The 57,671-nt window shown below is 56.2% G+C and carries 46 protein-coding genes, 2 tRNA genes and 8 pseudogenes (2 of these 56 running past the window's edge); 30 read left to right on the top strand and 26 right to left on the bottom strand.

Features of this window, described 5'->3' with window-relative positions; genetic code table 11:
• From ACR3FC_RS04475 to ACR3FC_RS04450, 6 genes and pseudogenes are all read left to right on the top strand, one after another.
• Positions 1-1,481, top strand: the 3' portion of a protein-coding gene (locus tag ACR3FC_RS04475; RefSeq protein WP_480473596.1) for a TRAP transporter permease. Its footprint begins 733 nt before the window's first position; only the last 1,481 of its 2,214 coding nucleotides appear in the window; its start codon lies off the left edge, out of view; the stop codon is at positions 1,479-1,481.
• Between the two features lies 1 nt (position 1,482).
• Positions 1,483-2,721 carry an NAD(P)/FAD-dependent oxidoreductase gene (locus tag ACR3FC_RS04470; protein WP_480473595.1) on the top strand — a complete coding sequence of 413 codons (1,239 nt, stop codon included), beginning with the start codon at positions 1,483-1,485 and terminating at the stop codon, positions 2,719-2,721.
• A gap of 28 nt (positions 2,722-2,749) precedes the next feature.
• The gene (locus ACR3FC_RS04465) at positions 2,750-3,493 is read left to right on the top strand and encodes an aspartate/glutamate racemase family protein (protein ID WP_480473594.1); all 744 of its coding nucleotides are present in this window, start codon (positions 2,750-2,752) and stop codon (positions 3,491-3,493) included.
• Between the two features lie 156 nt (positions 3,494-3,649).
• Positions 3,650-4,051: pseudogene (locus ACR3FC_RS04460) on the top strand (IS110 family RNA-guided transposase); the annotation flags it as partial.
• Positions 4,052-4,196: 145 nt separating this feature from the next.
• On the top strand, positions 4,197-5,096 hold the full coding sequence (locus ACR3FC_RS04455; RefSeq protein WP_480476801.1) for a sterol desaturase family protein: 900 nt from the start codon (positions 4,197-4,199) through the stop codon (positions 5,094-5,096).
• Between the two features lie 91 nt (positions 5,097-5,187).
• Entirely contained in the window at positions 5,188-5,571 is a 384-nt protein-coding gene (locus ACR3FC_RS04450) for an IS110 family transposase (protein WP_480473593.1), read from the top strand.
• A 347-nt stretch (positions 5,572-5,918) separates the two neighbouring features.
• Here the strand turns inward: ACR3FC_RS04450 and ACR3FC_RS04445 are convergent.
• From ACR3FC_RS04445 to ACR3FC_RS04430, 4 genes and pseudogenes are all read right to left on the bottom strand, one after another.
• Positions 5,919-7,156: pseudogene (locus ACR3FC_RS04445) on the bottom strand (IS91 family transposase).
• A 12-nt stretch (positions 7,157-7,168) separates the two neighbouring features.
• A pseudogene (locus ACR3FC_RS04440) lies at positions 7,169-8,055 on the bottom strand (tyrosine-type recombinase/integrase).
• A 229-nt stretch (positions 8,056-8,284) separates the two neighbouring features.
• Positions 8,285-9,154 (bottom strand): SDR family NAD(P)-dependent oxidoreductase, encoded by an 870-nt coding sequence (locus ACR3FC_RS04435; RefSeq protein ID WP_480473592.1) that lies wholly within the window; start codon positions 9,152-9,154, stop codon positions 8,285-8,287.
• A 38-nt stretch (positions 9,155-9,192) separates the two neighbouring features.
• A complete protein-coding gene (locus tag ACR3FC_RS04430) occupies positions 9,193-10,005 on the bottom strand; it encodes an SDR family oxidoreductase (RefSeq protein ID WP_480473591.1) in 813 nt (270 codons plus the stop codon).
• Between the two features lie 161 nt (positions 10,006-10,166).
• Between ACR3FC_RS04430 and ACR3FC_RS04425 the strand changes: the two genes are divergently transcribed.
• Positions 10,167-11,069 carry an AraC family transcriptional regulator gene (locus tag ACR3FC_RS04425; RefSeq protein ID WP_480473590.1) on the top strand — a complete coding sequence of 301 codons (903 nt, stop codon included), beginning with the start codon at positions 10,167-10,169 and terminating at the stop codon, positions 11,067-11,069.
• The gene (locus tag ACR3FC_RS04420) at positions 10,999-11,373 is read left to right on the top strand and encodes an inositol monophosphatase family protein (protein ID WP_480473589.1); all 375 of its coding nucleotides are present in this window, start codon (positions 10,999-11,001) and stop codon (positions 11,371-11,373) included. The genes ACR3FC_RS04425 and ACR3FC_RS04420 overlap by 71 nt, the downstream gene beginning before the upstream one ends.
• A gap of 347 nt (positions 11,374-11,720) precedes the next feature.
• Here the strand turns inward: ACR3FC_RS04420 and ACR3FC_RS04415 are convergent.
• The 3 genes and pseudogenes from ACR3FC_RS04415 to ACR3FC_RS04405 form a co-directional block, all read right to left on the bottom strand.
• Positions 11,721-11,825: pseudogene (locus ACR3FC_RS04415) on the bottom strand (IS5/IS1182 family transposase); the annotation flags it as partial.
• Positions 11,826-12,141: 316 nt separating this feature from the next.
• A complete protein-coding gene (locus ACR3FC_RS04410; RefSeq protein WP_480473588.1) occupies positions 12,142-12,360 on the bottom strand; it encodes a GDCCVxC domain-containing (seleno)protein in 219 nt (72 codons plus the stop codon).
• Positions 12,361-12,364: 4 nt separating this feature from the next.
• Positions 12,365-12,688, bottom strand: a complete 324-nt coding sequence (locus ACR3FC_RS04405; protein ID WP_480473587.1) for a hypothetical protein — start codon at positions 12,686-12,688, stop codon at positions 12,365-12,367.
• Positions 12,689-12,786: 98 nt separating this feature from the next.
• Between ACR3FC_RS04405 and ACR3FC_RS04400 the strand changes: the two genes are divergently transcribed.
• The 3 genes from ACR3FC_RS04400 (at position 12,787) to ACR3FC_RS04390 (ending at position 14,973) form a co-directional block, all read left to right on the top strand.
• Complete coding sequence (locus tag ACR3FC_RS04400; RefSeq protein ID WP_480473586.1) at positions 12,787-13,176, top strand: MerR family transcriptional regulator; 390 nt, start codon at positions 12,787-12,789, stop codon at positions 13,174-13,176.
• A gap of 504 nt (positions 13,177-13,680) precedes the next feature.
• Entirely contained in the window at positions 13,681-13,887 is a 207-nt protein-coding gene (locus ACR3FC_RS04395; RefSeq protein WP_480473585.1) for a cold-shock protein, read from the top strand.
• Between the two features lie 72 nt (positions 13,888-13,959).
• Complete coding sequence (locus tag ACR3FC_RS04390; RefSeq protein ID WP_480473584.1) at positions 13,960-14,973, top strand: fatty acid desaturase; 1,014 nt, start codon at positions 13,960-13,962, stop codon at positions 14,971-14,973.
• Here the strand turns inward: ACR3FC_RS04390 and ACR3FC_RS04385 are convergent.
• The 4 genes from ACR3FC_RS04385 to ACR3FC_RS04370 all read right to left on the bottom strand — a co-directional run bounded on the left by ACR3FC_RS04385 (position 14,965) and on the right by ACR3FC_RS04370 (position 17,529).
• Positions 14,965-15,213, bottom strand: coding sequence for a ParB N-terminal domain-containing protein (locus ACR3FC_RS04385; RefSeq protein ID WP_480473583.1), 249 nt, complete (start codon positions 15,211-15,213; stop codon positions 14,965-14,967). The genes ACR3FC_RS04390 and ACR3FC_RS04385 overlap by 9 nt on opposite strands.
• A 73-nt stretch (positions 15,214-15,286) precedes the next feature.
• Positions 15,287-15,976, bottom strand: coding sequence for a hypothetical protein (locus ACR3FC_RS04380; RefSeq protein ID WP_480473582.1), 690 nt, complete (start codon positions 15,974-15,976; stop codon positions 15,287-15,289).
• Between the two features lie 183 nt (positions 15,977-16,159).
• Positions 16,160-16,948, bottom strand: a complete 789-nt coding sequence (locus ACR3FC_RS04375) for a hypothetical protein (protein ID WP_480473581.1) — start codon at positions 16,946-16,948, stop codon at positions 16,160-16,162.
• 401 nt (positions 16,949-17,349) lie between these two features.
• Positions 17,350-17,529 carry a hypothetical protein gene (locus ACR3FC_RS04370; RefSeq protein ID WP_480473580.1) on the bottom strand — a complete coding sequence of 60 codons (180 nt, stop codon included), beginning with the start codon at positions 17,527-17,529 and terminating at the stop codon, positions 17,350-17,352.
• 27 nt (positions 17,530-17,556) lie between these two features.
• Between ACR3FC_RS04370 and ACR3FC_RS04365 the strand changes: the two are divergent.
• The 3 genes and pseudogenes from ACR3FC_RS04365 to ACR3FC_RS04355 form a co-directional block, all read left to right on the top strand.
• Positions 17,557-18,258 (top strand): annotated as a pseudogene (locus ACR3FC_RS04365) (IS6 family transposase).
• A 250-nt stretch (positions 18,259-18,508) separates the two neighbouring features.
• Positions 18,509-18,997, top strand: coding sequence for an outer membrane protein (locus tag ACR3FC_RS04360; RefSeq protein WP_480473579.1), 489 nt, complete (start codon positions 18,509-18,511; stop codon positions 18,995-18,997).
• Between the two features lie 709 nt (positions 18,998-19,706).
• Positions 19,707-19,913, top strand: a pseudogene (locus ACR3FC_RS04355) (transposase domain-containing protein); the annotation flags it as partial.
• A 223-nt stretch (positions 19,914-20,136) separates the two neighbouring features.
• On the opposite strand, the gene ACR3FC_RS04350 reads toward ACR3FC_RS04355, so the two are convergent.
• The gene (locus tag ACR3FC_RS04350) at positions 20,137-21,105 is read right to left on the bottom strand and encodes an autotransporter domain-containing protein (RefSeq protein WP_480473578.1); all 969 of its coding nucleotides are present in this window, start codon (positions 21,103-21,105) and stop codon (positions 20,137-20,139) included.
• 9 nt (positions 21,106-21,114) lie between these two features.
• A complete protein-coding gene (locus ACR3FC_RS04345) occupies positions 21,115-22,086 on the bottom strand; it encodes a SphA family protein (protein WP_480473577.1) in 972 nt (323 codons plus the stop codon).
• Positions 22,087-22,425: 339 nt separating this feature from the next.
• Here ACR3FC_RS04345 and ACR3FC_RS04340 point away from each other — a divergent pair, with 339 nt between their 5' ends.
• Positions 22,426-22,920 carry a hypothetical protein gene (locus ACR3FC_RS04340; protein ID WP_480473576.1) on the top strand — a complete coding sequence of 165 codons (495 nt, stop codon included), beginning with the start codon at positions 22,426-22,428 and terminating at the stop codon, positions 22,918-22,920.
• 523 nt (positions 22,921-23,443) lie between these two features.
• Here the strand turns inward: ACR3FC_RS04340 and ACR3FC_RS04335 are convergent.
• Complete coding sequence (locus ACR3FC_RS04335; protein WP_480473575.1) at positions 23,444-25,183, bottom strand: amidohydrolase; 1,740 nt, start codon at positions 25,181-25,183, stop codon at positions 23,444-23,446.
• 209 nt (positions 25,184-25,392) lie between these two features.
• Here ACR3FC_RS04335 and ACR3FC_RS04330 point away from each other — a divergent pair, with 209 nt between their 5' ends.
• Both ACR3FC_RS04330 and ACR3FC_RS04325 read left to right on the top strand, forming a co-directional pair.
• The gene (locus ACR3FC_RS04330) at positions 25,393-26,970 is read left to right on the top strand and encodes a hypothetical protein (protein WP_480473574.1); all 1,578 of its coding nucleotides are present in this window, start codon (positions 25,393-25,395) and stop codon (positions 26,968-26,970) included.
• Between the two features lie 471 nt (positions 26,971-27,441).
• Positions 27,442-27,663: pseudogene (locus ACR3FC_RS04325) on the top strand (DDE-type integrase/transposase/recombinase); the annotation flags it as partial.
• A gap of 129 nt (positions 27,664-27,792) precedes the next feature.
• On the opposite strand, the gene ACR3FC_RS04320 reads toward ACR3FC_RS04325, so the two are convergent.
• Positions 27,793-28,548 (bottom strand): MipA/OmpV family protein, encoded by a 756-nt coding sequence (locus tag ACR3FC_RS04320; RefSeq protein ID WP_480473573.1) that lies wholly within the window; start codon positions 28,546-28,548, stop codon positions 27,793-27,795.
• A gap of 555 nt (positions 28,549-29,103) precedes the next feature.
• On the opposite strand from ACR3FC_RS04320, the gene ACR3FC_RS04315 reads away from it, so the two are divergent.
• From ACR3FC_RS04315 to ACR3FC_RS04305, 3 genes and pseudogenes are all read left to right on the top strand, one after another.
• Entirely contained in the window at positions 29,104-29,328 is a 225-nt protein-coding gene (locus tag ACR3FC_RS04315) for a hypothetical protein (RefSeq protein WP_480473572.1), read from the top strand.
• Positions 29,329-29,855: 527 nt separating this feature from the next.
• Positions 29,856-30,854 carry a cation efflux transmembrane domain-containing protein gene (locus ACR3FC_RS04310; RefSeq protein WP_480473571.1) on the top strand — a complete coding sequence of 333 codons (999 nt, stop codon included), beginning with the start codon at positions 29,856-29,858 and terminating at the stop codon, positions 30,852-30,854.
• 66 nt (positions 30,855-30,920) lie between these two features.
• A pseudogene (locus ACR3FC_RS04305) lies at positions 30,921-31,757 on the top strand (IS5 family transposase).
• Positions 31,758-32,027: 270 nt separating this feature from the next.
• Here ACR3FC_RS04305 and ACR3FC_RS04300 read toward each other — a convergent pair.
• From ACR3FC_RS04300 to ACR3FC_RS04285, 4 genes are read right to left on the bottom strand one after another with little or no spacing between them, the layout of a single operon-like run.
• Positions 32,028-33,065 (bottom strand): ACP S-malonyltransferase, encoded by a 1,038-nt coding sequence (locus ACR3FC_RS04300; protein ID WP_480473570.1) that lies wholly within the window; start codon positions 33,063-33,065, stop codon positions 32,028-32,030.
• Positions 33,062-35,251 carry a dehydrogenase E1 component subunit alpha/beta gene (locus ACR3FC_RS04295; RefSeq protein WP_480473569.1) on the bottom strand — a complete coding sequence of 730 codons (2,190 nt, stop codon included), beginning with the start codon at positions 35,249-35,251 and terminating at the stop codon, positions 33,062-33,064. The genes ACR3FC_RS04300 and ACR3FC_RS04295 overlap by 4 nt, the downstream gene beginning before the upstream one ends.
• Before the next feature lie 11 nt (positions 35,252-35,262).
• Positions 35,263-36,465 carry an acyl-CoA dehydrogenase gene (locus ACR3FC_RS04290; RefSeq protein ID WP_209508024.1) on the bottom strand — a complete coding sequence of 401 codons (1,203 nt, stop codon included), beginning with the start codon at positions 36,463-36,465 and terminating at the stop codon, positions 35,263-35,265.
• A complete protein-coding gene (locus ACR3FC_RS04285) occupies positions 36,462-37,634 on the bottom strand; it encodes a pyridoxal phosphate-dependent aminotransferase (protein WP_480476799.1) in 1,173 nt (390 codons plus the stop codon). Before ACR3FC_RS04285 ends, ACR3FC_RS04290 begins: the two co-directional genes overlap by 4 nt.
• Positions 37,635-37,771: 137 nt before the next feature.
• Between ACR3FC_RS04285 and ACR3FC_RS04280 the strand changes: the two genes are divergently transcribed.
• A complete protein-coding gene (locus ACR3FC_RS04280; RefSeq protein ID WP_480473568.1) occupies positions 37,772-38,632 on the top strand; it encodes a LysR substrate-binding domain-containing protein in 861 nt (286 codons plus the stop codon).
• Positions 38,633-38,654: 22 nt separating this feature from the next.
• On the opposite strand, the gene ACR3FC_RS04275 is transcribed toward ACR3FC_RS04280, so the two are convergent.
• Complete coding sequence (locus ACR3FC_RS04275; RefSeq protein WP_480473567.1) at positions 38,655-39,524, bottom strand: hypothetical protein; 870 nt, start codon at positions 39,522-39,524, stop codon at positions 38,655-38,657.
• Positions 39,525-39,705: 181 nt separating this feature from the next.
• Here ACR3FC_RS04275 and ACR3FC_RS04270 point away from each other — a divergent pair.
• Together ACR3FC_RS04270 and ACR3FC_RS04265 are read left to right on the top strand one after the other, a co-directional pair.
• Positions 39,706-39,781 (top strand) — tRNA-Thr (locus ACR3FC_RS04270).
• A gap of 560 nt (positions 39,782-40,341) precedes the next feature.
• Positions 40,342-40,427, top strand: a tRNA-Leu gene (locus tag ACR3FC_RS04265).
• Positions 40,428-40,533: 106 nt separating this feature from the next.
• Here ACR3FC_RS04265 and ACR3FC_RS04260 read toward each other — a convergent pair.
• On the bottom strand, positions 40,534-41,031 hold the full coding sequence (locus ACR3FC_RS04260; protein ID WP_480473566.1) for a hypothetical protein: 498 nt from the start codon (positions 41,029-41,031) through the stop codon (positions 40,534-40,536).
• Positions 41,024-41,614, bottom strand: coding sequence for a helix-turn-helix transcriptional regulator (locus ACR3FC_RS04255; protein WP_480473564.1), 591 nt, complete (start codon positions 41,612-41,614; stop codon positions 41,024-41,026). Before ACR3FC_RS04255 ends, ACR3FC_RS04260 begins: the two co-directional genes overlap by 8 nt.
• A gap of 756 nt (positions 41,615-42,370) precedes the next feature.
• On the opposite strand from ACR3FC_RS04255, the gene ACR3FC_RS04250 reads away from it, so the two are divergent.
• The 5 genes from ACR3FC_RS04250 (at position 42,371) to ACR3FC_RS04230 (ending at position 50,835) form a co-directional block, all read left to right on the top strand.
• Positions 42,371-44,689 (top strand): hypothetical protein, encoded by a 2,319-nt coding sequence (locus ACR3FC_RS04250; protein WP_480473563.1) that lies wholly within the window; start codon positions 42,371-42,373, stop codon positions 44,687-44,689.
• A gap of 130 nt (positions 44,690-44,819) precedes the next feature.
• On the top strand, positions 44,820-46,760 hold the full coding sequence (locus tag ACR3FC_RS04245) for a type I secretion protein (RefSeq protein WP_480473562.1): 1,941 nt from the start codon (positions 44,820-44,822) through the stop codon (positions 46,758-46,760).
• 39 nt (positions 46,761-46,799) lie between these two features.
• On the top strand, positions 46,800-49,022 hold the full coding sequence (locus ACR3FC_RS04240) for a type I secretion system permease/ATPase (protein ID WP_480473561.1): 2,223 nt from the start codon (positions 46,800-46,802) through the stop codon (positions 49,020-49,022).
• A gap of 2 nt (positions 49,023-49,024) precedes the next feature.
• The gene (locus ACR3FC_RS04235; RefSeq protein ID WP_480473560.1) at positions 49,025-50,377 is read left to right on the top strand and encodes an HlyD family type I secretion periplasmic adaptor subunit; all 1,353 of its coding nucleotides are present in this window, start codon (positions 49,025-49,027) and stop codon (positions 50,375-50,377) included.
• 272 nt (positions 50,378-50,649) lie between these two features.
• Positions 50,650-50,835, top strand: coding sequence for a hypothetical protein (locus ACR3FC_RS04230; protein ID WP_267368020.1), 186 nt, complete (start codon positions 50,650-50,652; stop codon positions 50,833-50,835).
• Here ACR3FC_RS04230 and ACR3FC_RS04225 read toward each other — a convergent pair whose 3' ends face one another.
• Positions 50,836-51,594, bottom strand: coding sequence for an alpha/beta fold hydrolase (locus ACR3FC_RS04225; protein WP_480473558.1), 759 nt, complete (start codon positions 51,592-51,594; stop codon positions 50,836-50,838).
• A 91-nt stretch (positions 51,595-51,685) separates the two neighbouring features.
• Here ACR3FC_RS04225 and ACR3FC_RS04220 point away from each other — a divergent pair, with 91 nt between their 5' ends.
• A complete protein-coding gene (locus tag ACR3FC_RS04220) occupies positions 51,686-52,060 on the top strand; it encodes a hypothetical protein (protein WP_209507997.1) in 375 nt (124 codons plus the stop codon).
• A gap of 113 nt (positions 52,061-52,173) precedes the next feature.
• Here the strand turns inward: ACR3FC_RS04220 and glyA are convergent, their stop codons facing one another.
• Positions 52,174-53,469 carry a serine hydroxymethyltransferase gene (glyA, locus tag ACR3FC_RS04215; protein ID WP_480473557.1) on the bottom strand — a complete coding sequence of 432 codons (1,296 nt, stop codon included), beginning with the start codon at positions 53,467-53,469 and terminating at the stop codon, positions 52,174-52,176.
• Positions 53,470-53,592: 123 nt separating this feature from the next.
• Here glyA and ACR3FC_RS04210 point away from each other — a divergent pair, with 123 nt between their 5' ends.
• On the top strand, positions 53,593-54,399 hold the full coding sequence (locus tag ACR3FC_RS04210; RefSeq protein WP_480473556.1) for an NAD kinase: 807 nt from the start codon (positions 53,593-53,595) through the stop codon (positions 54,397-54,399).
• A 249-nt stretch (positions 54,400-54,648) separates the two neighbouring features.
• On the opposite strand, the gene ACR3FC_RS04205 is transcribed toward ACR3FC_RS04210, so the two are convergent.
• Positions 54,649-56,076, bottom strand: coding sequence for an amidase family protein (locus tag ACR3FC_RS04205; RefSeq protein WP_480473555.1), 1,428 nt, complete (start codon positions 56,074-56,076; stop codon positions 54,649-54,651).
• Positions 56,077-56,164: 88 nt separating this feature from the next.
• Positions 56,165-57,671 carry the 3' portion of a propionate-CoA ligase PrpE gene (gene prpE, locus ACR3FC_RS04200; RefSeq protein WP_480473554.1) on the bottom strand. The gene runs 383 nt beyond the window's last position, so the window shows 1,507 of its 1,890 coding nt (coding positions 384-1,890); the start codon falls outside the window, past its right edge; it ends in the stop codon at positions 56,165-56,167.

Raw genomic sequence — 57,671 nt, 5'->3', positions numbered from 1 at the left:
ACAATGCCACCATTCTGGCGGGTCGCTATACAGGTGGTCCGGCCAAGGTGTCGGTCGTATCATCGGCTTTCTTTGGAACGATCTCAGGGTCCTCGGTCGCCAACACGGTTTCAACCGGCGCGCTGACCATCCCGAACATGAAACGCCTGGGCTACCCCGGCCATTTCGCGGGCGGGGTCGAGGCTGCTTCCTCGGCGGGCGGCCAGATCACGCCGCCCATCATGGGGGCCGCGGCCTTTATCATGGCCGAATTCCTGGAGGTGCCTTACACCACTATTGTCATTGCGGCGATCTTCCCAGCGCTTCTGCACTATATTGGCGTCTTCGCGGTTGTGCACTTGATGGCGCGCAAGCTGAACCTGAAGGGTCTGACAAAGGAACAATTGCCGCAACTCAAGGCTGTCTGGGCTGAAGGTTGGGCTAATATCGTGCCCTTGATTGGCCTGCTGGTGGTGCTGTTTACCGGTTACACGCCATTCATGTCTGCCTTCTGCGGCATATCGCTGGCGGTGATCGCGGGTATGTCGCGTATCAAGCAGCCACCAACGCTGATTTACGCGGCGGCGTTTCTGGCCTTTGTGTTATGGAAGTTCTCGGATGGCGGGTTCGACCTGACAATGACCGCGATACTCTGCGCGCTGTCTGTGACTGCCACACTGAACCCGCAAAAACGTATCGAAGTGCCCGAGATGCTAGCTGCTGTCGAACTGGGCGTAAAATACTCGCTGGCGGTGGGTGCCGCTGCCGCCGCTGTGGGTATCGTTGTGGGTGTGATTAACACCACTGGTATCGGCTTTCGTATCGGATTTATGGTCACGCAAGGGGCAGGTAATCTGGCGGCGGATCTTTATAATATGATCTCGTTCGGCAGCTTCCAGCTGTTTGCAATCGAAGACCTGCAACTGTTCATCTCCCTGATCTTCATCGCTGTCGTCTGCATTTTGATGGGGGCGGGTATTCCAACCACCGCGCTTTACATCATGCTGGTTTCTGTCGCGCAGCCCGCGCTGGCCCAGTTGGGTGTTCCGCCCATCGCAAGCCACCTGTTCGTGCTCTACTACGGCGTGGTGTCCGAAATTACGCCTCCGGTCTGTACATCGGCTTATGCGGCGGCTGCGATCGCCAACTCAAATCCGTTCCGCACCGGGCTGTCCGCGTTTACGCTCGGGTTGGGCAAGGTGATAGCGCCGATGGCATTCGTCTATGCACCGGTTTTGTTGTTCGTGTCCTCCACCGGGTTCGATTTTTGGGAGTTCACATACACTGCGGCAAGCTGCATAGCGGGGGTCATCGCCCTGTCCGCGGCGGTCGTCGGTTATTGGCTGCAACCGCTCAACGTATTGTCTCGTATTCTGATGGGTTTTGCCGGGATCATCTTCGTAGCGCCCACGATAACGGCTGACCTGATCGCGCTGGCAGTAGCGTCACCCGTGATCGTTACGCAGTTGATCGCCCGCACCCGAACTCAAGCAACGGCCTGACATGTCTGAACGTGTAACCATTATCGGCGCCGGGATCGTCGGCATCTGCTGCGCCCTGTCATTGCAGGAACGTGGCAAAACCGTGCGGTTGATTGACCGGGGAGAGCCCGGGCAGGAGACCTCATTCGGCAATGCAGGTGTGGTGTCTCCCTGGTCGATCATTCCCCAGGCCGTTCCCGGCATTTGGAAGAAACTTCCTCAAATGCTGTTGGATCCGAAAAGCGCGTTGTCGGTCCGGACATCCTTCTGGCCGAAGATGATCCCGTGGGGGCTACGCTTTCTGGGTAAGTCCAGCGAAAAGACTGTGCGCGAAGTTTCGGATGCGATGGAGGTTTTGTGCCGTCCGTCCATTGATCTTTATCGTCGGCACTTGCAAGGCACTGGGCACGAGAACCTGATCGTCGACAGCTACTACATTCACGCGTTCCGCAATCCGGAAGAGGCCAACCTAGACGGGCTTGGCTATCTGATCCGTCGGGAAAAAGGTGGTGAGTTGGAGCGTGTCGACGGTACTGAACTACGGTGCCTGGAACCTGCACTGTCCAATGAGTTCAAGGCTGCAATCGTGATCAAAGGCCAAGCGCGCGCAACTTCACCGGGACGTTTGGGCGCTGTTCTGGCCGAAAAAGCGCGTACCCAAGGTGCCGAATTCGTGCGGACCGAAGTCACCAAGATTAGTCGCGCCGGGGAAAGCGGATGGCAGATTTCCACGTCGCAAGATTCGTTGCACGCGCACCATGTTGTACTTGCCGCCGGGGTGTGGTCTGCCGACCTGCTGAAACCCCTCGGACTACCGGTACCGCTTGTGGCTGAGCGGGGGTATCATATCGAGTTCCCGAGCCCTTCGGCTGTGCTGAACAATTCCGTCATGGATGTGGATGCAAAGATCGTCGCAAGTTCGATGTTGGGCGGACTGAGGGTTGCCGGCACGGCCGAGTTTGGCAGCGTAGACGCACCAGCCAACCCGCGAAAAGAAAAGATACTGACCGATCAGGCCAAATCTTTGGTGCCGGACCTTGATACAGGTGGGGCGAAGTTCTGGATGGGACGGCGCCCCTCATTTCCTGACAGCCTGCCTGCGATTGGGCCGCTCAATGGCAAAGACGGGCTCTACGTTGCGTTCGGGCATTCTCACTACGGCCTGATGATGGCACCGAAAACGGGGGAACTAGTGGCGGATCTCGTGTCTGACCGCAGTCCAAATATCAGTTTGGACCCATTCTCGCTGGCCCGATTTTAGATCTCTAAGTCAAAAGGACCCAAGTACCATGCCAATTTACGAAGGTGGTCAAAACATCTGCGGGGCTTCGATCGGGGTTTTGTGCCTTGAAAGCTATTTCCCCAAACCGCCCGGACACATCAAGAATCCGTCCAGCCTTCCGTTTCCCGTGCTCTACGAAATGATCGACGGCATCACCGTCCCGACCCTGCTGAACAACCCATCGCCTGAGTTGCTTGCCCCCTTTGTTGAGGGCGCAAAACGCCTTGAGGCCGAGGGCGTTCGCGCCATTACGGGAAGTTGCGGGTTTCTGGCTTTGTTCCAAAAGGAACTCGCCGCAGCCGTTTCCGTGCCTGTCTTTGCATCGAGCCTGATTCAGGTGCCCCTCGCCTTCCATATGACCGGAGCCAAGGCCCCGGTGGGTGTGCTGACTGCAAATGCGTCAGCCTTGACACCAAAGCATTTCGAAGGCGTCGGAGCCGCCGGTATACCCGTCGCGGTGCAAGGATTGGAGGACACCAGCGAATTCGCTGAGGTGATCTTGCGGAATACACGGACCCGCATGGACACCGATGTGATCGAGGCCGAAGTCCTTGGAGCAGCACGGCGACTAAAACACCAGACACCGGAAATCCGGTCGCTGGTACTGGAATGCACCGATTTGCCGCCATATGCCGCGCGTCTTCAGGAAGAGCTGCAGCTTCCCGTTTTTGACCTTACGACATTAGCACAAATGGCGCATTCTGTAGCGGTCCGGGTACCTTACTCTGGAATGATGCCATGGCAACGCTGACCGCGTCGTGCTTTTAGTGGCGAGAAATGAATTGGACCACCGTTTCGTCAAAAGACGAACGCGCCCGATTCTGGGCTCCGGTTCTGAAGGTGTAGACGCCCGCGCTGGCCTCGGTGTGCCATCTTAGGTTTGCAAACAACCTGAATGGAGGCGTCTATGGGAGAGATTAGCATGATTGGCCTGGATTTGGCGAAGAACGTTTTCCAGGTGCACGGAGCGGATGGATCAGGTTATCTTGTTCTTCGGAAGAAATTGCGCAGGGGTCAGGTCCTTGAGTTCTTCGCAAAGCTGCCGCGTTGCGTGGTTGTAATGGAGGCCTGTGCCAGTGCGCATTATTGGGCGCGCAAGATCAGTCGCTTGAGTCACGAAGTCAAGCTGATCCATCCGGCCTACGTGAATCCATTCGTCAAATGTCAAAAGAACGATACGGCCGATGCGGAAGCGATCTGTGAAGCTGCAAGCCGACCAACGATGCGCTTTGTTGCCGTGAAAAGTGAAGAGATCCAGGCGTCCGCAATGGTTCTGCGGGCCCGGGAGTTGCTGGTTCGGCAGCGGACGTTCGCTGAAATCTGCTGAACGGCAGAGTTGCGGACCCAAGCTGCCCTCTGATGGTATCGCTTGAATGTCTGCGTTACATTGGAGCGGTCGTCGCCTAGAACAGCTTGCAATTCTATCGCGACAGAAACCCGAATAGTGGATGTTCATGTCCGACACAATCCTTGCTGCTGAACCAACTATCCGCCTTATTGCCTTCTTATCCGTCCTGGCGGCGATGGCACTTTGGGAAGTGGCCGCACCCCGGCGAAGACGGGATATTCCGCGCGTTATCCGATGGACAAACAACCTTGCGCTCGTGGTGCTCGACACCGCCATCCTGCGGCTGACCTTTCCAATCCTCGCTGTTGGTCTCGCAGCTATGGCCGAGGATCGCGGATGGGGGCTCTTCAACAACATCGAGGCGCCGGTTTGGGTTGCCATCGTGGCCTCCATGCTGCTTCTCGATCTCGCAATCTACCTTCAGCATGTGATGTTCCACGCCGTACCGGGGCTTTGGCGTCTGCACCGGATGCATCACGCCGACCTCGATTTTGACGCGACCACTGGCTTGCGTTTCCATCCGGTAGAAATTCTCATCTCGATGGGGATCAAGCTGGCGGTTGTAGCAACCTTGGGGCCGCCCGCTGTCGCCGTGCTCCTGTTCGAGGTGATCGTGAACGCTACTGCGCTCTTCAATCACGCAAACATTGACTTGCCGCGTCCGGTGGATCGAATACTTAGATGGATCGTCGTCACTCCAGACATGCACCGAGTCCACCATTCCGTTGATCCAAGCGAGACCAACTCGAACTTTGGCTTTAATCTACCGTGGTGGGACCGACTTCTAGGCACTTACGTTGCGCAACCCGAGATGGGGCATAAGGGCATGGAAATCGGCATCGAGCAGTTTCGCACACGCCGAGACCTCTGGCTCGACCGAATGCTGATTCAGCCGCTGCGTGACCCGGCGAGCGGAGGTGCCCTCGACACCCCGAGCCAACGGAAGCGATCTTCATCTGTCTCGTCCGGGCAAACCAAGCTTGGCACTGACCAAATAGACCAATAGCGTTGAGACTGTAGCGCGTGGCGTCTGTCCCGCTGATCCCCAGGGCGTCGCGGGCTGGTTTCGCAACCGCGAACTTACGCCCCGACGGATCGTGCATGAAAGCGGAATGTTGTCGATCTTGTTGCAGCGCGGCCTCGCCGGTCTCGGTCTGCCTGCGACCTGCGTTGTTGCCCTCAAGGCGCACAAGTGCTTGTCGGCACGGCTCAACAAGTCTGACGCCACCTATGCCGAAGGATTGGCGCAGCTCGCCCGAACCGGCTGGTTCACTGCGGTGCATATCCGCAGCGAAGAGGTCGACCGGCTGCGATGCCTTGTCGGTGCCCTTGAAAGGCTGATCCGGCAGCGCAAAGACCTCGAAGGTCACATCCGTGGCGTCCTCAAAACCTTCGGCATCCGTATGATCGGTATTGGCCATTCTCCATCGAAACTCTGGCGACGGACAGCATTTTATCACAACGTGCTGCACTGCCTCTGAGGTCTGGTTAGATGAAGATTTTCTGATGCGGGCCAGGGTGTGAGGTTTCGGCTTGGCTCGACTGTGGCCCGCGTTGGAAAATCTCTCAGGGAGGAAGCCGCGGGGTCTGGGCGCCACTTATGGGGAAAGAGCGTTTTCGGCTGACTTTGTGCCGGCGATGGACGCGGAGGTGTTGGAGGTGAAGGCTGCCGATCTCAGTTTCTGCCTGTGACTTTGGTCTGGCTTCAACCCTTGAAAGAACTGTTTTGCGCCGTCCTCGCAACGTTTCGAACAGCTACAGACAAGCGGTCTCGGCCGGTGTAGCTGAGGCAACCGGTCTGCGGTGGATGAGATGAACGGAGGTGTCGTCATGCTGCCTGCCTTCTCGGTGGCGCGCGAGATCGTGGCACCTCGCCACGCCGGAACGTCTCGATAATACGCATCGGGCCGCCGCAATCCGGGCACGGCTCGCGCAGGGTGAGCGGGATGACTTCGGCGGAGGGTGCGTCTTCCTGCCAGACCGTTTCCGCACCGAGCAACGTGCGGACCTTCGCGATGTTGGTCTTGCGGGCGGCACTTGCCAGCAGGCCGTAGTGCCGGATGCGATGGAAGCCGTCCATTGCCCGGCAGGCGATTTGGCGGAGCCAAATCTGCCGAGAGGGGGCAGGACATGGATCAGGAACCGGCGGATGAACTCAGGCGTGGCCAGTCGCATGACTTTCATTCTGTCCCCGCGTTTAATCCGGTAGTCCTTCCATCGAAAGGTCACGGTGTCGGTATTGGCACTGACGAGGCGGCTGTTCGAGATCGCCACGCGATGGGTGTATCGGCTGAGATAGGCCAGCACCGCCTCGGGGTCACCGAAGGGCGGTTTGGCATAGACCACCCATTCGGATTTGCGGAATGGCCCGAGCCAGGCGGTGAAGTTGTTCGCGTTCTCCAGCTCGGCCAGATCGCTGAAGAAGGCCAATTGACCGGCACGGTGCAGGTCCATCAGCCCCTCCAGAAACAGTCGCCGGAACAGCCGGGACAGGACGCGCACATGCAGGAAGTAGCCGGGGAGACATGCGACCCACCGCGTACCGTCCGGTGACAGGCCGCCGCCGGGGACGATCATGTGGATATGCGGATGATGGGTGAGTGCCGATCCCCAGGTGTGCAACACGCTGGTCAGGCCGACCTTCGCGCCCATGCGCTTTGGGTCAGCCGCGATGGTCATCACTGTTTCGGCTGATGCGCGGAACAACAGCCCATAGACCGCCTTCTGGTTCCAATAAGCGATGCGGGCGATCTCGGCAGGAATTGTGAAGACGACGTGGAAGTACTCTACAGACAGCAAGTCTTCGGCCCGCGCTTCCATCCAATCGCGCGCCGCCGGTCCCTGGCACTTGGGGCAATGCCGGTTCTTGCACGAGTTATAAGCGATGTGCTGATGGCTGCACTTGGTGCAGGCCGCCACATGCCCGCCGAGGGCCTCTGTCCGGCAGGTTTCGATCGCCGACATGACCTTCAGCTGGCTCAGGCCGACATGCCCGGCATTGGCCTGCCGCCACGCGGGGCCGTATCGACGAAAGATGTCAGCGATCTCCAGTTTGGGACGGGGCAAAGCCCTGTCACGTCACTCCAGGCTTCGCCGCAGCGTCTGATCTTGCAGATTTGCCAGCATCTCGTAGGGGCTGATGGTGTCCCGGATCATCTTGGTGGCGACTTTGGTATATTGGGCGGTGGTCGTCAGTTTGGCATGACCAAACAGCACCTGAATGACCCGTACATCCGTCCCCGCTTCCAGAAGATGCGTGGCGAAACTGTGCCGCAGGGTATGCAGCGTCGCGGGTTTGTTGGTCCCGGCCATGCGCTTGGCCGAGGTGAAGGCGCGGTTTAACTGGCGCGGCGAGATCGGGTTGATCTTCGGCTTGCCGGGAAACAGCCAGCCCTCGGGCCTTGCCTCAAGCCAATACTCACGCAATAGATCGAGTAGCCCGACCGACAGCATCACCTTGCGATCCTTCCGCCCCTTGCCCTGCACGACATGGATCAGCATCCGGTCGCTGTCGATGTCGCCGATCGTGAGATTGCAGACCTCCGATGCCCGCAGCCCGGCGCCATAGGAAATACTGAGCGCGGCACGGTACTTGAGTCCGGGACCGGGCGCGACGGCCAGAAGCTCGGAAACCTCTTCGACGCTGAGCACTGCGGGCAGTTTGCGCGGTTCGGTCCGGAACTGCATGTACCGCTTCATCTCCTCGCGCCCGCAGGTCGTCGAGAAAAGAAGCGCAGTGCGGTGATGCGCGCAATGTAAACCGACGGCGAGACCTCGGCATTCGTCATGTGAAGCTGGTAGGCCCGAAGCTCCTCCGGCGTGGCCGTATCGGGCGAGCGCCCCAGAAACGCAGCGAACTCCTTCAACGCACGAATGCGCGCACGTTGGGATTTGTCTCCCAAACCCCGAATACGCATGTCCTCGATCATCCGCTCGCGCAGCGGCGTGGTTCTCTCCTCTGTCATCGGAACCTCCTGTCTGTCGACTGAGAAAGCCCCAATCGTCAGACAGGTTGATCAGTTCGCAAAATGCCCGGCTTCAGGAGTGACGCACACCATCGGCAACAAGCGCCATTGCCGCGCGAGCGGCTTCGTCCAGAGTCCAAATGTGCCTAACTCTGCGCTTCGTATGAATCTCCGCTAGGTTTATAGACGAGGTGTGAGCTTTGTTGCTTGGGTAACAGTTTCACTTGCTCTATCCACGACCTTTCGTTTTGTGCGACTTTTCCGAGGCCTCGTGCGCCGCAAAGGCATCAGCATAGTCGGGATGCCAGCGTGAAAGAGCCGGGCGATTGTTGATTATGTCACCCGCAGCCCATTCAACGCGTTTGCTGTCGCGCTCTTCGGACACATCGTTGTCCGGGCAGAGTATGTAGAAATCTCCGGCCGACATGCGCTTCAGCAGGTAGTCGATTGTCTCTTCGCTTGTCCAGGCGGCAGCAGGTTTTTCCGGCATGAATTTCTGAATCATGCCGGTATAGGTGAACCCCGGTACGAACAGGTGAGTGGTAATTTCCGTCTCGGTCTGTCGCAATTCGTGCGCCAGCATTTCCGTCATGACCTTCACGGCGGCTTTGCTGGTATTGTAGGCGGGGTTTCCGGGTGGTGTGGTGATGCCCTGTTTTGACCCCGTGTTGATTACCACAGCGGGGCGCGCCGCTTTGATCATGCGCGGCAGGAAAGCATGCACGCCATTCATGACCCCAAAAAGATTGACCTCTAGCAGTTTGCGCCAATTCTCTGCGTTTTCCCAACTGCTGGTCGGCAGCGCGATACCGGCATTGTTCATTAGGACAGCTATCTCGCCGAGCGCAAAAGCTTGATCCGCCAAGGCATTCACGGCGGTGGTGTCGGTGACATCAGTCGGAATTGCCTGAACAGTTGCGGACGAGCCGGCCAGATCGCGCAATTCCGCCTCGGCTCTGTCTAATGCCTCACCAGCCAGGTCGACCAGCACAACCCCCAGACCGTCTTGTACAAAGCGTTGGGCTGCGGCTTTGCCCACGCCGTTTGCCGCCCCGGTTACAACGGCCAAGCCGCCTTTTTCAATTGCTTCGCTGTACATGGATCATCAGCTCTTTCTGTGAACGACTGAGTGGCCCTTCAGGGTGCCATCTTTTCCTTGAGACCACCGATGAACGTCTCGTCATCTTGTTGCTTACGCGCAACGAGCAGCTCTTCAGCATCAGGCCCTGCGCGAAAGCGCAGGCGGTTTCCGGTCTCGTTGGCCGCATCCCAAATGACCTTTGCGACAGTTTCAGGCGCAGAAGGGTTCGCGGCCAGCTTGCCAAACAGGCGCCCCATGGCTTCAGCCATTGGCGCGTAGTCCGGCAGCTTCTCATCCATGGCGAAATCGAAAGAACTGCCTCCAAAGTTGGTTCTTATCATGCCCGGTTGGACAATTCGGACCCGAATGCCAAGGGGCTCCAGCTCGTAGTGTAGTGACTCCGAAAGCCCCTCAACTGCAAACTTTGTGCCGTGATAAAGCGCGCCAAGTGGAAATGTGATCTGCCCACCAATGGACGAGATATTGATAACCGTGCCCGACTGGTTCTGACGGAAATGGGGCAGAACAGCCTTGGTCACTTCCATCAACCCAATCACGTTGGTATCAAACTGACGCCGAATGCGATCCATCGAAAAGGCCTCTAACGCACCGTAGGCGCCATAGCCCGCATTGTTCAGCAAAACATCTATCTGCCCGAACCGTTCGATGCCTTCGCCTACGGCCTTTGTAATTGAACCCGAATCCGTCACATCCAGTTGGGCCAGATGTACGTTTTCTAACGCGCCGAGCTCGGGGCCATCCGTGGGGTTGCGCATCGTGGCGATGACATTCCAACCGTTTGCTTGGAAATGCCGGGCCGTCGCTGCGCCAATTCCCGACGAGGCCCCGGTGATAAGAATCGTTTTCATATCTCAAATCCCTCACTTCCTATAGTCACGATAATCACCAAGGCAGGATGAATCTTTCAATATTCTCCAGTTTTCTTGCACAATCCTCCACAATCTGAAGTTTTGGGTAAGTGTTTGCATTGCTCCCGTGGTAAAGATGGGTCGACCCACAGGAGGCATTCATGGGACCTCGGGCGTTATTGGACTACGTTCTCGTTCAACTTGATCACTCAGGCGTCACGCACGGTGTGTTGACACATAAGGACGGTGGGACGGTATTTCTCACCCATCCGGCGATCACCCAACATGACGCAAATGTCTACCGCCCGCTGTTGTGCGCGGTCCTGCAAGGTGCAAAGGAGGTTGGGACCAGCTCCAGAACGCTTACCGTGCGGGCCGGGCAGTCGCTGATCGTCAGCAACGCGCTGCCGGTTGTTTCAAGGATTACCGAGGCCACGCCCGATCTTCCCTATGTCGCGCTCGTATTCCCCCTTGATCTGGATCACCTTCGCGCCCTAGCTCCGGCCTTGCCGCAGTCAACCACCCACCGTGTGTCGGATCCGTTTTCGATTAGCCTCGCACCCACTGGTGATGACATGCGAGACGCCTTGTTGCGATATTTTCGCCAGTGCGAAACCGAAGAGGAACGACACTTGCTGGCGCCGATCACGGCGCGGGAAATCCACGCCCGCCTGCTGATCGGGCAACATGGTGGCGCGCTTCGAAAACTGGTGTGGCACGAGAACACGGCTAGCCGGATTTTTGCGGCGACGAACGAGATCCGATCAGATCTGGGCAAACCCCTTGCCGTGAGAGAGCTTGCCGCTCGTGTGGGGATGAGCAGTTCGGCCTTCTTCGAACAGTTCAAAGCAGTCACGGGAACCTCGCCGCTGCAATACCAGAAAGATCTGCGTTTGCTTCATGCCCGTAATGAACTTCAAATCACCGGCGCAAAGGTCTCTGAGGTTGCCTACGGGGTGGGATACCAAAGCTCGGCTCAGTTCTCGAGAGAATATGTCCGCAAATTCGGATGCTCACCAAGACAGGATCGAGATTCCGAATTCAAGTTGCGAGCTTGCGAGTGATGCGCTGGTTCTATTGGGACGATCCGCGCGCCACGGCGCCGACGACTATCTCGATCAAGTCCAGAGACTGATCGACCATGGCATGGAATATCGTCGAAACGGATCTGCCGCTTATAGCTTGCTTACCGTTGCCGCTGGACGGGCCGATGCGTTTTTTGAAGCACATCTCAATCCTTGGGACGCCATTGCCGGAATGCTCATTGTGGAGGAGGCAGGCGGCAAGGTCGATTTCCCCCCATATTCCGAATTCATTGAAAGAGGGGGGGGGCTGTCTTGGCCAGCAATTCCAAACTTCACGACCTGACAAAAGCAGCCATCTACGGGTAAGATGATTTCGGAGCCGCTTGCTATCTATACCTACCATAAGTTTCAAACGGCTTTGTCGCAAACTTTTGGCTATGCAGTCGAAATGACCACGTGACAAGCCCAAGCCTCACCCCTCTCATTCACACACAAACAACTTGGCAATGCCGTTGCAACAATTACCTGTAAGGTCGTCTTCCGCTTCAGAAGCTATCGAAGAATCTCTCCTGCAAAGGGGGTGAGGCAATGTAATCCTTTGAGTTGGGGTTGCATCCCCAAGGATGGCTTTGTTGCACAGATCAGGGCTTGAGCGCGCTTCCCCTTTCCCTGGACGGACTTTTACAATTCCATCTCAGGATCAAACCAGATCGATAGCGAACCACGCTGCCTAAGCGCCGTGTTGTACGAAGGCCAGTTCCTGGTCTTGTACGTCTTAGCGGACCAACTGCTCATACCTCATAGCTACCCTACTGGATTCAAACAGGGAATCCCTCACGCCAATTGTGCAACAAAGCCTTTCGGAAGTAGAGAAGACCGGGAATGTCAGCTTCACGGCTTTAACCAACCGTTCGTACGCGATGCGGCGAAATAGCGTTTCGAACCCAACCTGTACCCTGGATTTTATTGGTGCATGCGCTTGCAGCAGGAACAACGCTGCAACTGCCGAATGTCTTGTGCGGCCAAGCAGCGGAAAACCTGTCATTCAAGCAAATCGCCGCGATGCTCGCGGCGGCAGCTCACAGTTCGCTCAACAAAGCCATCCTTCGCTTCATCTGCAACAGCTATCGCCTAGCTGAATTGGTGGACACGGGACCGTGGCATATGAACAGTAAACACAACAGTCGCTTTCCAATGGCTTCAAAACTGTTTTGCACGATTTGCATTCATAGAACCACTGGCAAGCATCCGTTGGCATTTCCTCGGATTCGCTGTGGCCGCATTTCGGGCAAGTCAGGGTGCTTTCCAGGACTACAGTTTGTTTTGTCATAGTCTCACATCTTCATGATCAGGTAATCGTTAATCCGTGCCTCGTTAAACACAACGGCCCAAGCCACGCCGGTGATCAGAGTCGTTCCTGCAAGCCGCCATTTCAACGTCGGCAAGGAACCGCGCTGATAAGATACCAGCCACGATATCGCGACGAGCGCCGTTGAAATCGTCAGCACATAGTAACTCGCTGCGGCAAGCTTTCCAAAGATTGCCAACCAACTGCCGCCCAGCCCCATTAACATCACTATCATGGGCAAAACGCAGCAAGTCGCGACGCCAAGTGCTGATAGAGATCCCAAGTAGCTGAGGCTAAGGTATTTCTGCATTCCGTTTCCCTCATGAACCATGACGCGCGGAGTTGTGGAGACAGCAACTTCTCGTATAACTTCTGTAGCCACTACAGGATCAAGGCAGGAAATCTCACATGTTTGCGATTGGGGAAGCATCCCGGCAAAGCGGAGTCGGAATTGAAACTATCCGCTATTACGAACGCGAAGGGATCGTGCCTAAACCAGAAAGAGCATCGAATAATCGACGCATGTACGCCGCGCACGATGTTGGACGGCTTCGTTTTCTACGGAAGTGCCGAGACTTGGGTTTTTCGCTTGCCGATGCAAAGGTGCTTCTCAACCTGTCCGAAGGTGATAGCGAGGATTGCCAATCCGTTAAGGAACTGGCCGAGCTTCATATCTCCAATGTGCGTATGAAGATACACGAACTTAAGCGATTGGAGGCCGCCCTGAATGAACTTACGGCCAACTGTAACATCGGGAACGTTTCTTGCCCGATGCTTGCGCAGATACGGACCTACTAATTGCACTTTGAGGCTCGCAGTCGCCCTATGCCAACGCAGCATGACCCAAGATTCGGGCCGCGCAAAATCTGCCGTTCATTAGAGAGGTCAACTCGTTGATTTAGCAATGTTTCCACCAATCAATGACATTTGTGCCTAGCCGCGGTGTTCTTGTAGCGCGCGGTGAATTCGGACAGTCAGCCCTACCTGCCGTATCTGAGCAATCAATTTGCTGCATACGCACTCGGCAGGTTTTATCACAGAAGCCGACTTCTGATTTCCGAACCACAGAGCAATAATCCTGCTTATCGTTGTCCTAACTTGGGCTAGGCAGACGCAGATCTTCTGTTGCTTTCCATTGTATCAAGACTTGTATCGTGTGTACGCTAAGCCCATATACACAAGGCTCACGTTTTTCTTTTTCGACCTGCTGTCTCCCAAATTCGGCGTTCAGTCTTTCGATTCAGACCGACCACGCCGAGTCGCCGCAATAATGCGGGCGGCAAGTATTAGGAGACTTCGACCATGGCAAATGGCACAGTAAAATGGTTCAACTCGACCAAAGGTTTTGGCTTTATCGAACCTGAAGGTGGCAAGCGCGACGTGTTCGTGCATATTTCAGCACTTGAACGTTCCGGCATCAGCGAATTGAAGGACGGCCAGAAGGTTACCTTCGACGTCGAAGCTGGCCGTGATGGACGCGACAGCGCCGCCAACCTGGCACTCGCATAGCCTGCTGCGGGCACCCTTCTGGGGTGCCCGAATGCTCAGGGGGTTCCTCAGAGTCGTTGGAGAACAAGTCAGTTGCAACAGCAGGAATTGACCCGGGCGCTCGCGCAATACCGTGTGCCTGATACGAAGCGTAGCGTTTTTGAGCTGGCAATCACCGTCATTCCCTTTTTCGCGCTATGGGGCGCAGCGTGGTTTGCGTTATCTTTTAGTGTCTGGGTCGCGGTTCTACTGGCCATCCTGAACGCCGCATTTCTGGTGCGTCTCTTCATCATCATGCATGATTGTGGTCACGGATCTTTCTTTAGAAACCGCACCGTTTGCAATTGGACCGGTCGGGTCCTGGGTGTTCTCGCCCTCACACCCTATGACGTCTGGCGGCAAAGCCATGCGATCCACCACGCCTCAACCGGCAACCTTGATCGGCGCGGGATGGGCGATATCCCTACGTTGACTGTAGAGGAATACCTGAAGCGAAAGTGGGCCGGTCGTGCCGCTTACAGGTTAATACGGAACCCCTTCTTCCTGTTCTGTATCGTACCGGTCTACACGTTCTTTCTTCAAAATCGCTTGCCCTTTGGTTTCATGCGGTCAGGCTGGCTGTATTGGGCAAGTGCAATGGGAACAAACGTCGCGATTGCGGTGGTCCTGGCTCTGATTTTTTGGACCGGAGGCATGGATGTACTGGTTTATGTATTCCTGCCAACCATGATCGTCGCCGCGTCGATTGGTATTTGGCTTTTCTACATTCAACACCAGTTTGAACACACGACCTGGGAGCGGGAAGAAGGGTGGAATCTTCAGAACGCAGCATTCTATGGAAGTTCCCACTATGCCCTGCCAGGTATCCTGCGGTGGTTCTCTGCCAATATTGGTGTGCACCATGTTCACCACCTTGCCAGCCGCATACCTTTTTACCGGCTTGACGAAGTTTTGCGCGACCATTCCGAGTTGGAAAATTGCCAGCGTATTACTTTGTTCGAGAGCTTTCACTGTGCACGATTGCATCTTTGGGATGAAGAAGGTCAGCGCCTGCTGGCATTTTCCGAGGCTTTGTCGAACGCCAATCTCAAAAAGAGTTCAGTGTAGTCTGGCACGGACCAAATAGGCTTCAACCGTATCACCGCCTAGGGCGCGAATGGCCTCTAGTCGGTGAAGGCCTTCAATCAGCACGAACCGCTTGTTGTCCGCACGTATCTGGATCGGCGTCTTCTGGCCATTCTTCAGGATATCTTCTGCCAGCGTCAGAACCTTTTGTTGATCAAGTGTTTTGGCCCGTTTCACAGGTACATAGATCAGGTCGAGCGGATATGGTTTTTTCTCCAACATAAGCTACGTGTGCGCCTTTCTTGCGTTTATTCCGGTTCGAAGTTCGCTTCAAAGGCAGGCGCTGGAACGTGCGTCATAGAACCGAACGAACAGCATCGCGCAGCTCCTGATGCATGATCCAAGTCGCTGGTTCATCGTCACTTTTGACGTGAGAAAATGCCAATACCTGAGCGGCGCCATCATTCTGTGCCGATCCGGCTTCGGGAAGCTCGAGTTCCAGATATTCTGCAATCAATAGCCCGATTTTCTTGAAGACCTTGACGGACGCCTCGCGCGATTTGTAACCAGCTGCCTTAGTTAACTGACCAATGCTCAGTCCTTCCTTGCCTGCGATTGTAAGTGCTTTGAGCATGGTGACCTGCGCAGTGGAGAGCCTGATCTGGCGCAATGCTTCGACATATTCTCCTTCACTGGGAATGAAGTTGCCGGAGTTCGCCTCCAAACGACGTCGAGCGCTGCGTTTCCTGTCTCGCTCTTCGAGAATTTCTTTTAAGGCTTCAATGGCCAATGACGGTGTTTCGCCAACTGCATCAGCAATCAAACCTTGCGTTTTCGCTGGTGGCTTGGGGAATGCGCGCGCAACGCTGTTACCGCTCAGAATGCCAGCCTTAATCAAGTACTTTCCAAATTCTACTTCGATCACTTCTGATACGTCAGCGTTCCGCGTCTTGCGAACACTGCGGTCCTGAAATGCTCTTTGTTCCAGACCACGCACTGACATCTTTGAGTCAGAAAGGGTCACTTGAGGGGCATTTTTACGCATCAGAGAAACACCACTACAATTACCGCTGCAACAAACACTGCTAACGCTATAGATATCTTAATCCCGTGGGACCGGCGACGCGCCTTTTCGGCTTTGATCCTTTTGCCAAGATTTTCGTCAATCGAGTTATGGTTCACGGCTTGGTCCTTCCGGATTTGTCAGGCGATATTGATTTCCACGAACCTATTTTCGTGGAATATTTTCGGCGCACTTATCGTTCTGTCGTGTGAACGGCCGATTGCACTCCCAACCATCACCTCTTCGATTCAAATGAGCGTTTGAAGGAACAAGGATCGCAACGCACCTGTCCCGGTTTGCGCGAAAACCGCGTTCGCATTTCCATCCAGAGTAGGAATCTGGTTCAAGATACGCATGCTGTGGAACAGCCACAGGCTCACAGCCGCTCTCCGCTGCGTTGTAACCTCTGAGGCATACCCAACCATCCGAGCTTTTTTTATCGCTCAGGCGACCGTTTTTTGGGACTTCTATTGCAACACAATCCTGGTTCTCCTTACGAAATCCCCAGTTGCAGTGTATTTCCTGTGCGCCAAACCTGGTTTCGACGTATCCATTTTGAGGTGCAATCAGTTCTTCGCATTTTTCTTCGACACGCTGGAACAGCCGATTGCACTCCCACTGATCTCCGGTTGATGCAAGATAGGCATTTTCAGGAACTCTTATTTCCTCACAGAGATCTCCGACATTCTGAAAACCGTGATTGCATTCCCAGCCACTGCCATAGGAGCTACCCGTCAAATATGCGTTTTCTGGTAAGTCTGTTCTTTGGCACGATCCATTCTTGTTTTCGAAACCTTCGTCACAAACTGATCCATCGGCATTGCCTGCGACTTGGGCAGGAAGCTTTGTTCCTGAGAGCGACACCAAAAGTGCCGGGATCAAACAAAGAATGCAGCGCGTAAACACGATGAATGACTGATTGAAACGGAGCCTGAGACCTGATCTATCGGCCATCAAGCACGCAATTAATGAGCCATGTGCTGTTCATACGGCGCCTTCTTTCATGGGTCACGCGATGACTGGTGCATGTCAGGTGACAGTTACGAATGCTTGCGAGGAACGAGCTCATAGCGAAGACCCCAGCGAAACCCGTTCCTGTGCTGGGCACATGCTACAATTAGTCTGAAGGCCATTGGATCATCGAAGCCGGCAGCATCGCGACGACGAGTAATTTTCACCAATGCACTTTAGTGGTCCTTAGCCAGCATAGAGTCAAGGAAGTTTCCCTCGTCGCAACGCTAACTCCACTAGGGCAGATAGTTTTTGAAACGGCATTGCCAAGTTATTCGGCGAGATTGTTGAGGCTAGATATTGCGCCGGGCGCCGGGCTTGCGTTGGATCACAGCGAAGTGATGTCACCAGTCATAGATCACGCTGCCGTATTTGTGGTGTGACAGCTCGATGATGCGATCGTGGGCACAAACGGTCGGGCCTTCCGCCAAAACGACCAACCGTTCCGTGTAAACATGCCGGCAGATACAGCAGTTTATGAGGCTGGCCGGGCCGCTGTAGCGATTGCGCTCGAGGGTGACCATGATACGATTTAGACGTAGGTGACATCGATGATTTCGTCATCGATCAGCTACAGGCGCCACCGATTTCCACCTCAGATCATCGCGCAAGCGGTGTGGCTGTACGTTCGCTTCAATCTGAGCCTGTGGGAAACTGAAGAGTTGATGCTGCAGCGGGGGATCGATGCTTCTTACGAAACCGTCCTGCGTTGGTTCATCAAGTTCGGGCCGGCGGTAACTCGAAACCTGCGGCAGAGACTGAACCGTCCTGGCGATGTCTGGCATCTTGATGAAGTTGTTGTGAGACTCTATTGTCGCAAGTATTGGCTTTGGCGCGCGGTCGATCGGCATGGAATCGTGCTGGATGAAATACTCCAACCGAAACGGGACAAACGGGCTGCAAAACGGCTGTTACGCCGCCTGATAAAGCGTCTTGGTTTCACTCCCAAGCGGATCATCACGGACGTGCTGCGCTCGTATGGTGCCGCCAAGCGAGAGGTCGCGCCGGGTCTGGAGCATTGGTCGCACAAGGGCCTCAATAACCGCGCCGAAAACAGCCATCTCCCATTCCGAAAGCGAGAAAGGACAATGCAAGGCCGTCGCTCTCCAGCAGGGTTGCAAAGGTACATGGCGACATACTCCGCAATCCGCAACCGCTCCAGCGTCCCCGCTCGCCGCCGCTCCGCCTGAACAATTCGATATCACCGCCTCGAAGCAATTGACGCCTGGAATGCCGCCACTCAAGCAGCCTGAATTTTATTAAACAGTATTCTTTGCTTGATAGCGAGCTAACGTAACAACACCGGGCAGGTCAGTTTTATTCAGATAGGAAGGTTCAGTTCGGTAACTGTAACTTACAGTTTCGAACCTCCAGAATGTTCTCAATCTTCCACAGTTAACCAGAGGACGGTTAACAAATCTCATACCGTCGGATCTCAAACGAACAACTCACCGAGGTAAGACAATGTCTGGAAGAATGGTAATAAAACCCGCGGCGATCGCAATGACCACAGTGATGGCGTTCACCTCTGTTCCTGCTTTCGCAGCAGACTGGAATGGCAGCTACATCGGAGCCCGTTTTGGCTATGGGAACCTTGCAGAGGACTTGGACGGCCATGGCGACTTGGTTGGACTTCATGTGGGTCGCGATTGGGGAATTGACGGTAGTTGGGTAGCTGGTCTTTCAGTTGACTCTAGCTACTCCAATGTTTCCGCAGGTATTGGCGACTTGGACAGCTTGAGCCGCATCAAAATTCGGGGTGGCTACTCTTTCGGAGACACCTTGGCCTACGTAACGACCGGCTCAGCTTACGCTGCGAGTAGTGCAACCAATGACGAATGGGGATATACAATCGGCATTGGATTGGAGCACCGCATTTCTAATAACGTTTCACTATTCGGCGAAATTCTTGAAGACAGGTTTGACACATCCGGCGGAGACAATAATTTTAGTGTCACCACTGCGACATTCGGTTTGAACTACCGTTTTTAGGAGTGGCAAGCTAACCAAATATATCCCGACTTCACATAATTTATGCGTAGTCGGGGTAATTGATTCTAGGGTCAGGATTCACAACCAGTGTCTGACGTCAGTGCTAATGGGACAGTTTAGGTTGATTTGATAAGAGAGGATTTCTGGCTCATCGTAACCACCAAGGAGTGGAGATGAGAAAGAAACCCGGAACCAAGCAGAGCCACAGTGAGAAGGTCGTAAAGGACATTCGTGGTCCTCCGTTTCCTAAACATAGCGGTGGACCAGTTCAGTGGGGGAGGCTCGGCCGAAAGCAGAAGTTGGGCCAGCGCGGTCAGAGCAGTTGCCTTCTCCTCCTGCGTAATCTGCATAATCGGATTGGGATGAAAGGGTAGCGGCAGCTGCGCTGGATCGATCCTTCGTTCCGGAATCATACTCGGCCTCCTTTGTCGTTTCCTCTTCGAAACGCTTCGCCGGAACCCCAGGGACGCGAGAACACCATGAAGATCATTAAGCGCAGCAATGGAAACCAGCGGGACGCCCAAACTCAGGGTCGAACACACTGCCGCGTCAAGAACCCACTCCGGCGCCATGATCGCGCTCCAAAGCTACGTATTGTCCATCACCGCGCTGGCGGGATTGAAACACCCGGATATCTGAACCGAAATAGGCATTCCATCCGTAACGCACACGGGAAAGCTGCCCGACATGGGCAGAATGAACGGGTACTGCCCCTGAACAGGAAAACGCGCTCTTCGCCGGACACGACGCGGACGCCGAAAACCGGGGCGTCATCGCCTCGCTGATCGAAACCTGCAAGCTTAACAACGTCGATCCACATGTATATCTGACCGCAACGCTCTCAGCCATCGTCAACGGCCACAAACAAAGCCAGATCGACGATCTCTTGCCCTGGAACCTCGCTGCCCACGTGTGATCGAGTTACCGTTTACGTTTGAAATCCAAAAAACCGGGATCTCTATGCGGATCGCGGGTTAACGTGACAACACCTGCCATCAGCCAAACAGGCGCTAACTCAACGAAGGCCATAGGTCAAAAGTTTGCAACAGATCCAAAAACTTACAAGATTCATAGATTTGGATTCCCAACGGGGAAACCCACGTCCGAACATTGTCTTAAGTTCAAAGTTGAGCGCGACGCTAAAACCTTAGGCCCAAGCCTATGGAATAACCGTCAAAATCCTCGGCGATTACACCACTCAGCATTATCCGCCCGGCCTGAACCAATGGAACACCAATTCGGCTTGCGTCGAACTCGATGCCGACACCAGCAGTTGCCAACCAATCGGTGTCCAGAACCTTTGCGGCATCCCCTCGATAGTACACCAGTCCAGCATCCAGAACTAGGTGCGTGGGCAAGTTGAAGAACCTGACATCTTTCAAAGGATAGCGATGGCGAGAAAAAAGCGTCGTCTGGTTGGAGTTGGCCTTGGCCCCACCGGCTTGTGGTTCGTCAATTGGGTGAAACTCCAGAAACGTTTGGCGAAATCGGTATTCTGCCTGCCAAAGGCCAACCTGGGTCTCCTTGAATACGGCGACAGATGCCCCTAATCCCAGTGCATTCAGGTTTCCGTCAACTGAATCCGCCGACTGCGAATTGACCGGAAGCAACGGGAAGTCAATAATTGAAGCATCAGCCGTAACATGGCCGAATGATACATGCCCGACCGGACGAATGCGCCAGTCGTTTTTCAACGGAAACTCCCAGCCTAAACCAAAGGTTGCCGCTACACTTGCCCAGGTCACGTCCACATCGACACCAGGTGCAATTTCTGGAAAGAAAAGCACCGGGTTGTATTTCTGATAAGCCACAAGCCCTTCAAGATATAAGCCATTTTCGAGCGGGTGATACCCGCCTCGGAGTTGGCTTGATCTAAGGCTTTTTGTGTCGCCTGTTGCCCTTAGAAAAGAAAAAGAAGACATTGTTTCGTTTGGGGTGGCAGCAATACTCAAAACTGACAATGCTGCGCGTGCCGCCGCTTCTGAAGCATCCGGATCAGTACTTTGCGCTGTCGCAGCACAGCCTACACTCATAGCCAAAATCGCCACGCAGGCACGATCTTCTCTCATTTTGCCTTTGAAGGTAAACGATTCACCGAATGACCTCATGCACTCCGGTTAAAATGCGTAGGCAAGCGACAGCAGGGTCGCGAAGCCTTCCGTCGTGTTTCGGTTGTCAAATTCCTTCCCCATGCGCAAGGCGATCTGAGCGCCTGGAAGATCTTTGGGTTTCCAGACACCTTCAGCTCCGATTAGGTTGATCTCATATTTTGAGGGATTGCCTCCGGGTGTACCGCTTTGCTTTGAAACTTGGAATGATCGTGCCGCCAAAAGCCCCAGACTGAAGCCCCGGGCGACTTCTTTTCCAAAAGCAAACTCCAATGACAGGACGTCACCTGGGCGAATATCGGTGGTTTTCTGGCGTCCGAACGTTTCGTAACGTGCCTGAAACGTTGCCGCCCAAGGCAGGCTTGCGTCCTGCTGCCATGTTGATCCTACGAACAGCATGTGGCTCCAAAGGCCCTTGCCGGTGTTGGTGCTTCCACCCGCTTCAAATTCTCCGGTTGGGGCCCAAAAGGTGTAGGATGTTTGAAAGTGCCAGGTATTGTGATGCCACCCCAACGCGATTGGTGTGACAACTGTGTCTCCCAGATGGTAGTCTGTCCCCGACCCGGGTTCAGGCCGCAATATCTGATCTCGGTAAGTCAGGACAACGCCTGCCGCATAATCGGCCCCGAGTATCCTGACGTCACGAAAAACATATCTGAAGGTCAACCGGGCCGCGTTGACTGTGGGCGTTGGTGCACCGATGTCATCTCCGTTGTCATCGACATAACGTTGGATATCGTAGTTGATCCACCCATTTTCGATTACCCTAGTTCCCTGAGGAGGCAGTACAGCAGAGGTTTGTCCCAACCCGCCACCCAACCCGTAGCTTCCCGCAATTGGAAACTGAGCCGCCGCTGTGCCGCCGATTATCGAAGCTGCAATGAATGTCAGAGCGCCGAGAACCGCTGAAACCTGTGTCGAAACAGGGAAAAATGCACGTGCTGAAATTGAAGATGGGACAACTTGCCAAAACCGCTTCATAATGGAACACCTCGCCGCCTTTGTAAGGCGATCATAATCAAATTTGTTTATTTGTTAATAGGCCGTGACTTGCTCCCCAAGGTCGTTAACTATTTTCGTTAGAAACAGTTGAGTGGCACCGACGGCAGCCTCGACCATTTGACGACCGCAAATTCAATCAATGTTCCTGGTTGTTTTGCATGGTTTCAATTCCCTTGCTTGCCGTTGACGCCGCGCACGCGATTTGTTGTATAATTAAACAAGCAGATTGATGCGGTTGACCTGTATACGCGAAAAAACCGAGCCACGGAGCGGCCCCGTTCGCACCCATCTAAATCCCTCTCGATTTGGACCGATTGAATGACAGTCGCGAAATCACAGTATAAAGCGCCACGACGAGCAGCAACATTGGTAATGGCCGTGATCGGTGCAAGCTTATTCCTGCTCTTCCTTTCTCGGGACCTTCCCGGCGGGTTGAGTGACGAGTGGGCGAAACAGAACTTCAGGCTGGTGACACGCTACGTGATTGCGATGACGTTGGGTGGGGCGTTCATGGGGTTTCTGCTTGCTCCGATGTTTGGTCGTTCAGGCGTTGGGGGATGGGTGACAGCATTGGTTGGCGGACTTTTGTCAACATTGATTGCAGGCGCATTCGGCAGCTTTCTTGGATTATTGCCCGACCTGCTTGCCGATGGCTGGCAGGCAAGTGATTTCGTTTCAATATTATTTGGGTTTGCGGTTTTGCCACTTGCTGCGGCCGAAAATTTCAGTTCGTCTTTGATTTGGCTGGTAATGGTGATTGCGGCACATATTCTTTCCCTCTTCGAGCGCAGAAAGAACACGGTGCACCGTTGATGCTTGTTGGCCTTAAAAGCTCAACACTAAAGCGTTTCAGGATTAGCCTGAGGTATGCTCGGCAGCCTTGAAGTGACCCGCTCCGGGTTTTCCGGAGGCTCCAAATCAAGGAAAGATTGGAGCCATTAAAAAGACAACAGAGCGAACCGCTATTCACCTGAGACACGTACTCGGGTCGTGCGGATAATGCTCGACAATCAAGTCAGCTACGAAAGCGAGGCAGTGGCGATCTGGACGAATTCTGTTTTTGTCCCGCCCCAAGTTCTCGCCTACAGGCGTCTGATGGTTCGGAATGTGGAGTATTCGATTTGGCCCTGAATTCAGATTGTGCAGGCGGTACCGAATCCTTTTGGTCTCGCAGATCATGTCGACCTACATCCGTCGCGAATATGATGTGTCCCAATTCCAGGGCTGCGAAAGGGTCGCACTATCAAACCTTGGGATCAAACATCTGGGCCAAAACGAAAAAAGAGGCACCTCCATAATGTGGGGTGCCTCTGAAGTTCGGTCGTATTGACCGCGACTATAGTCCATCCCGGTGGCGGAATTGTCCATCCATAATCGTTGCTTGAACCTTGGTCGTCAGCAGCTCTTCGGGATTATCCAGTTCCAGAATGTTTCGGTCCAGAACTACGATATCGGCCAATTTCCCCACCTCTAGAGAGCCCAGCTTGTCTTCCATTCTCAATTGCCAAGCAGGATTGATTGTTACGGCCTCAATCGCCTGCATCAGGTCCAGCGGGGCAGCACCATTTGGGAACTTCTTAGAGTTCGCAGGGTCCAGGGGGTTCTTGAACGTAACCGCAGTATAGATCTGATAGAGCATACTGTTGGTCGACATCGGCGCGGATGGGTAATCTCCTGCAAGGCTGACGCTGACCCCGGCATCGGCCAGTGGCCTGTATTGAGAAACACGCTCGTTCGTGCGCGTGTCACCCAACATGCTGAGAAAGTCCTGATCCTGCCCAGCCCAATCCACCGAAAAAATCGGAGTGATGTTTACCGGAATGCTGTTGTCGATCATGCGTTGCTGGTCATCAGGATGAACGATCTGATAGTGATGCAGCGCATTGCGCTCGTCCGCGTTGCCGGAGTCGCGCGACGCAAGGATCGCGTCAATCATCCCACGCACAGTGCCCGACCCTTCAACATGGGCAAAAACATCTAGACCTTGGTCGTTTGCGGCCTTGACGACCTCTTTCATCTGATCCGGTTTCACCGCCGAGATGCCTATATTGTCTGTTCCCTCGAACGGCTCCAGCATCAGAACCGCGCCGGCACTCCATGTCCCTTCGGGGTGTAACTTGATGCCATGTACGCGAAACAAGTCACCGTTGTACTTGTCGGCCATTGCACGTGCCCGCGCCGCAAATTCAACCGGATCGGCTGTCGCGTCCTTGTAGGCCGGTTGAACAAACGTTCGCACTGGCAAATCACCGTCGGCGAGCGCTTTTTCAAGCACCTTCATGGAAACCTCCAAATCATCGAACATGCCAGGTGCGTTTGTGAAATTCGGAGTGACAACACCAGGAATCAGTGCTGTTGTTGTGCCGCCTGCGACCACTTGTGGCTGAAGTTTTTCGCGGCTTTCCTCGATCATTCGCTCGGGTTCCCAAGCGACTTTCGTATAGACAGGGAACCACGAACCTTCCTTCCCGACGCCCAATGGGTTTCCGTCGTCATCCCTGATCCAGTAAGTAACCCCTGGCACCGGGTCCGGCGTATCTTTGGTGATGTTTCCTGCTTCGAGCGCTTTGGTGTTCAGCCAGGCATCGTGAATGGTGAAGTCGATGATAATCGCGATCTTGTCGGGGATGATTTCATCCAACTCAGCGGCAGTCGGCGCCCCCCCCATAAGGGTTGCATTGTATCCTTGGCCGACAACGATCGGCAGATCCGGGTTTTCCGCCACGTAGTCCCGCAGCATCTGCAGTGTTTCTTCTTTGTCTTTTGCCGCATTCAGATCGACGCCTAGTGTCGACCAAGCGGAGCCAAGAACATGGTCGTGGGCGCTGACATAGCCGGGGAGCACCATCTTGCCGGTCAGATCAAGGACTTCGGTGTTCTCGCCAGTCAAGCTTTCCACGCCATTCACGTCGCCAACATACACGATCTGATTGCCTCGTACGGCAACGGCTTGCGCCTCGGGATTTTCTTTGTCCATTGTCAGGACGAAAGCATTTTTCAAAACCAGGTCTGCGGCATCCTGAGCATGAGCAAGGCTGGCACATAGCGCCAGTACACTGGCAGAAATAAACTTCATCTGTTGTCTCCCCTGTTAGTCGTTCCATCATATATGAATAATATCAATTTGCCATCGAGAATGTGGAACTGCGCCACCCTTACTGAACTGGTCCACCGTTATGTTTAGGAGGCTCTGCTGCGAAGTTTCCGGGCGGCCCTCTCGACCATGTTCTTCGACGCTGCTACCATCGGCCTGTATGAACCCGATACAAGTTGGTGCTAGGGAGTGTGAAAGCATTGACCGAAATTCAACCAGATGAGGAAGCCGTCACTGCACAACTCAATCGCATTCTTTCCTCTTCGGATTTCACCGCCGGGCCACGGGTTCAAAGGTTCCTGACCCACCTTGTGAAGGAAGAACTCGCCGGACGTGGAGATCTCCTTAAGGGCACTGCACTGGCAATGGATGTTTTCGGTCGCGACGCCAGTTTCGACCCTAACAGCGATCCCGTCGTCCGGCTCGAAGCGATCAAGTTGCGAAAGGCACTCGAACACTATTACCTGACCTCGGGCGCCGGAGACCAGTTGGTGGTATCGGTGCCAAAGGGGCACTATCGGCCTTGCTTCGAAACGCGACCTCCAGTTCGGGCCAAGGTAATAAGGACCCCGCAGACGGAGTTGCCCAAGCTGGCTATCCTGGGTTTTACCGGAGAAGATGGAGAAAAGGCGCGATTGTACCGAGACGGACTTCCCGAGGAGATCGCACTTGAGCTGGCGCGCTTTGGCCATCTGCGCGTGATTTCCGGTTGGCATGAGAGCGTGATCGCATCTGACAACAACAATTCGGCCCTTGCAGGAGGGGTCGACTACATATTGCGTGGCAACGTTCGCGAGGCCGGTGGGAACCTTCGCATTTCAGTCCAGTTGAGCCGGCTTCCTGATGAGACCTTGATCTGGTCAGACCGGTTTCGGATCGAGTCCAACTATGCCGATGTATTCGGACTTCAGGAGGACATCGCGTGCCAATGTGCGAGACGGTTGGCTGATGCCTACGGTATCGTCGCCGAAGATCTGAACGCGCAATATACCGGCCGCAGTGCTACGGATGCAGGCGTCTATGAAGCGCTTCTGGCGTTTCATGCACACGTAGGTACATCACGACTTGATAGCCTGAAGGAGTTTCAGGAGCTCGCAGAAGGCGCCCTCCGGCACAACCCATCGAGCGGTCTCGCCCATGCTTTGGTTGCGATAGCATTGATCGAAGCAGCGACACTCGGCGCAACCCCGATCGAAGATGTGATCGAGCCGGGAAGAATCCACGCTGAGAAGGCCATCGCTCTGGCTCCCAATTGCCAGGAGGCGCTTTTTGCCTCAGCAGCCTTTACCCAAGCACAGGGGGACGCTGCACGGTACCGAAATCTAATCTCGCGTGCCGTCGATGCTAACCCAAACGCGACGCTGATGATGGCATTGGTCGGTGGCTGGCTCGCCAAGTCGGGTGACATCGAAGACGGCCTTGCGCTTGTGCGAGAAGCGCGCGAACGCAACCCGTTGCTGCCAATCTGGGTGTCCATATCGCTCGCGATGGAACCATTGATCGCGGGAGATTATTGCACGGCCTCCGATCTTGTCCGTGACATTGACGCGCGCGATGCGATCTACGACTGGTTACTGATCGCGGTCACGCATGCGCTGGCCGGGGAGCTCGAAAGTGCCCGCGCCGCGATCGCGACATTCACAGAACGCGGCGTCGATCCCACAGACTATGCAGCGAAAATTATGATGGACGATCGGCTACGTGCGCGAATTGACGAGGGACTGAAGAGGCTTGAGGCGAGCCGATTCGTCGAGGTGCGAGGCGAGTAGATAGGTTTCATTGCAAAGTTTTAGGTCGGTCAAATAGATTTGCGATCGCTATGGGTTCAGATTGCCAACTCGTCGGATTGACGAAACGGGCAGAGTCGAGGGGATCTGTTGCTAAGTTTTGACTGCTGACGCTCATAAGTGCTTCGAGTGAATGGATGTCAAAATATTGAAGTCGAAAGTCTGTTTATGATCTCCTTCAAAGGCGCACAGTATCCGAATGATGTGATTCTCTTCGCAGTGTTCTTGAGTTACCCCCTAAATTTACCCGGTAGTCGATGACGGCAGACAGTTTTCTGAACCGAGTAAAACTGGGCAATGGATCGGAATTACAGAGATGGGCTCGGGCTCTCGAAACCCCTACCAGTCACAAAAAGGCGTTGTCGCTCTTGCCAAAAGACTTGCGATCCTGATGCTCGGCATCTGGACACACGAAAAAACTTTTAAAATGAAGGAGGCATAATCAGAGTAACGGGGATTAAGGCCATCAATAAAATGCTCAAAGACTTTGTCTGCACGATCCCGATTGAGATGGTGAGGCGGAAATACTTGAACAATATCGTGGAACAGGACCATCGTTTCATCAAGAGACGCACGCGGCCAATGCTGGGGTTCAAGGCCTTCGCTTCAGCGGCGGCAACGCTCGACGGAATTGAAGTGTCGTACATGATCCGCAAGGGCCAACTCAAGCCTTGACTCTGTCCATTTCAGCAGTTCGCTGAGCTCGCCGTCTGACTCACAGGCGATTGCTGATACAACTCAACGGGCTCACATCTTTGCAACAAATCCCCTACAAGTGGTCTGTGCGAAAAGGTTTCGACCACGTCAGAAGCGCACTAAAAAGGCGCGACGGAGACCAACACGCACTTCGAACTGATCGGCGGACCCATTACGAACGATGGGTGAGCCGGCAGCCGCGTCTTGAAACCTTTCGTATTTGGCACCAACTTCCAGCCACCAAGTATCGGCGAACCTGTGGGTGACGACGAGTTCCAACCCTGCACTGACCAACCCTCCAGCTGGGTCGTAGGCGGTGTATTGACTGCGCATGGCTTCGTCCGGCGTAATTCCGAAATAAGTCTGATTATATTTGTCTGTACCGAACAGCAGTCGCGGCCCGAAGCGCACTGTCATTCGATCCATCGGGCGCGCTATGTAATTGGCTTCGATTGCGGCGACGAAACTGTCGTGCCCGCCCAGCCCATACCGAAGATCCGCAAAAATTTCGGCGTTCCGCGAAACATATCCGACCCCTGCGCCGATTTCGATGGATAGACCGACATCTTCCAGGCCAGTCAGCTCTGGGTAGTCGGAAGAGTCCCGTGGCGGAACATATCGCGCTGATAGCCTGGGAATGAACCCGGGAGGAAATACCAATGGATCTTCCGTCAGGACCGGATCGCCATACCGAAGAAACTGAGAAAACAGAAACGGAACTTCGACACTTCCCATTGGATAAAGCTGCTGGCTATTCGCTCCGAAATACTCCGGAACAACCTGTGCGCCCAGAACACCTGTGACGATCATCGACGTCTGTCGCCCGCCATCCTCCACTGTGACGCGTTCGCCGGGACCTATCACGGTAACTTCTGCGAATGACTGAATGGGAGTAGATATCAGAGCTACTGCCAGTACTAGACCAACACCTGCTCTGATCGGCGACCGTTTTGTATCAACATATGGGAAACAACGATTTGCAGCTTCGACCAGAATACATAGTACTTTCAATTCTGGCGTAACCGCGCGCGAACGATAGGGAATGTTTGGCTGTGAAGGGTCTGCAGGTATTGTCCGATTCATGCACGCGCCTCCGTTTTGTTGCCCCAATTGGGCCCACTGTCCGAGTAAGAAGCCCTGGACGCTATTCTTTGCCTCAAACGAATTCTAATGGAACAATATAAGAGGTACTTCGGATGAAGGCCTTTCAAAGCAACGTCGTACGAGACCAACCGAGCGCCCAAAGCCTATCAGACCATGTTGGTTTGACAAGACCGGCGATCGTGTTCGCCGGATCGGCGTAGGGCTAGTACGAACATACCTTTAACAGGGCGGTTACGCACTGAAGAGGTGCGACAGCCCACACTGGCTGCGAAAACCATCCTGGACGTTGCCGGTCTGTGACTGGGCCTCAACGCAATGGCTAGCGCTGCTGTGGGGTTTGTCGCTCTTCTGGCGGTGCTACGTCTTGATATGATTAGTGTCGCGCTGTATCGCGCCATCTGGGCCGCTTTTCTGATCGCGGGAAACTATTTCTGCAACTGGTTCGGCCACGAAGGAAGCCAGAACACACATTTTCAGATGCTGAACTGGGGTATAGCCAATTCAGTTGGTCTGATCCGTCAGGCGATCTACTTTGCCTGACGTAAATCAAGTTGTACTACTCCACGCTGTTTCTTTGGGCAAAGTCAGAGCCATCAGGCAACCGATCCGCATACGGAACCAACTTGCTCAAACGCGGCGGCGTCTTGAACCTCGGTTCTACAGCACCTTCGCGCGGATACTTTCTGACGGTGTTGCGAGACAGCCCCGTGCGCCGTTAATTATCGCGGATTGGCATTTTGTCACGCAATGCCCAGCGTCGTATGACACTCAAAAAATTCCATGCCGATCACTACAAGTCTCCCCAAACAAAATCCTCTGAGCAATGTGTTCACAAAGGTCAATTCTCAGTGAAAGCTATCAGGCCTACCGGGTCACTTTTCAGTGGAAATCAACAATCATGTGAGGCCGGAGAAATGAGTGCTGGCTAAATGATCTCAGGCGCCAAGAAAACTCTTTATGAAGGGACCTGTCCACAAATGGCGATACCATGGGGATAAACCACTGACCTGTTGACGGATTCTTCTAATATTCACCACAAGTGTTGGCGAAACATCAACGGAAGGATATTGGAAGAGCAGATTGATGTCACATCAGGACTGCAAAATATGACGACGCTGAATTCAGATAGCAGAAAACGGCTGGAAAGACGCTCTCTCAGCGTGGCCATGTGGGGAAACCTTTTCATGGCCGCCGCGGGGGTGCTGGCTGGTATGTTGTCGAATTCAAACGCGATCATGATGGACGGACTGTTCTCCCTGGTCGGGTTCGGCTCGGCGCTGCTTGGGCGTCGAATCAGTCGTCGCATCGATGCGGGTCCGGACAAGGTACGCCCTTTCGGCTACGCCGCTGACGAGGCTATTTTTGCGACATTTCGCTCACTGTCTCTTCTCGGCTTGGTCTTGTTCGCAATAACGAATGCGATCAAGAATATCTACAACTACCTCAACGGCATAATGCCTGAGCCGTTGAACTTTGCGCCGATGATCATCTACTTCGCCGGGATTGGCCTCACATGCACCTTCATGTGGGGCTTCCATCATTTCACCTGGCGCCGAATGGGAAAGAACAGCTCGATCCTGCGGCTCGAGTCCAAGGCTGCGATGTTCGACGGGCTGATCACGGCGGCGGCAGGTGTAGGGCTGGGTGCCGTCTACTTGTTCCGCGACGGTCCGCTGGCACCAGTTGCGCCGGTGGGCGACTCGGTAATCGTCCTAGTACTGTGCTTGTTGGCGGTCGGAACCTACGTCACAGATTTTCGCAGAGGATTGGGTGAATTGGCGGGCGTCAGCGCAAGCCCCGGAGACATCGCTGCAGCCCGACGGGCTTTGCGTGCTGCTATTGTTCAGGATGGAGGATCACTACAGGATCTGTCCGTCACCAAACTTGGGCGAACATTCCTGATTACAGTCTATTACAATCCCGGCCGGCCGATTTCTGCGTCTGTTATCGACGACCTGAACCTGCGCATGATCCGTGATACGCGCGAAGCACTGTCCGGCGCAGATGTGCTGCTCGTGATCACGGAACACTCAAGGCGCTGGCCGGATTCACTGAACCCTCTTTAACTAGGGTCAGGATGCATTGATTTTCGCTTCGTTGCGTGATTCACGGCTCGAAAACGGAGCGGTGATATGAGCGACCTTTATTGGCTGACAGACGAGCAGATGGCCAGACTTTCCCCTTTCTTCCCGTGGTCGCATGGCAAGCCGCGGGTCGATGGCAAGAGGGTGCTGAGCGGGATTATCTTCATCAATCGCAATGGGTTGCGGTGGCGTGACGCACCCAGAGAATACAGGCCGCACAAGACGCTTTATAGCCGGTGGAAGCGTTGGAGTGAGAAAGGTATCTTCGCTCGGATGATGGCCGGCCTGGCAGCCGAACACGGCGCGGAAAAGACCGTGATGATCCCCTCTCATCGAAACTGCGTTTCGACTGCCGGGCAGTGGACGCGACCTATCTGAAAGCACATCGTACCGCGACCAGCATGGCCGCGAAAAAGGGGGGCGTGGCCGCCTGATTCACTGCCCGGCAGGCGCATCCGAAGGATGCTGCCGAGAGGGGCCGAACCAAGGGCGGCGTGAATACCAAGCTGCATGCCATTTGCGATAGCCAAGGTCGCCCGCTCAACCTGTTCGTTACCGCCGGGCAGGTCAGCGATTACATCGGTGCTCGGGCTCTGCTCAGCAGCATACCAAATGTGGACTGGCTGCTCGGGTGATCGTGGCTATGACGCCGACTGGTTCCGAGACGCCTTGAAAGACAAAGGGATACGCGCCTGCATCCCTGGTCGAAAGCAACGCAAGGCGCCGGTCAAATACGACAAGCGCAGATACAAGCGGCGAAACCGCATCGAGATCATGTTTGGCAGGCTCAAGGATTGGAGGCGCGTGGCAACACGCTATGATCGTTGTCCCAAGGTCTTCCTATCAGCCATCGCGCTCGCGGCTCTAGTCATCTACTGGTTATGAATCCTGACCCTAGACAGGCCGCCTGTCTGCAAGGTGCTCGATCGAAAGAGTCCCGATTTGCGCGAAGGTGCCAAATGACCTGAAGCATTGGATAACGGGTCACCGCGCGGGGTTGGGTGCTCAGTCATCTGTTCCCGTTTCGGAAGCGTGGATTTGATAAGTAGGGCGCTTTTTTGGGCAGGCTCTGAACAGAAGGTTCGGTGCGAAGAGTGGAGCGGAGTGCCCGCGATAGATCGATTTGCGCCGGGCGAACCGCCAAGGTGTGCAAGGTCAGGTCACACGTGCGCGTTGATCCTCGATCCCCATTGAGATCAGCGAAGGTTCTTCGCGTTGGCTGGTCTGAAAGCTTGCTTTGTCCTGCATCTTGTCCCAATTGCTCAGGATCAAACATTGCGCGACGGCTCCGCCCAGTGTGGTTCCCGGTCCGGTGACGATGAACATGTCGGGTGCGAACTCTTTCGCGGCCTGTGATACGGCCTTTGTGAAATCATAGGTTTCGGTCACCTGATGACCCAAGGTGTAGCCCCAAAGCGCATCCAGATCACAGGCTCCGGGCCACCAGATCTGACCACGGCCATCTATCATGGGCAAATTGGGTTGGCGGAACAGATCTGCGGCAAGACGGGCGCGACCGGCTTCGGCAACTGGGCGTTGCAGATGTGAATGAAACCCTGCGTGATTGGCCAGCCGCATCGGAAATCGTTCCTGCACCACAGGCACCTTGTTTTCAAAGGCGGACAACCCAGCTTCATCCCCGGCCAGAACCAGCATCCCGCCCAGATCAATTGACAGGGTGAGGGTTGCGCCGGTGCCGTCGAGCTCAGCGACCAAAGACAGCAGTTCGGCCTTGCGTGCCGGGTTCGGCTGCCAGTCGGCATCCATGAAAGGATAGATCAACTGGCCGCCAATCAGGCTCTGCTGCATGAGTGTTCCCATGGTGTTGACCACCTCGAACCCTGCCTCGGCGGTCAGAGCGTCCCCGCAGGCCAGGGCTGAATACCAGCCCATCGAGTTTCCGGTCACAGCCACCACGTCGATCTTCTCCGGATCGATGGCACGAAAATCGCCCAGCGTGGCGGCATAGATCAAGGCCGAGGCATTGTCTCCGCGCGTGTGCTTTGCCACGGAATACCGTGTTGCGCCGTCCAGTTCGCTTAGGGTTTCCTGACCCTGTGCGCGCCGCATGCCATCGAAATGTGCCAGCAGGGCCTTGTCGGTAAAATGCCGACCCAGAACACCCAATTCGGGTTTGTTATAGGTTCCGCGCCCCGGACAGATGACAACAGCGGTTTGTTTCGCAGACCTCATTTGCCCGTCTCCATAAGGGATCTTGCTGCGGCCTCGATGCTGTCTTTCGATGGCATGGTCGCGGCATAGGCCGGGCCGGTGGCAATAAAGCTGTCTTCGGCGGTAATACGAGCCATCGGCACATCAGTGGTTTCGTGGAAATGGGCCATCAGGGCTTCGGCCACGCCGCCGTGATGCCGGGTTTCATCGACGATCAATATCCGCTTGGCGCCGCTTACGGCCCGGGTCAGCGCGTCTTTGGGAAGCGGCGACAACCAGCGCATGTCAATTATCCGGGTTTTTGTCCCGTCGGCCTCCAGCGATTTGCGCGCCTGATGGCTGAGGTAGACGCCATTGCCAAAGGTAACGATGGCCAGATCGTCGCCATCTCCATCCACGCCGACCTCGCCGAAACCGATCCTTTCGGATGGGTCGGGGTAAGTGTGCATCCAGCCTGCGTCCCCGGCTTCGTGCAGGTCCCGCATCGGGTAGAGCGCGATGGGTTCCAGAAACACGACCAACCGCTGTTCTTCCCGGGCCAGCCGCACGCATTCACGCAGCATTCGTGCAGCGTCGGAGCCGTTCGATGGGCAGGCCAGGATCAGCCCCGGAATATCGCGCAAAACCGCGACCGAGTTGTCATTGTGGAAATGCCCGCCAAAGCCCTTTTGATACCCCAGCCCGGCGATGCGAACGACCATCGGGTTGGTGTACTGACCGTTCGAGAAGAAGGGTAGGGTGGCTGCTTCGCCGCGCAACTGGTCTTCGGCGTTGTGAAGATAGGCCAGGAACTGGATTTCCGGCATGGGCGTAAACCCGTTTTGGGCCATCCCGATGGCGAGGCCCAGAATCGACTGTTCGTCTAGCAGCGTGTCGATCATCCGGTCGGGTCCGAAACGGGCCTGAAGCTTTTGCGTCACGCCATAGACACCGCCTTTGCGCCCGACATCTTCGCCCATCATCACGATCTCGCCGTGTTCAAGCATCAGGTCGCTCAGGGCCCAGTTGATCAGGCGCGACATGATCTGGGGTTCAGCATGTGCTTTGAGGTCGCCGCCGAATACCTCAGCCCGATGTTCAGCTGACGGGCCATTGGTCGGGGCACAGGGGCGTGCGGGCGGGATCAGGCTGGCCATCACGTCACCTGCGGTTTTCAGGCGAGGGCGGGTGATCGCCTTGTCGGCGACGCGCGCTACGCGGTCGCAGGTGTCGGTGTATACCTTCAACGCGTCATCCGGTTGCATCGAACCCGATTGTTCAAGCAGACGGACGGAGTGCAGCAGGGGGTCGTTCGACTCTTCAGCTTCGACCTCGGATTTCGGCATATACGTGGTGGGCATATCTGCTCCGGCGTGGCCATACAGGCGCACCGTGCGGATGTGCAGAAATGCGGGTTTCTTACGGCTGCGGACATAGGCGGCGGCTTCTTGAGCGACACGGTAGGTTTCGAAAACATCGAGCCCGTCGCACGAGAAATACCTCAGTCCCGGTCGATGAGAGAATGTCGCGGCAATCCAGCCTTGTGGTGTCTTGGTCGAAATTCCGATCCCGTTGTCCTCGCAGCAAAACAGCAGCGGCAGGGGAACCGACTGGTAAGATGTCCACTGTGCAGTGTTGAATGCGCCTTGCGCGGTGGAATGATTGGCCGAGGCATCACCAAAGGAACAATAGACGATGGCGTCGTCCGGCATTTCTGCATGTTCTGGTTTGTGACGGCGGGCTGCCCCGATTGCATAAGCCGCGCCGACTGCTTTGGGCAGGTGGCTGGCAATGGTCGAGGTCTGCGGCGGGATGCAAAGCGCTTTTGACCCCAACACCTTGTGCCGCCCACCGCTGATCGGATCATCAGAGGATGAAGCGAAGGACAACAGAATATCCCATGTCGGGCTCTGCCCCGGCACCTGATCGGACCGGGCGATCTGAAACGCGGCGTCGCGGTAGTGCAGAAAAGCAGGGTCTGTCGGGCGCAGGGCTGCCGCCACGGCGGCCATCCCTTCGTGACCAGAGGAGCCAATGGTATAGAATCCCTGACCCGCTTTCTGCATTGCCCGGCTTTGGCGGTCCAATGCACGGCTGAGACATTGCGCGCGATATAGCCCGACTGCTACGGACGCTGTCAGTGGGCCAGACGGCGTCGCGCCAGCGGGGAAATCCCGTGCCGCAACCCGGCGCAGGAAATTGTCATGCACAATGGTTGCGCGATCCATCTTTGTCGTCCTCAGGCGAAGGCTTGCAGGCCCGTTTGCGCGCGACCCAGGATCAGGGCGTGAACATCATGAGTGCCTTCATATGTGTTCACGGTTTCAAGATTCACCATGTGGCGGATCACGTGGAAATCCTGGCTGATGCCATTGCCACCGTGCATGTCACGTGCGTGGCGTGCGACCTCAAGTGCCTTGCCGCAATTGTTGCGCTTGATCAGACTGATCATTTCTGGCGCTGCGCGGGCTTCGTCCATCAGGCGACCCACGCGCAGAGCGGCCTGAAGGCCCAAGGCGATTTCCGTCTGCATGTTCGCAAGCTTCAGCTGGAACAGCTGCGTTTGCGCCAAAGGGCGACCGAATTGTTTTCGGTCCAGACCATATTGCCGTGCGGCGTGCCAGCAGGCCTCAGCTGCGCCCATAGATCCCCAGGCGATACCGTATCGTGCACGGTTTAGGCAGCCAAACGGCCCTTTCAGACCTTCGACACCCGGCAACAGAGCATCTTCCCCGACCTCGACATTGTTCATCACGATCTCACCTGTGATCGAGGCACGCAGCGACAGTTTGCCTTCGATCTTCGGGGCTGAAAGACCGGGTGTGCCTTTTTCAAGTACGAAACCCTTGATCTTGCCGTCATGCGCGTCTGATTTGGCCCAGACGACAAACACGTCAGCAATGGGCGCGTTCGAGATCCACATCTTTGACCCGTTGAGGACATAGCCTCCATCAGTCTTTTTCGCGACGGTTTTCATGCCGCCGGGGTCCGAGCCCGCATCGGGCTCGGTCAGGCCAAAGCAGCCAATAGACTCCCCGCTGGCCAGTTTCGGAAGGTATTTCCGGCGCTGTTCATCCGTTCCGTAGGCATAGATCGGATACATGACGAGGCTGGACTGCACCGACATCATCGAGCGGTAACCGCTGTCGACCCGTTCCACTTCGCGTGCGACCAGACCGTAAGTGACATAGCTGGCACCGATGCCGCCGAATTCTTCGGGGATAGTCGTGCCCAGAAGGCCCATTTGACCCATCTCGCGAAAGATTTCGGGGTCTGTTTCTTCATTGGCGAAAGCCTGGGTCACACGGGGCAGCAGTTTGTCCTGCGCGTAGGCGTTGGCCGCATCGCGCACCATGCGTTCGTCTTCGGCCAGCTGGTCTTCCAGCAGAAAAGGGTCATCCCAAGTGAAAGGGCCAAGCTGGGGGCGGGATTGTGGTTTCATGAGAGTTTCCTTTCTACAGCGGCTTTGAGACGTGCAAGCCCCGCTGCAATTGTATCTTGGGCATAAGCAAAGCTCAGGCGAAAATGTCCGGGCAACCCGAAGGCGCGACCGGGAACCAGAGCGACACCGGCATCTTCCAACAACCAGGTGCAGAAGTCAGCGTCATTTTTGAACGGTCCTCCCTGATCCTCAAGCAGTCCGGCGCAGGAAGGAAAGGCGTAAAACGCCCCGTCGGGAGCCGCGCAGCGCAACCCCGGAACTGCGTTCAACCCTGCAACCACCAGATCACGGCGTTCGGTAAATATGACCCGGCGTTCTTCCAACAGGTCCGGGCTGCCGGTCAGCGCCGCAAGCGAGGCCCATTGTGCAATCGAACAGGCGCCCGATGTAACCTGCCCCTGAACGGCCACCATTGCCTTGATCATCTCGACCGGCCCGATCCCCCAGCCGATGCGCCATCCGGTCATGGACCATGCTTTGGCGACACCGTCGACGATCAACAGACGGTCGGCAAGGTCAGGGGCCGCCTCGGCCACTGAAACAAACGGAGTGAAGCTGAGATGGCGATAAATCTCATCCGCAAGAACCCAGACCTGTGGATGCCGAGACAGAACAGATGCGAGGGCGGCAATTTCATTCTGCGTATAGATTGCCCCCGACGGGTTCGACGGCGTGTTGAGCATCAGCCAGCGCGTGCGCGGTGTGATTGCGGCCTCTAACTGTTCCGGCAGAAGCTTGAATCCCTGATCCATCGGGCATGGCAGAATGACGGGCGTCCCACCCGCCATCCGCACAATGTCAGAATAGCTGGTCCAGTAGGGCGCGGGCATGATGACCTCGTCGCCGGGGTTCAGGCTGGCCAGCATCGCATTGGCAATCACCTGCTTGGCACCGGTGGACACAATGACCTGAGCCACTTCGGCTTTGGCCTGCCGGGCAACTTCGGCGCGCAGGTCGGGCACCCCGGCCGTCGGCGGGTATTTCGTCTTGCCGTCCAGCGCTGCCGCGTGGGCAGCTTCGACCACATGGGGCGGGGTCGGCAGGTCAGGTTCACCGGTCGACAGCGCCAGAACATCGCGCCCTTCCGAACGCAAGCGTGCGGCGGCCTCGGATATCTGCACGATTTCGGACAATTCGATACCGTTTAGTCGGTTTGCGCGGTGAAACACTGTCAATCTTCCTCTGGAGGTGACTGAGGTTCTATCTGCAAAGTAACTTGATAAAAATACGCTGTTTTGTATCGTTTCTGTGACTAAAACTCATAAGTGATATGCCCAGAATCAGCTCCCTCCCGTCTTTTGCCCTCATGCGCAGCTTCGAGGCTGCCGCGCGCCACGAAAGCTATACCATGGCAGCAGAGGAGCTTGGTGTGACGCAGGGCGCGGTTAGCCGCCAGGTGCGTGAACTTGAGGCTGCGCTGGGGGTGACGCTGTTTCGCCGGGTCGGGCGTGCCGTTCGCTTGTCGAAAGCGGGTCGCGCTTTGTTTGAAGAACTTGCAGGCGACCTAGAGCGGCTGAACGGTACGATCAATCGTGCGATCGCGGCCGGTGACGGTGCGTCGTTGCTGACCTTGGCGGTCCTGCCCACCTTTGCTACACGGTGGCTGGTGCCAAGACTGCCGGATTTCAAGCACCTGCATCCGGGGATCGAACTGGATTTGCATTCCTACACAACACCGTTCAGCCTGGAAGAGCGGCGCGTGGACCTTGCCATTCACTTTGGCCACGAAGACTGGCCCGGTGCGCGGCTACGCAAGCTGTTCCCGGAAAAACTTGTCGTGGCAGCCGCGCCCGTGTTGTTGGGCGACCAACGGCCTTTCGAGGAACAGCATGTGTTCGATCTGCCGCTGTTGCATCTGACCTCACGGCCCGGGCTATGGTCCGAGTATCATGCCAGCCTTGGGCTTGACGCCAGAGCGGTTTTTCCAGGGATGCGCTTTGATCAGTTCTCGATGCTGATCGAAGGCGCAGTTGCAGGGCTTGGGGCTGCGATTTTGCCGTCCTACCTGATCGAGGCCGAGTTGGCGTCGGGCGCGCTGGTCCAGACCGGGCAATTGGTGAATGCCTCGGGCAGCGCATATTTCATTGCAACGCCGACCGGGCAGAGGAACGAAGCCGTACAAGCATTTGCGGACTGGATCATCCGGCAAACGAAAAGGCATTTGTAAGGGTGCGGGCGCGACAGAAGGGTTACAGCATCCGGATGCCCTGCATGGTCTGGATGATTGCCAGATCCTGCTCGTAAAGCTCTGTAAATGCGTCAACGATGTCTGCGTTCCAGCCGGGCAGATCAAGTTCTTCTTCGACCTCATCGGGCCGGGCATAGTCCTCCAAAACCCGCGCAAGGTCTTCGCGTTGAGCGTCCTTGTCGAGGCCGACGCCGCCCCGCACGATGTCCAGAACATGCTGTTGACCGGTTTCAGTCAGAAGCGACGACAGCAACGCATATTCATCCACCAGAGGAGCGTCACCGGGCAGGCCCGCCATTGCGCGCGTGATATCCCCCAGAATCAGTGGCAAATGTTCGTTCTTCCACAAAGTGAGCTGCACCTGAGGTGCAAGATCGCGCAGATCTTCGATCATACTCAACCAGCTCAGGCAACTCAGATCGGTGCTGGTCAGAATCTCCTGCCGGTGATCTTCATGGATCGACATAAGGACCTTGGGTATGAAAAAACCGGGGTTCACCAGACCGACAAATATTTCGACCTGAGCATCGTCCAGCAAGGTCTGCACATAGGCTGTCCGCTGCCCGGCAAAAGGGTAAATCTGTCCATGTTGCAGGGCAGAGCGTGTTGGGCCAAAGAACTTGTCGTTCGAGAGGATGACACGATCAACATTTGGATCATCCGGAAGAAGGGCGTGCAGCCCGTCCTGTGTTTCTGCATCAGACAAATCCTGAGCAAGGGCATCAGACAGAACCTTGACAAACTGACGTCCGCCGCGTGGCCCCAAGATCGCAGCACGGCAATCCGCCAAGGCCTGCTTGTTTGCCGAGAGCGAGGACAGCACTTGCCCTTCATCGGCAAAGGCGGCCCCGGCATGGATTACTACCTGCATCTTTAGTCCTTTTACCCTCAGGGGCTGTGTCCATCCCATTCTATGTCTTTGCGTCGCATGAAAATCTGCAACGAACCAACCGTGCGGTTTCTGCACTTTCTCAGGAAAACGGGCAATCCCCAAGTGCGAGTTAAAAATGAGGGTTGCAGTCCTCTGTCGGACGAAGTAATCGACTGCCAGTGCCCCTATAGCTCAGCTGGTAGAGCAACTGATTTGTAATCAGTAGGTCCGCGGTTCGAGTCCGTGTGGGGGCACCACCAATTCATTGAAATTTATAACGTCCCGACCTGACACTGAGGCTTTACGTGCCTCCGTCCGAGTTGGGCGGAACCGTCCTTTACCGTTGTTCCCCGGAGTAGCCATGTATAGGGCATCTCAATCGGGAAATAGGGGAACTCAGGTCTAACTCGCTGGACAGTAACAAAAAACAAATCCGAAACAGGGTTGGGACATGAAAGTGGCTCTGGTACAGAAATGAGAGACTCAGGTTTTGGGTAATCAGATTCACACAATATGGTAATGTCGGGAGCTATGTACGCTTGCGCAGCGACAAATTTTTGTTCCCCGATAGAACGGGAAAAGGATCGGTATTGAAAACACGTTCCCCGGGAGGGGCACCGTCAGTCGATCCGATGCATCGGACCTGGCGATGTGTCGGACCACGCCAAAGCCTGAGGATGTGATCGGGGTGCCGTTGCGCGCAGGTGACTTCCTTCGGGGCTGCCCGCTAATTTTCCTGATCTGGCAGGTCAAAGCACATTGTTATCATCTCGTTGTGCTTGTAAGGACGTTGCACTGTCCGAAAGGGCCGCGCCATGCGGGCGTGATGGAATGGTAGACATATCAGACTTAAAATCTGAAGGGCGTATGCCCGTGTGGGTTCGAGTCCCACCGCCCGCACCAGGCACTTTCGAAAGGAACATTCCGCTGCCCGGGTTGCGTGTCTTCGGGACCGCAAATGCTGTGAAGCGCAGCCTACGTCGTCATGGCGTCATATTCATGACCAGGACTATACCGGATACCCCAATTCCCGGATCAGCCTCCAGATGTCCTTGTTCGCGGCTGACAACTGATTGACGACTGTCTCGATTTCGCGAAGCGCATCATCATCTACCGTATCCGAGCGTCCCAGTCTGATATCGGTCTTACGGTCAGAAATCCGCATCAGAATTGTTTTCGGGTTTCCGCTTTCCTGATCGAATGAATAGATGCAGTGGTTATACTTGTTTCGAATGCCTGAAAGCTTGCTGAGCCGTTGCGTGCGTTCGAGGATCGGGTCACGAACCTGCGCGGGTCTTCCCTCCATCTTGGCAAGCCGTTCGACCAGATCAATACGCGCGCGGGTTGTGTTCAAGGTCAGGAAAATAATGACGGCCACGTCTTTCGACGTTCCGGAAAGGCCCGCGATCAGGTGGATCAGCAGGCTTTCGGTGTTGGTCCACATATAGTTCAGCCTGCCAACCAGAAGGATCAGGCGATCGAACCGGGCTTCGAACGTGTCAGTCAAGGGCGGATTGCTGCGCCTCGTGCGGCGCAACCTCGTAATAGAAATGTGCGGCAGCGGTGCGGTTGCTGACACCGATCTTACCAACCACGTTGTGCATATGCAGCTTGACCGTATGTTCCGTAATTCCCAACTTGGTCGCAATCAACTTGTTGCTTTTGCCCTGCGAGACAAGTTGCAGGACCTGCTTTTCGCGACGCGTCAGCTTCAGGTACCGCGACAGCTGGTCGCCACCATTTGTGGCACTTGTCACGGGTCGGTCCGGGATGTCCCGAGTGTGCTGGCCTGGAAAGGCGACGCAATCGGCAAGGAAACTGGGCAGGTACAATTCTTCATGCATCAGCAGCCTGAGGATGGCACGCCAAGCATCGGGCGCCACATTCATCGGCAGAAATCCAATTTCGCCGAACTGCGCGCGATCCCAGGATTCAAACATATGCCGGGCTGATTCTTCTTTGCGATAAGCAAAGGCAAGACAGCCGGATCCGGTACTTTTGGTATAGGCCATTGGGCGCGCCAGCAGGTCTTCAAGCATCATCTGATCAACAACAACGATCTTGCTGCAACCGGGCGCTTGGCTGCTCATGGCTTCGAGGGTTTCAAACCGTCGGGCGCGAACTCCGAATTCAGTTTGAACGCTTCTTAGGGTCTGATTGGAGTAGAATAATTCTTTTCCAATAAAGACAACCGAAAAATCTTCTGAATAAAGATCCTGATTGGCAGTTTCTTCTATCAATGACACACTCATCACATTCCCTCGCAAACAGGGTCAACCAAAAATCTCTTTTTTGAATTCTGGCGGTCTAAAATAGTTAACTAATCAAATAGGTAATTAACTTCTATTATACTCGAAAGCATGGTTTTCCACAACCAGGAGGAGTTCCTCCAGAGCCCGTTCCATAGAACTTTCGGTTAGGTTTCCGCTTGGTTTTTTGTGCAACCAGCGGAAACAATTGAATTATTTTGTTGCTATTTTTTGTGGGTGGGTCATGCGGGGCAGGCGAGCGAAAACCCAGGTGTGTTCCAAAAGTAAATAATAAAAACAACACTGTAACTACTTCAAAACTTTCGACTAGCTAGGCGTGGGCGTGCGTCGCTGCGAACATGGCTGGGCTTCAATTGTCGAAGCGCCTGTCCCTATCGCGCCGGTCATTGCGTATTTCAGCAGCCTTCATGATCCGCCGCGCTTTCGGCTTAGCCGGGAAAGGAGGTGGCCATTTAGAAACTTCCACAGACCGCTTTCAGCGCGTTCATGCGCTGCGCGGATATTTTTGTTTCAATCTCGCCTGATGCCGCTTTTTAGATGAATGGCGGTCTGGCGTTCCAGAAATAGGAATTTGTCATGAGACGTAATGTGAATAATACAAACGTAACGACCGTCGACGAAATTAATGTCGAGAATCTGGAAGCTCCGGTAAATGTTGAAATCCCGATTGATGAGGCGTTTGTCGAAGCTGATCTGACTGCACAACAGCAGCAACAGGACCAGACTGTCGAAAACTCCAACGATCAGGGCCAGGACCAAAATCAAGGCCAGGATCAGGGTCAGGAACAAGGCCAGGACCAAGGCCAAGATCAGGGCCAGGATCAGGATCAAGGTCAGGATCAGGACCAGACGCTCAATGCCGGAGATAACACCAACGACAATTCAAACAGCAACGCGATCAATATCGACTTTGGTGGCGGAGAGTGGATTCCGCGCGATGATGATCAGGTTGATCTGGACTTCGGAGATAACGCGTCGGTTGGCGACGTAATCACCGCAGGCCGTGATCTGAACTATGATCCCGGCGATGACATGAATGTCGATATCTCAATGGATGGTGCCGGAACCGCAATGGCGTCCGTCAACAGTCAGGTCGCCAGTCTGAGCGATGACGACACGCTGGAATCGGCGTCAGTTTCGAACAATTCCGGTTTCTATCAGAATGGTAGCGCCTATGGCGGTACCGCCAACGCTGAAGAAGGTATCGGCGTCAAGTCCAGCGGTGGAGATTCGGGCGACGGTGGTACCAGCTATGGTGGTTCGGCAGACTCGACCACGCTGGGCAGCCATGCGTTTGGTGCCGGTGGCGATACCGGCAGCGCCGACGCGGATTCGAGTGGCGGCGCAGGCGGTGATACCGGTGACGCAAATAACGCCAGCATTGGTGTCGGCCTGTCCGGCGCAGGGGCTGACGGTGACAGCACTGGCGGCGACGGCGGCGACGCTGACAGTTCGTCTTCTGCTGACAACGACGGCAGCTCAAGCGTTGACGGTGACGGAACCGGTGGTAACGGCGGAAGCGCAGATTCGTTTGGTCTGGGACTGGGCCTTGGTCTGTCTGGCTCGAATGCCTCGGGTAGCGCCGATGGCGGCGACAGCGATTCCGACTCGAGCGGCACAGGCTTTGGTCTGGCCGGCAATGACGTAGACGCCGAAGGATCAGACGGCGGTGACGGCAGCGCTTCGACGGACGGTTCGTCGTCGAATTCCAGTGACAGCACTACCGAAGCCAATGATGCGACCGCGGGCAGCAACGCTGCAGAGGGCAGCGCTGACAGTGGCGCGGACAGCTCGGCCGACGGCACTGGCGGACCTGGTACCGGCGGTGAAGGCACGGGCGGCGAAGGAACCGGTGGTGAAGGATCCGGTGGCGACGGCACGGGCGGTGACGGAACCGGCGGTGACGGCGAAGGCGGATTTGCTGCGATGGTCGAAGCTGCAATCATGGCCCTGCAGGAAGAGCTTGGCATGATTGATGCCGAAGCGGGCGAAGGTGGTGACGGAACTGGCGGTGACGGAACCGGTGGCGACGGTTCGGGCGGCGATGGCTCTGGTGGCGATGGCTCAGGCGGTGACGGTTCGGGCGGCGATGGTTCCGGTGGAACCGCTGACGCGGATTCAGATGCGCAGGGTGTTGGCGACCAGTCCGCAAGCGGGCCTGACATCAACCAAAGCCCAGGTGACGTGAACGGTGCGTCCAGCAATTCGCAGAACACGGATGGCAGCGGTGGTAATGGCGGATCCAATTCGGCCAACGGCACAGCGGACGCAGCGGGTTCTGGTACGTCTGCAGCAGACGGTGACGGCGGAGCAGGCGGCACAACGACGCCCACATCCACGTCTTCGGGCAACGGTGCCGGATCTGCCGATGCAGCCAATACCGCCGGTGATGGCGGAGCGGCGGATGTATTCGGTGATGCCGATACAAACGGAGCCGCCGACAGCCTGGCTGAAGCAATCGCCGGATACGGTGGTTCGGGCATGTCCGATAACGATGCCACATCGACTGGGTCGGGCGATGCGACCGGTGCGGCCAGCTCGGGTGCCGGTGGTGCCGGCGGCGCGTCCGCCGCAAATGGCGGAGCCAGCGGATACTCGACCGGCACAGCCATGTCCGGTGACACCATGGGTGGAACCATCACGGGCGGCAGCGCGGCCGGTGCCTATTCAGGTGACGGTGGCGCAGGTGGCAACGGTGGCAGCTGGGGCTCGAACAACGGTGGCGATGGCATCGTGAGCGGTGAGTCCTATGCCTCGGCAGCGGCTGTTGTCGACACCTCGGCCTTTAACCAGTCGATCGTCATGGGGGCCAACGTGCTTGGCAACTCGGTCGATACGACCATGGTCGGTGGCTCGATGACCTCGTCCTACGCAAGCGACGACAACGACGCATAAGTCATAAGGCGAGGCCCGCATTATCGGGCCTCGCTATTTTCGAAATTGCCGGGGCCGCGTGCAGTGGCCCCGGCCCAACTGAACCCAAAGCGGAAATTCTGGCCGGTGCGGGTGAAAAAGGATGACCGACATGGCCCTTGACGCAATTACGGAAACGATAGCGCATTTTGTTGGAACATTTGAACTTACGATCGAACAGGCCCGGCTGCGGGACCAGTATGACGAATTCACCGCCCTGAGGCGAAAAGCCGAAATTGACGGGCTGGACGATCCTGCCGCAATCCACATCAGGGCCGATCTTGATATCCCTGTGGGCGAATACAAACTCCTCCCATACAATTTTGCCCCACCTCAACCTAACCTGCCGCTACCAGACGCGCCGAAGGGGCCTGTACATGAATCGGTGATTATCCTTGGTGGAGATGGGCCGGTTTCCGAGCGTTTTGTCCCGGACGACACGATTGGACCGTCATCCGTTCCTACACTTGTCATTCTGCAGCCGGAAAACGTGCCGTTGGGGTCGGCGGTAAGTTACACCACGCAAAAGGTTTTCCTGCGTGACAACGATACGGTGGGCGAGGGTGAATTTCGCGACACGGATGCGCTGATCGCGAAAGGTGAGCAGATGCTGGACACGGCGTTGTCACTCCATGCCGTGGCAAGCCCGTCATTTTCACTCGCGGATTACCAGTCAATCGAGATGGTCGAGGCACTGGCCGAACAGATGTTGAACCCGATGAACGGGGATGTGGATGGCGTCACCGTGTATCAGTTCCATGGCAATGATGCCTTGGGTGTGATCGTCAATGGCGAGCACATGGCCGAAGCACCTGAATGGACCGACCTGCTGCCCGCTTTCCATCAGCCGGATGAGGCGACTGGCGATGAAGCGGAAACGCCGTGGCCTGCCGAATGGGATCAGTCCAAGGATCCCGATTTTGACGACGGGCATCTGGTGGTGACCGGTGGCAATCTGGCGATAAATGCAGTGTCTGCGACAATTGGTTGGGTGGATGCTCCGTACATTGTTGTAGGCGGGCAGGCCATCAATCTGACGGTCATCAGTCAGGTCGCGCTTGTTTCCGACTGGGACGTGGGTGCCATGAATGCCGGAAGCGGTACCAACCTGGTTCAGTCTTCGGTGATCGAAGTCGAAGGCAAAGAGGCCGCCTGGCTGGACGATGCCGACGGAACAGGCGGCCAGCCCGCATATGTTGTTGTGGACTGGGTTCACGGCGATCTGGTGGTCGCGAATTTCATCAGCCAGAGTATTGATGCCACCGATATCGATCACATTCAGACCGAAATTTCAGCCACATCCACGCTTTACGTGCTGGGCGACAACGAAATGTACAATGTCGCCGACATTGTGCAGTTGGGCAGCTACTACGATCTGATCATGATCGGCGGAAACATGATTTCAGTCGATGTGCTGATTCAGTCCATGGCCCTTATGGATGACGATATCATCAGCGGTGGAGTACCCGCGTCGATAATGGACGGTGATGAAAACCTGCTCATGAACGACGCGTCGGTCAAAACGATCGGCAAGGACATTCACCAGGATATGCAACAGAATATGGCGGACGCGCTGGCCATACAGGAAATGGACATGGAGGCGTTGGAAGACGCGCTTCTGAATGATCCGATGTTCGCCGGGATGGAACAGTTGCGCGTCCTCAAGATCGACGGCGATCTTATGCAGGTGAACATCGTCAACCAGGTCACGATGATGCTGGATCAGGATGACATTGACCTGTCGGGCCCGAATGCTGCCGGGGCCGAAGTTGTCGCGGGCAGCAATGCCATGCTGAACACTGCCCATCTGACCAAGATGGGTGTGGACTCGACAGTCATGGCAGCTGACGGGTCGTACTCCGATCTGTTGCTGCATCAGGCCAGCCTGATCGACATGCCGGACAACGACGAGATTACCGCGATGACCAATGAGGCAATTGCCGCCATCATGGGTGACATGACCGTCGCGCAACCGGATGCGGCCCTGGCACTGAATACCCCAGCTGTTGATGCAACTACACCTGACGACGGCCTGCAAACCATGCTGGCCTGATCCCCCCAAGATTTTACCGAGTGACCAAAAGGTTTCTACATGTCGTTTGTTTTTTCGTCGCACCGCCATCCTTTATCCAGCCCGCTGGACAGGCAAGGCGGGTTGGGTCTGAAGCGTCAGGATCCCGAATCAGGGGCAGATCCTGCACAACGGGCCACAGGTGCCAAAACCCGACTGCATCTGACGCAGGAGTTCCGAGTGCCTGAACCAGATCAAAACCGGCCGGTTGAAAACGATGCGTTGAAACAGGCCAAAGACCAGAAACACTCATGTGAACTACCGCGCGCTGAACCTCCCCATCGGTGTGCGGCGCCGCAGCCCGTGCAAGACAAGGACATTGCGGGCGGTGGTGACGGGGTGGCTGATGCTGACGGCCCGGATCATGCAACCGCAGACGAAACGACAGCGCGCAAGACCCCCTCTGCGCGCGCGTCCGGCGCGGATCACATGGGCGCAACGATCGAGGCCAAGGCAAACCAGCCACTGTTGCGGACAAAAGCCGGCGGCGGTGACGGGAACGGGCCACCCCAAACCTTTCACAAGCGCACCCCGCCCGAGGATTTCCAGCGCACATTGCGGGATTCGATCCGGGCGATCCGGCGTAACCTGGCATTTGTTCTGGTGCTGACCTGCGCCACCAATATTCTGATCCTGTCGATCCCGATCTACCTGTTTCAGATCAGTGACAGGGTTCTGACCAGCCGATCCTTGGATACGCTGATCATGTTGACGGCGATCGTCGCCGGGGCCGTGATTTTTCAGTCTGCTTTTGATGCGGTGCGGCGGTTTACGCTGATGCGAACCGGCGTCGAGGTTGCCGTTCGTTTGGGTGCACCGGTGCTTAGTGCTGCTGCGCACGCGTCGTTGCATGGAAACGGGCGCGAATATCAGACGCTCGGCGATTTGCAGCAGCTGCGCGGTTTTCTGGTCTCGGGAACTTTGATTTCGTTTCTGGACGTGCCATTCGCGCCCCTGTTCATTCTGATGATCTTTCTCGTGCACCCGCAACTGGGCATGATCGTCGTGGTGACGGCGCTGATCCTGATGACGATTGCGCTGGTCAACCAGAAAATGACAGCCAAACCCTTTGCCGAGGCAAACAGGGCGCAATCCATGGCAAACCTGCATCTGGATTCCATGTCGCGCAACAGCCAGATTATCAACGCCTTGGCCATGATCCCCGAAGCAGTGCGGATCTGGGGGCGGGACACCGCCCAATCCCTAACCTGGCAGGTACGCGCGCAGGATCGAAACGTGATCTTCGCGGCGATTTCACGCGCAGTTCGCCTGCTGACACAGATTGGCATTCTCGGATGGGGCGCATTTCTGGCACTGCAGGGAGAGATTACCGGCGGCATGGTGATTGCGGCCTCGATCATTGCCGGGCGCGCCTTTGCGCCCATCGAAGGTTCGATTGAAGGGTGGAACAGTTACCTTCTGACGCGCGCGGCCTATGGGCGGATCAAGGCGCTGCTGTCAACCTCGGCTCTGCAACACGAGAAGTTGCGCCTGCCGCGCCCCGAAGGCCGGTTGGATGTAGAGCGGTTGCTTTATGTCCCCGGCGGAACCAAACGTGTGGTTCTGAATGGGATTACCTTCTCACTCATCCCCGGTGAAACACTGGCGATTATCGGCAATTCCGGTGCGGGCAAAACCACCTTAGGCAAGACCCTTGTCGGGTCCGTTCTGCCAACGTCGGGAAGTGTGCGGCTGGACCTGATGGATATCCGCAACTGGGACCCGCGCCAGTTTGGCGAAAGCATTGGTTATCTGCCACAGGATGTGCAGTTGTTCCCCGGAACCATCAAGGACAATATCGGCCGGATGCGAGCCGATGCCACGGACGAACAGATCCACGACGCCGCTGTACTGGCTGATGTACACAACATGATCGCGACCCTGCCGCAGGGGTATGAGACCGTGGTGGCCGCTGATGGATCGCCTTTATCGGGAGGACAGAAACAACGCATTGCGCTGGCGCGGGCTTTTTTTGGGAACCCGCGAATGGTGGTATTGGACGAGCCGAACTCGAACCTTGACGTCGCCGGGGACAAAGCCTTAGGGCGCGCCATTGAACAGGCGCGTGAAAGCAAGATCACCGTGGTCGTCATTACGCAGAAACCGACGCTGCTGAACGTGGTCGACAAGATCATGTTGCTGACCGATGGGCGCGTCGCATTGTTTGGGCAGCGTGAGCAGGTTCTTCAGCAGATCAACGGGCCGCGCAAACGGACTGGAATTGAAGGGCAACAGGGGGGCTGACCATGAATGACCTCGTACCAGTAAGGCACTCTGCCGGTGAACCAGACGTCTGGTATGCGGAAGTTCCGCGCTCGATCAACCGTTTTATTGTCATCGGTACTATTATGCTGGTCGTCTGTTTCGGCGGTTTCGGCGTATGGTCTTTCAGCGCCCCGCTGGCGGCGGCGGTCATTGCGCAGGGCAGTTTTGTCGCCACTGGACGCAACAAGATCGTCCAGCACCTTGAGGGCGGGATCATCGAAGACATCAAGGTTGTTGAGGGGCAATCGGTTCAGGCAGGTCAGGTGCTGATGACGCTGGATCAGACCTCGGCCCAGGCCAATGAGCGAGAGCTGTTCATCCGCAAACTGCGCTTGCAGGCGATGACCGAGCGGTTGCTGGCGGAATATGGGGAACGGGATCGTCTGGTCTTTACACCAGATCTGGTCGAGGCCTCCAAAGACGTGGAAGTCATGGCCATTCTCGACGGTCAAATGCTCAGCTTTGATGTGTCGCGCAAGACCTTGCTGAATGATGTAGCGCTATTGGAACGCAACATGGAAGCGTTGAAGATCCGGGCAAGTGGCTTTGAGGCCCAATTGGACAGCATGGCCACACGTGCCGAAATTTTGCAGGAGGAATACGAGTCCAAGAACCAGCTTTTCCAGAAAGGGCTGGTTCGAAAGGGCGAATTGAACACGATCCGGCGTGTGCAGGCCGAAGCCGAGGGACAGCAGGCCCGGTTGCGGGCGGAGGCCGCTGAAATCAATCAGATGCTTTTAAAGTACCAGGAACAGATTACACGCACCCGATCCGCCTATCGCGAGGCAGCATTGGATGAACTGGGCGTGGTCGAGGCCGATCTGGAAAGCGTGCGCGAAAAATCCCGTCAGGCCCGCAATGTTCTGGACCGGGCCGTGGTGCGGGCCCCTGTGACCGGGACAGTGGTTCGCCTGCATTATCATACGCCAGGTGGCGTAATCGAAACGGGCGAACCCATTGCCGAAATCCTGCCCGCCGATGCGCCCTTGATTATTGAGGCGCAAATCCCACGCACCGAGATTGATAGTGTGGTAACCGGGCAGACCGCCTCTGTCCGCCTGATCGCGCTCAATCAGCGCACAACGCCGGTTTTGTACGGAGAAGTCTTTTATGTCTCTGCCGACGCGCTGCTTGAAGAGGCGGCAGGCGTTCCAAAAGAGGTATATCTGGCGCGTATCTCACTTACCCCAGACGAGCTGCACCGGGTCAGCGGCTTTGTTCCGACCCCCGGCATGCCTGCGGAAATTATGATCCAAACCGAGGAACGAACTTTTGCGGCTTATATCGCCAAACCTGTGTCGGACAGCATGTCGCGTGCGTTTCGCGAGCAATAACCTAGGTGCCTAAGGCCGCTGGTTCATCTACCTCGAGTCGCGTTCTGATCCTTTTGGGAAAAGCGTGAAAGTGAGGGTGTGTACCTTTGACGGAGCAAGACTTGGGTTTTCACACGCTCCACATCCTTGGCGGGTTGGCGGATCGGCTCAACGGTGGTTGCGAAATCACAGGTTCATGAAGCGCCAGATTTCCGCATCTGATGCAAATCAATGCAAAACACATTCGAATCGAGACATGTTTGGCCGGAAGTCATCATAAGGAACACCCGACCATGTTTCGCCTTGCCGCCATGCTGTATTCACTGATCGCCACTGCCATTTCAGGTTCTGCCGTAATCGCTGTGCTGTCTGCGGGATTGGTTTCCGTCAGCGCAATTGTCGGCGCAGCAGTTGCCGGGGCGGTGATCGCTGCTCCGGCATCGTGGATGGTGGCCCGGCGCTTGTACCGGGGCACCTGATCAGGCGTTCAGGAACGTCCGAACCGCTGCTTCGAATTCACGTGGTTTTTCGGCGTGCAGCCAATGCCCGGCTCCGGGTATTTTGGCGAAACGCGCGCCGGAAAACAGCGAGCGGATTTCAGGGCGGTGTTCCGGCAGGACATAATCCGATGCCGCGCCCGACAGGAACAGGGCGGGGCCATTCCATGTGGCGTCCAACTTGGGGAAGCCCATGATCTTTGGCATCTCGGCTGCAAGAACATCCAGATTAAGCAGCCACCGTTTTCCCTTGATATCCAGCGATTGGGTGAAAAAGCTTTGCAACGCTTTCTCAACACCTTGATCGGCCAATTGCATTTCCGCATCCGACCGGCGGGTGATGCGCGAAAAATCAACAGCCCGCATGGCCTCGATGAACCGGATTTGGCTGTGCGCGTATTGAACCGGCGCGATGTCGGCGACCACCAGCTTGTTCACCAACCCATTGTGCCGCAGGGCCAGGGTCATGGCAGCCTTTCCGCCCATGGAATGTCCAAGAACATCCGCCACGCCGCCGATCTGTTCTATGACTTCGGCGATATCCTGTGCCAGATGGGGATAATCATGGCTCGGGTCCCACATGCTGTAAGCATGGTTGCGCATGTCCACCGCCACAACCTGCCGTTCGTCTGAAAGCCTTTTGGCAATGACGCCCCAATTCCGAGCAGATCCGTAAAGGCCGTGTGCTATTACCAGCGGTGGGCGGGCGGTCGGTTCGCCATGTACAATCGTGTTCAGCATAGCTTGCGTGATACAAGCGCCTACAGCGGATCACCAGCCCCATTGTAGGTCTTTGTGGTGCAGGCTAGATTGCGGCGGCAGGAGAGAGCCCATGCCTCAGGACCCAGACATTCAGACCCGGATCGCCGAGACGGTGGCCTTGCTGCGTGCAAAGCTTGGCGTGCGCGACAAGACGCTAGAGGCATCCATTCGCAAGGCAAAACGACGTCTGCCGCGCCGGGTGTACCGGCAGGCCATGGTGCTTGCCCGATCCGAGGCGATGGCGTCGCACCCGAAGATGCGGTTGATTCTGGATACTCCCAAGCTCGTCAGGGCGTCGGACGTGGTGCAGGATCATCTGGGAAGCATCAATCTTGCGGATCGCAGGTGGGGCTGGTTCCTTGGTTTGCTGGGGGGGCTGGCTTTCAATCTGTTGGCTCTGACAGCGCTACTGCTTGTTTTTCTGTGGTGGCGCGATTTGATCTGACTTTCAGAAGGCTGCCAAGCCGACGCTTAGCCTGATCTCCTTTTGTCAAAGCGGCTGCTCAAACAACAAAAAACGGCGCCTCAAGAGCGCCGTTTTCTTTTCTTTTTAAACGCTTACAGGTTCGGGTAGATAGGGAAGCGGTTGCAGAGGTCTGCGACCTGGGCGCGGACGCGGGCTTCGACTTCGGCGTTGCCGTCTTCGCCGTTGGCGGCCAGGCCGTCGACCACTTCGATGATCCAGTCGGCGATCTGGCGGAACTCGGCCTCGCCAAAGCCGCGGGTGGTGCCGGCGGGGCTGCCAAGGCGGATGCCCGACGTGATGGTCGGCTTTTCCGGGTCAAACGGCACGCCGTTCTTGTTGCAGGTGATATGCGCCCGGCCCAGGGCCTTTTCGGTGGCGTTGCCCTTGACGCCCTTGGGGCGCAGGTCGACCAGAACCACATGGGTGTCTGTGCCGTGGGTCACGGTGTCGAGCCCGCCCTTGATCAGCTGATCGCTGAGCGCCTGCGCATTGGTCACGACCTGCTGGATATAGCTTTTGAACTCGGGGCGCAGCGCCTCGCCAAAGGCCACCGCCTTGGCCGCGATCACATGCATCAGCGGGCCGCCCTGAATGCCGGGGAAGATCGCCGAATTCACTTTCTTAGCGATATCTTCATCATTGGTCAGGATCATGCCCCCACGTGGGCCGCGCAGGGTCTTGTGTGTGGTGGTGGTCGCCACATGCGCGTAGGGGAACGGGCTGGGATGCTCGCCTGCCGCGACCAGACCGGCGAAATGCGCCATGTCCACGTGCAGATAGGCGCCGACCATGTCGGCGATCTGACGCATGCGGGCAAAGTCGATCTGACGCGGGATGGCCGAACCGCCCGCGATGATCAGCTTGGGGTTATGCTCTTTCGCCAGCGCCTCGACCTGATCATAGTCCAGCATGTTGTCCTGCTGGCGCACGCCGTATTGCACGGCGTTGAACCACTTGCCCGACTGGTTGGGCCGTGCGCCGTGGGTCAGGTGGCCACCGGCATCCAGGCTCATGCCCAGAATGGTGTCGCCGGGCTGGATCAGCGCCTGGAACACCCCCTGGTTGGCCTGGCTGCCCGAGTTCGGCTGCACATTGGCAAAGCCACAGCCAAACAGCTGCTTGGCGCGGTCGATGGCCAGATTCTCGGCGATGTCAACAAACTCGCAGCCCCCGTAATAGCGCCGGCCCGGGTAGCCTTCGGCATATTTGTTGGTCATCACCGAACCCTGCGCCTCCATCACGGCGGCAGAGACGATGTTCTCGGACGCAATCAGCTCGATCTCGTCGCGCTGACGACCCAGCTCAGACCGGATCGAGCCAAAAAGCTCAGGATCGCGGTCCGACAAGGACTGGGTGAAAAATCCGGTGTCACGAAGATTGGCGTTCATTGGCGCTCCACATGGCTGGGTATTAATCTTGCGGATTTCCTATCGGAAACGCCACATTCGCAAAAGGCTTAAAGCGACGATTTGGCCTGCTGCGGCGTCAAGACTGGCCTATTGGGGAAAGGTATGTTTGTTTCGGAACCAAATGTGCAACACCGGAAACCACAAAACATGAAAAAGAGAATCGCCTTTCTCGCCAGTGAGGTCAAAGTGGCGCAAACGGCGCGCGACATCCTGGTGGCCAAACATGGTAACGTGGCACCTCGGGACGCAGATATTGTGGTTGCATTAGGTGGGGACGGCTTCATGTTGCACACCCTGCACAACATGCAGCGTCTTGATACTCCGGTCTACGGGATGAATCGCGGCACGATCGGCTTTCTGATGAATGAGTATCACGAAGACGACCTGATGGCGCGGCTGGAGGATGCCGAGGAAGAGGTTATCAACCCGTTGGCCATGCAGGCGATGGATCAATCTGGAAAACTGCACGAGGCGCTGGCGATCAACGAAGTGTCATTGCTGCGTGCCGGTCCTCAGGCAGCAAGGCTCAAGATCAGCGTAGACGGCCGGGTGCGCATGGCCGAACTGGTCTGTGACGGGGCGTTGCTTGCCACGCCTGCGGGATCGACCGCCTACAACTATTCCGCGCATGGGCCGATTGTTCCGATTGGCGCTGACGTTCTGGCCCTGACACCCATCGCGGCGTTTCGCCCACGGCGGTGGCGCGGTGCCTTATTGCCGAAAATGGCGAAAGTCAGGTTCGATGTGGTCGAAGCTGACAAGCGCCCGGTCATCGTGGCCGCCGATTCCGTTTCTTTCCCGGATATAGACTGGGTCGAGATCAGGTCGGAACCAGCCATTGCGCACCGTATCCTTTTCGATCCCGGCCATGGGTTGGAAGAACGCCTAATATCCGAACAATTCACATAAAATTAGGATTCCCCAAATTTTTCTCACGCCTGTGTGAAGCAGTTCACAGGAATTCCCTTAACGATTGGCTAATGTGAACTTGCCCGGAGAACGCGCCAAGGTGGGAGTGAGTGGCCACCTGAACGGTGTTTTCGAATGGTTGCGCAGATTTTGCGCTGGCGAGGGTGGGTGGTGCTACGCTCGTCATCAGAAATCCGGGCTTATTTTAGCAGTTGGACCCCGGGCACAATGACCCGGGGTCTATTTTTGCTACATATGATCCCAAAGCGGCAAACACATCTGTCCCACGCGGGCTTCTATCGCGGCGGCGGCATCCACGGCCAGATCCTCGCGCCAGCGCTGTGCCGCGATCTGTACGTTGATAGGTTGAGGCCCTTTGGGAAGATTGGCCAGCCGCGATGGAACGCAAGCTGCTGGCAGTCCTAGAAAGTTCATCGCATAGGAATAGACAGCGCATCCCAAAACATCATGCACGCCTTCCGCGCCTTCGGTGTCCCGGTCAGGTTTGAAAAATGGCTGTGGCAGGAAAGGGGACAAAACCAGCGGGTAGTCCTGCATAAACAGGGACCATTCGCGTGCATAATGGCTACGCTTGGCCAGCATCCGAACCAATTCTGTTTCAACGATGGGCGGGAACTCCTGAAAGTAGACGTCAAAGATGTCGCGGATGGTTCTGGAACCAGCGGCTTCAATGTCAGATTTCATCAGGGTCAGCACTTCGCCCATCAAGGTCCGATACCCGATCCGGCCACATTCAAAGACATCGGGCGGATCGACCTCTTCAACGATGTACCCTGCATCGACCAGCGCATCGCGCGCAGTGTCGAGGGCTTTTTCGACCTCGGGGTGCAGAGCATAGCCGAAGGTGTTCTTGGTGAATGCCACCTTGATCGGCTGGTCAAAACTCTCGCCGTGCCAGGGCATTGGAACGTGGAATGGGTCCCGCGCATCGGTGGCGATCAGGCTGGGCATGGACAGGTGCAGATCCGCAGCCGACCGGGTGATCAGGCCCTGAACCGACATTGACTGCGCTAGCAATCCCCGTTCGGCCTTCTGACTTGGGTTCCACGCGGGAACGCGTCCCAACCCCGGTTTGACCGTCACGGCACCGATGGCGGCAGCCGGAAAGCGCAGGCTGCCGCCAATATCGTTGCCATGGGCCAGAGCACCGACACCCGCCATCACGGCGGCAGCAGCGCCACCGGATGATCCCCCAGGTGAAATGTGCCGTCCCCACGGGTTGAACGTGCGCCCATGCAGGGGGTTGTCGGTGTCGGCCCTGAAGGAAAACTCGGGCGTATTCGTTCGCCCGATCACAATGGCCCCCGCTTTTTGCAAGTTGCTGACCACCGGCGCGTCATCCGGTGCAATCACATCCTTCAGCGCAATGACACCGTTGGTGGTCGCGTGGCCTTTTTGATCGACATTCACCTTGATTGTTACCGGAACTCCATGCAGCGGGCCGGTCGGCTGACCACGCTCCCGTGCAGCATCTAGCGACTGCGCGCGTTCCAGGGCCTCGGTGCGCAAATCTTCTACGACTGCGTTCAGCGCGGGGTTCACCGCGTCCATGCGATCAATCGAGGCCTGAACCGCCTCGGTTGCACTCAGATCGCCGCGTCGGGTCAGGGTGGTCAGCTCTGTGGCGCTGAGACGCCAGATATTGGTATGTGTCATGGGCCCTCACTGTCTTACAGCGACAGTAGGGGCCCAGATTCAGGTTGCAAGGGCGGACATGGTATGGGCGGCCGATGCCGCCCGATGGTTACTTTGCGTAACCAATTGTCTGCAACGCCACCTTGATCTCATCAAGGATGGCAGGATCGTCAATTGTTGCAGGCATTTTGTAATCTTGACTGTCTGCAATCGACACCATCGTGCCGCGCAGGATCTTACCGGAACGGGTCTTGGGTAACCTGTCGACAACAACAGCCAGTTTGAAGGCGGCCACCGGCCCGATCTTTTCCCGAACCATTTTGACGACTTCCTGAACCACATCGCCATGATCCCGTGTGGCACCAGCATTCAGGCACAGGAAGCCGACCGGCATCTGCCCCTTCAGTTGGTCCGAAACACCGATTACCGCGCATTCTGCCACATCGGGGTGGGCGGCCAACACTTCTTCCATCCCACCCGTCGACAGGCGATGGCCCGCCACGTTGATGACGTCATCGGTGCGCGCCATGATGTAGAGGTACCCGTCTTCGTCAATCATCCCGGCATCGCCGGTTTCGTAATATCCGGGGAAGTGTTCGAGATAAGATTTCTTGAACCGTGCCTCGGCATTCCACAGTGTTGGCAAGGTGCCTGGGGGCAGGGGCAATTTAACCGCGATGGCACCCAGTTCACCGGCCTTCATCGGGTGACCGCCTTCATCCAGAATTTGCACGTCATAACCCGGCATCGGTTTTGCGGGCGAGCCCAGCTTGACCGGAAGCTCTTCGATACCCAGCGGGTTTCCGGCTATGGCCCAGCCGGTTTCGGTTTGCCACCAATGGTCGATCACTGGAACCTTCAGTGCGTTTTGTGCCCAGATAATTGTGTCAGGGTCGGCGCGTTCGCCTGCCAGATAGAGGGCCTGTAGATGAGACAGATCGTATTTGGCGATCAATTCGCCTTTTGGGTCTTCTCGTTTGACGGCGCGGATGGCTGTAGGTGCGGTGAAGAAGCTTTTGACCTTATGTTCCGAGATCACGCGCCAGAAGGTGCCCGCGTCCGGTGTGCCGACCGGTTTGCCTTCGAACACAATTGTGGTGTTTCCATGGATCAGGGGCGCGTAGCAGATATAGGAGTGTCCCACGACCCAGCCCACATCGGAGGCTGCCCAGAATACGTCACCCGGATCGACGTTGTAGATATTCTTCATCGTCCAGTTCAGTGCCACAAGGTGTCCGGCAGTGGGGCGCACGACCCCTTTGGGCGCTCCGGTTGTGCCAGAGGTGTACAGGATATAAGCCGGGTCATTGCCATCAACCGGTACGCATTCAGCTGGTTCGACACCGTATTGGAAGCCATGCCAGTTGAAGTCGCGCCCTTCAATCAACTGAGCGACTTCTTGTTCCCGCTGGAAGATCACACAAAAATCAGGCTTATGGTTAGCCAGGTCGATCGCGCCGTCAAGCAGGGGCTTATAGTGAACCACGCGGCCCGGCTCCATCCCGCAGGACGCGGCGATGATTGCTTTGGGTTTGGCGTCGTCGATGCGCACAGCCAGTTCGTTGCTGGCAAACCCGCCGAACACGACTGAATGCACGGCGCCGAGGCGGGCGCAG

This window comes from Ruegeria sp. AF3, assembly GCF_056536285.1.
This window is presented reverse-complemented; position numbering and strand designations above follow the sequence as displayed.

Bases quoted from the DNA above. Each gene is read 5' to 3' on its own strand.
- ACR3FC_RS04470 (WP_480473595.1), top strand. From the start codon at position 1,483: ATGTCTGAACGTGTAACCATTATCGGCGCCGGGATCGTCGGCATCTGC.
- ACR3FC_RS04465 (WP_480473594.1), top strand. From the start codon at position 2,750: ATGCCAATTTACGAAGGTGGTCAAAACATCTGCGGGGCTTCGATCGGG.
- ACR3FC_RS04455 (WP_480476801.1), top strand. From the start codon at position 4,197: ATGTCCGACACAATCCTTGCTGCTGAACCAACTATCCGCCTTATTGCC.
- ACR3FC_RS04435 (WP_480473592.1), bottom strand. From the start codon at position 9,154: ATGTACAGCGAAGCAATTGAAAAAGGCGGCTTGGCCGTTGTAACCGGG.
- ACR3FC_RS04430 (WP_480473591.1), bottom strand. From the start codon at position 10,005: ATGAAAACGATTCTTATCACCGGGGCCTCGTCGGGAATTGGCGCAGCG.
- ACR3FC_RS04425 (WP_480473590.1), top strand. From the start codon at position 10,167: ATGGGACCTCGGGCGTTATTGGACTACGTTCTCGTTCAACTTGATCAC.
- ACR3FC_RS04420 (WP_480473589.1), top strand. From the start codon at position 10,999: ATGTCCGCAAATTCGGATGCTCACCAAGACAGGATCGAGATTCCGAAT.
- ACR3FC_RS04410 (WP_480473588.1), bottom strand. From the start codon at position 12,360: ATGACAAAACAAACTGTAGTCCTGGAAAGCACCCTGACTTGCCCGAAA.
- ACR3FC_RS04405 (WP_480473587.1), bottom strand. From the start codon at position 12,688: ATGCAGAAATACCTTAGCCTCAGCTACTTGGGATCTCTATCAGCACTT.
- ACR3FC_RS04400 (WP_480473586.1), top strand. From the start codon at position 12,787: ATGTTTGCGATTGGGGAAGCATCCCGGCAAAGCGGAGTCGGAATTGAA.
- ACR3FC_RS04395 (WP_480473585.1), top strand. From the start codon at position 13,681: ATGGCAAATGGCACAGTAAAATGGTTCAACTCGACCAAAGGTTTTGGC.
- ACR3FC_RS04385 (WP_480473583.1), bottom strand. From the start codon at position 15,213: ATGTTGGAGAAAAAACCATATCCGCTCGACCTGATCTATGTACCTGTG.
- ACR3FC_RS04380 (WP_480473582.1), bottom strand. From the start codon at position 15,976: ATGCGTAAAAATGCCCCTCAAGTGACCCTTTCTGACTCAAAGATGTCA.
- ACR3FC_RS04375 (WP_480473581.1), bottom strand. From the start codon at position 16,948: ATGGCCGATAGATCAGGTCTCAGGCTCCGTTTCAATCAGTCATTCATC.
- ACR3FC_RS04370 (WP_480473580.1), bottom strand. From the start codon at position 17,529: ATGGTCACCCTCGAGCGCAATCGCTACAGCGGCCCGGCCAGCCTCATA.
- ACR3FC_RS04360 (WP_480473579.1), top strand. From the start codon at position 18,509: ATGACCACAGTGATGGCGTTCACCTCTGTTCCTGCTTTCGCAGCAGAC.
- ACR3FC_RS04350 (WP_480473578.1), bottom strand. From the start codon at position 21,105: ATGAGGTCATTCGGTGAATCGTTTACCTTCAAAGGCAAAATGAGAGAA.
- ACR3FC_RS04345 (WP_480473577.1), bottom strand. From the start codon at position 22,086: ATGAAGCGGTTTTGGCAAGTTGTCCCATCTTCAATTTCAGCACGTGCA.
- ACR3FC_RS04340 (WP_480473576.1), top strand. From the start codon at position 22,426: ATGACAGTCGCGAAATCACAGTATAAAGCGCCACGACGAGCAGCAACA.
- ACR3FC_RS04335 (WP_480473575.1), bottom strand. From the start codon at position 25,183: ATGAAGTTTATTTCTGCCAGTGTACTGGCGCTATGTGCCAGCCTTGCT.
- ACR3FC_RS04315 (WP_480473572.1), top strand. From the start codon at position 29,104: ATGGCTAGCGCTGCTGTGGGGTTTGTCGCTCTTCTGGCGGTGCTACGT.
- ACR3FC_RS04300 (WP_480473570.1), bottom strand. From the start codon at position 33,065: ATGAGGTCTGCGAAACAAACCGCTGTTGTCATCTGTCCGGGGCGCGGA.
- ACR3FC_RS04295 (WP_480473569.1), bottom strand. From the start codon at position 35,251: ATGGATCGCGCAACCATTGTGCATGACAATTTCCTGCGCCGGGTTGCG.
- ACR3FC_RS04290 (WP_209508024.1), bottom strand. From the start codon at position 36,465: ATGAAACCACAATCCCGCCCCCAGCTTGGCCCTTTCACTTGGGATGAC.
- ACR3FC_RS04280 (WP_480473568.1), top strand. From the start codon at position 37,772: ATGCGCAGCTTCGAGGCTGCCGCGCGCCACGAAAGCTATACCATGGCA.
- ACR3FC_RS04275 (WP_480473567.1), bottom strand. From the start codon at position 39,524: ATGCAGGTAGTAATCCATGCCGGGGCCGCCTTTGCCGATGAAGGGCAA.
- ACR3FC_RS04255 (WP_480473564.1), bottom strand. From the start codon at position 41,614: ATGAGCAGCCAAGCGCCCGGTTGCAGCAAGATCGTTGTTGTTGATCAG.
- ACR3FC_RS04250 (WP_480473563.1), top strand. From the start codon at position 42,371: ATGAGACGTAATGTGAATAATACAAACGTAACGACCGTCGACGAAATT.
- ACR3FC_RS04245 (WP_480473562.1), top strand. From the start codon at position 44,820: ATGGCCCTTGACGCAATTACGGAAACGATAGCGCATTTTGTTGGAACA.
- ACR3FC_RS04240 (WP_480473561.1), top strand. From the start codon at position 46,800: ATGTCGTTTGTTTTTTCGTCGCACCGCCATCCTTTATCCAGCCCGCTG.
- ACR3FC_RS04235 (WP_480473560.1), top strand. From the start codon at position 49,025: ATGAATGACCTCGTACCAGTAAGGCACTCTGCCGGTGAACCAGACGTC.
- ACR3FC_RS04230 (WP_267368020.1), top strand. From the start codon at position 50,650: ATGTTTCGCCTTGCCGCCATGCTGTATTCACTGATCGCCACTGCCATT.
- ACR3FC_RS04225 (WP_480473558.1), bottom strand. From the start codon at position 51,594: ATGCTGAACACGATTGTACATGGCGAACCGACCGCCCGCCCACCGCTG.
- ACR3FC_RS04220 (WP_209507997.1), top strand. From the start codon at position 51,686: ATGCCTCAGGACCCAGACATTCAGACCCGGATCGCCGAGACGGTGGCC.
- glyA (WP_480473557.1), bottom strand. From the start codon at position 53,469: ATGAACGCCAATCTTCGTGACACCGGATTTTTCACCCAGTCCTTGTCG.
- ACR3FC_RS04210 (WP_480473556.1), top strand. From the start codon at position 53,593: ATGTTTGTTTCGGAACCAAATGTGCAACACCGGAAACCACAAAACATG.
- ACR3FC_RS04205 (WP_480473555.1), bottom strand. From the start codon at position 56,076: ATGACACATACCAATATCTGGCGTCTCAGCGCCACAGAGCTGACCACC.